Genomic DNA, 42484 nt, shown 5'->3' with positions numbered 1-42484 from the left:
GCCCCGGGGCCGGGTGGGGGGCCCCCCCCCCCCGCCCGGGGCCCCACCACTCTGCTTCGGGGCCTCACGCCTGGGCGAAGGCGAGCACGGTGTTGTGGCCGCCGAAGCCGGCCGAGTTGCTCACGGCCAGCCGGATGCGGTGGCGGCGGGCACCGTCGGTCACCAGGTCGAGCCCGGCTGCCTCCGGGCCCGGTCTTCGCAGACCGGCCACCGGCGGGGCGAGGCCGTGCTCGACACTCAGCGCGGTGAGCACTGCCTCGACGGCACCCGCCGCGCCCATGGTGTGGCCGAGCACACCCTTGGCGGAGGTGACGGACGGGGCGGTGGGACCGTACAGACGCTGCAGCAGCAGTGCCTCCGCCCGGTCGCCCGTCGGGGTGCTGGTGCCGTGGGAGTTGACGTGGTCGACGTCCCCGGGGCGGGCGCCCGCCGCGGCCAGGGCCTGCGCGGTGGCCGCCGCGAGACCCCGGGCCCCGGGGTGGGGCGCCACCGGGTCGTACGCGTCGGTGGCCGTGCCGTGGCCCACCAGCAGCGCGTGCACCTGGGCGCCCCGGACCAGGGCGTCCGCCTGACGCTCCAGCACCAGCAGGCCGGCGGCCTCCCCGATCACGAACCCGTCCCGCTCCCGGTCGAACGGCCGGGAGGCGGTGGCCGGGTCGGTGTTGCGCGAGAGGGCACCGAGTCGCCCGAAGCCCGCCACGCAGAGCGGGGTGACCATCGCATCGGCTCCCCCGACCAGTACCACGTCACAGGTGTGGCTCTGCAGCAGCATCGCCCCGAGGAGCACCGCCGTGGCACCGGAGGAGCAGGCGGTGGCGGTGTGCAGCACCGGGCCGTGCACCCCGAGCTCGATGGCCAGCTGACCGGCCGCCATGTTCGGCAGATAGCCCGGCAGGGTGGTGGCCGATACCGCCGCCGGGCCCCGGCTGATCAGCCTGGCTGTCTGCTCCTCGAACCGGCCCACGCCCCCGGCCGCCGATCCCAGCACCACCCCGACCCGCGCGCCGTCCCACGCCCGGCCGGTCGGCTCTCCTGGCCCGGGCGGTCTCCCTGGCCCGGGCGGTCTCCTTCGCCTGGGTGGCCGGCTGCCTGCAGGTGCCGGCGTTGGTCCGGGAGGCACCGCCCAGCCGGCGTCCGCGACCGCCTCCCGGGCGGCGGTGAGGGCGAGTTGGGTGCACCGGTCGTGCCGCCAGACTCCCCGGCCGGCCAGGTGGCGGAGAGGGTCGTAGCCGGGCACCCGGCAGGAGAGACCGACCGGCAGCGCGGCCAGCTCCGGATCGGGTGCCGCCGCCGGGCGCCCGGCCAGCACGCCCTCCCAGCTCGGCCCCGTGCCCACCCCGGCCGGAGTCACCAGCCCGACGCCGGTCACGGCGAGGGGCGGGTAGGGGCGCAGCGGGGCCGCCGGGGTGGTCACTCCGGCTCCTGCCAGGCCTCGGGCGGGATCAGCGCGAGGACGGTGCCCACCAGTTGGCGGAGCGTCAGCTCGGCGGCGGAGTCCTCGTCCGCCAGCGGGACGCCCCAGTGCTCCTGCAGGGTGAGGAACAGCTCGACGCGCGCGAGCGAGTCCAGGTCGAGGTCGGCGAGGGTGGCCTCGGGGCGGAGCTCGGCCTCCGGGACCTCGAACTTCTCGGTCAGGACGGTGGAAAGGTGTCGGCGGACGGCTTCCTGGTGGATGTCTCGGGTCTCCATGGGTGGACCTTTCGGGAACGGGTCGGGTGGCGGCCTGCCGGGGCTCAGCGACTCGGGAGCCGGGGGCCCGGCAGGAGCGTACGACTGGTCGCAGCGGGCCAGTTGAGGGTGACGGAGGCCCAGGTCAGGCCGCCGCCGAAGGCGGTGAGCAGGGTACGGGCGCCGGGTCTCACGGCGCCGGTGGCGAGCACCTCGGCCAGGGCGAGCGGGATCGAGGCGGCGGCGGTGTTGCCGACCTCCTGGATGTTGCCGAAGCGGTGCTCACGCGGGACGGCCAGCCGGTCGGCGACGGCGTCGAGGATCCGCTGGTTGGCCTGGTGGCCGACGAAGGCCTCGACCGAGCCGCCCGGCCAGCCGCTCGCCGCGAGCACCGCCCGGGCCGATCGGGTCATCCGCTGCACCGCCTCGGCGTAGACCTCCCGGCCGCGCATCCGGAAGTACCGGTCCGGTCGAGGTGGCGGGGTGGGCGGCCCGCCCGGCCGGTCACCGGGCGGATCACCTGGCGGGTCGGGGTACGGCGCGCGGGCTCCGCCTGCGGCGATCGTGATCAGGTCGGCACCCGCGCCGTCGCTGCCCCAGTCGGTGTGCAGGACGGCGCCGGGCTCCTCCGGCTCGCCTGCGGCCAGCAGGACGGCTCCGGCGCCGTCCCCGAACAGCGCGGCGGTGTCACGGTCGTAGGGATCGATGATGGTGGAGTACTTCTCGGCGGCGACCACCAACGGGGCGGCGCAGGCACCGGCCCGGACCAGCGCCGCCGCGGTGATCAGCCCGTACAGGAAGCCTGAGCAGACCGCCGAGAGGTCGAAGGCGGGAGCGGTGCCCAGCCCCAGCCGCTGGGCGACCTCGGGCGCGGTGGCGGGACACCTGCGGTCCGGTGTGGTGGTGGCCAGCAGGAGCAGGTCGGGCCGGTGGCCCGGCGCCGAGTGCAGCGCGGCGGTGGCCGCGGCCACGGCGAGGTCTCCGGTGCTGACTTCGTCGTCGGCCCGGCGCCGACGCAGGATGCCGGTACGGGTGCGCAGCCAGTCGTCGGTGGTGGCGAGGTCGCCGAGCGCGATGACCTCCTGGTTGCTGACCGACCTCGGCGGCAGGCTCGCACCCAGGCCGCGGACAACGGCTGCCCGGGCCGGGGCGGGCCGGCCGGGGGCCGGCGCAGGCGCCGGGGCAGGGGCAGGACCGGGGCCGGGGACGGGGTCGGCTTCGATGGTGATCACCTCCGTACTGCTGACGGTGTGCCAGGCGGCGGGCAGGGACGCTCTGCTACGGCTGCCGCCTCCGGGGGCGGCACGCCTCAACCGGCCGACACGAACGGCGAGGGGGGTTTGGGGGTGCCCGCGAGACCTCCCTCCGGGGTGGCGAGGCCGCCGTCCACCAGCAGGGCCTGGCCGGTGAGGTAGCCGGAGGCCGGGGCGGCGAGGAAGAGCGCGGCGGGAGCGATCTCCTCGGGGGTGGCCCAGCGGCCGAGCGGGACGTGGGCCACCAGCCAGTCGCTGATCGGGGCGTTGCCGTACGCGAAGGAGGTCATGTCCGTGCGCGTCCAGCCCGGGCAGAGGGCGTTGACCCGGATGCCCTGCCGGGCCCAGCCGGTGGCCAGGCTGCGGACCAGGGAGATCTGGGCCGCCTTGGTGGCCGCGTAGGCCTCCATCATCGGTGCGCCCACCACCCCGGCCACCGAGGAGACCAGCACCAGACTGGCCCGCTGCGAGGCGGCGAGGTGGGGGTAGGCGTGGCGGCAGAGCGCGGCGGTGGCGTTCAGATTGACCGTCACCACCTTGTCCCAGGCGGGCTGCGGCAGGTGCTGCAGGGGCAGCAAGGTCGGGCTGCCGTCGGGCTCGGAGGGCAGGATCCCGGCGTTGTGGATCACCACGTCCAGCCCGCCGAGCGCCTCGGCGGCCTGGTCGACCACGGCGCCGGCCGCCGCGGTGTCGTTCAGGTCGCCGGGGACGGCCACGGCGACCCGCCCGAGTCCGCAGACCTGTTCGGTGGTGCTCTTGAGCGCCTCGGCCGTCCGGGCGGAGAGCGCCAGGTCGGCACCGGCTTCGGCCAGGGCGAGGGCCACTGCTCTGCCGATGCCCCGGGAGGCACCGGTGACCAGGGCGCGGGCTCCGTCGATCCGGAAGGTGGCGAGCGTACTCATGGGGACGGCTCCTCTGGTTCGGGTGGCGGGGACGGCCCTGCTGACATGCGGTCAGCCGGGGCCGACGATCTGGCGGGCCGGGGCGCCGGACCAGGTGAGCAGCGAGCTGCCCCAGGTGAGCCCGGCGCCGAAGACGCAGAGCAGCACCCGGCCCTTGGCGGGCAGAAGACCGCGGGCGGCCGCGTCGGTGAGGGCGAACGGGGTGGCGGCGGCCCCGATGTTGCCGACCCTGTCCCCGGTGATGTGCAGCCGCCCCGGGGGTATGCCGAGCTGCTCGCCGAGGCCGCGCAGGAGGACGGGGTTGGGCTGGTGGGTGATGAAGGCGTCGATGTCCGGCAGATCGAGACCATGGCGGGCCAGGCTCTGCTCGATCAGCCGGGGGAAGATCTCCACGATGAAGTCGCGGACCGCCCGGCCGTCCATGTGGATGTGGTGGCCGCCGTCGGCGGTGCTGGCCGGGGAGGCCGGCCGACGGCTGCCGCCGGAGGGGATCAGCACGTGGTGGGCACCGCTGCCGTCGGAGCCGAGGCGGAAGCCGGCGAAGCCCGTCCCCTCCGGGACCTGCCCCAGCACGGTGGCGGCGGCGCCGTCGGCGAACAGCACGGCCGTGGCGCGGTCGGCCGGGTCGACGAACTTCGAGTACGCCTCCACCCCCACCACGGCGGCGTATCCCGCCTCCGGGGTGGCCCGCAGCCAGTCGTGGGCGACCCTGGCCGCGAACAGCCAGCCGGAGCAGGCTGCGCTGACATCCAGCGCCACGGCCCGCGTGGCCCCGACCGCGGCCTGGACCCGGCAGGCCGTCGAGGGCCCGAGTTCGTCGGGGGTGGAGGTGGCCAGCACGAGCAGGCCGAGCTGGTCGGGGGCGATCCCCGCGGCCGCGCAGGCCGCCTGCACCGCGACGGCCGCGAGGTCGGACGCCGCCTCGCCCGGACCGGCCACGTGCCGCTGGAGGACGCCCGTCCGCTCGGCGATCCACCGGGCGGTGACCCCGGCGGGTGGGCCGACCGCCTCGTTGCTCCGGACGGTGGCGGGCAGGTAGCTCCCGAGGCCGACGATGCCGATCGGCGGGGTCGCACGGCTGGAGCTCTCGGAGCCGCGGCCGGGGCGCGGCGTCATCGGGCGCCTCGGCGCCAGGTGAGGGTGCCGGTGAGCGCCTCGGCGAACTCGGGCGAACCGAGCGGGACGCCTTCACCCGGGCCCTGCTCCGCCGGGTCGAGCACCTCGGCGAGCAGCGGCAGGTGCGGCTGGAGCGCGTCGCAGAGGGTGTCGAGCGCGGCGGGCAGGGCGCGGGCGGTGCTCGGAGTGAGCAGGCCCGTCCGCAGCAGCGGGCCGGACTGCCGCCGGGCCTGGCGGACTCCGTACAGCGCGGCGAGCAGGCCCAGCGCCTCGCGCGCCACCGGGTCGGCGATCTCGGCCAGGCCGTCGGCGAGGCTGTCGGCGGCGAGCCGGAGGGCGTGGCACTCACCGAGCTCGAGGGTCTGGGCGAGCAGGCCGTTCCAGAGGTCGAGCCCGCTCGCGGCGGTCTGCGAGCGTTCGTCGAGGGCCGACTGGAGCTCCTCGGTCAGCCGGTGCTGGAGCGCTCCGGCCAGGCCCGGCCACCAAGCCGGGTCGGTGAGCGGAGGGACGGGATCGGGCCGGGGCGGGTCGGCCGGTTTGCCGGTTACGAGGGCCCGCCCTGCGTCGAGCAGGATCAGGGTGGAGTCACCGCCCGCGTTCTCGAAGGCGCGGGCCAGGTCGTGGTAGCCCTGCAGCCGGTTGGCCCGGTGGAGGCCGGCCAGACCGCAGCGGTGCTGGCAGTCGGCGATGAGGGCGGCGGCGGCCCGCGCGCTCAGTGCTTTGTGGACTGCGAGGGACAGGCTGACGGCGGCCCAGGGCGAGAAGGTCATCTCGCCGCCCGGCTCCGGCGCCGGGCCCGCTGTCGGGACCGTGGGCTCCGGCCCGCCCGGGGCCGGCCGTGGGGCGGGGACCGGGCGGGCCGACGCCCAGGCCCGGCGGGCCTCGCCCGCCGCGCAGGTGAGGGCGAAGGCCTCGGCCAGGGCCCCGAGCACGGCGTGCTGCTGGGTGCGGTAGGAGAGCACGGGGGCGCCCGGCGCCAGCCGGCCGTGGGAGCGCCGTGCGGTGCTGCAGCGCAGGGCCAGGACGGCGGCCCGGCTCGCCACCGCTGCCATGGCGGTGGGCAGGGTGGCCCACAGGGTCTGACCCACGCTCAGGGTGCGCTGCAGCCGCGCGTCATGGCTGCCGAGCGGGTCGTGCACGGTGCCGTCCGGACGCAGCTGGGCACAGTCGCGCAGCCAGGCGCTGCGCGGGAGCCGCGCCTGGTGGAAGCGGACCACCGCGTAGGGCAGCGGCACCACGTCGACCGCGACGGGGCTGGAGACGGACACGCCGGGCAGCGGCCGGCCGTCGGCGTCGGTGATGCCGACCAGGAAGGAGAAGACTCCGTGGTCCTGCTCTCCGACGACCAGCCGGGCCACCACCACCGCCTGCTGCGGGAGCCCCCGGCCGGGCGCGCCGACGCTGGAGAACTTGGCCGCGCGGGCGTCCGGGGTGTGCAGGACGAACTCGTCCCGCTCCGGGTCGTAGCTGGCGGTGGTGCGGGTGCCCAGGTGACTGCTGGCGTCACCGATCTCGGTGACCATGAAGACGCCCTTGGCCTGGACCCGGGCCAGTTCGGCGCTCCCCGGCGGCGGCCCCTCCTCCGCCCAAGGGGTGGACCGCTGCCCGGCCAGCGTGCTGACCGAGCCGACACACAGGATGTAGTGCGAGAGGAAGGCCTGGTAGAGGGACGGGTCGGCCAGCGCGGTGGCGGCGCTCAGCGTCGCGAGCAGGTCGGTGTCGGCGAAGACCTCGGCGGCGGGCGGCAGGGCCTCGGCGAGGCGGCGCAGCATGTGGTGGTCGTGGTGGTCCCGGCCGAGCGCCTCGGGCTCGGCGGGGACGGGGCGGACGGCGAGCAGCTCGGCCACCGCCCGGCGGACGGTGGGCGGGCAGCTGCCGTGGCGGAGCTGGTCGAGTTCGGTGGCTGAGCCGGGACAGGGGGCGGCTGAACTGCGGCGGGGGTGCGTCATCTCGAGGCCTCGGGACGGGTCTGGCCTGTCGGCGGGTGGGCAGGTCGGATCAGGCGGGGGCGGTGTGGGAGCGGGGAGTGGGGCTGGCTCGCGGCGAGTGGGGCAGCTGGTGCAGGTGTCGTGGGCGGGGCAGGTGGGGTGCGGGCTAGGAGCGGACCTGGGGTCGGGCGCGGATCGGGGCCGGGAGCCGGTCGGGCCACGGGAAGGTGCGGTCGGCCAGCGGTGCCCAGGCCTGGGCAGCGGGCAGCTGACGGCGGACGCTGGTGGTCAGTGCCTGCCCGGTGCCGGCTTCCAGGAAGACCGGGACCACCGGCGGCGGACCTGTGGTGGGCTGCCCGGGAGGCGGTCGGGTGGCCAGTCGGAGGGCGGCGGGGAGGTCGGCCGGGTCGGTGAGGCAGCGGCCGAGCACCTGGGCCAGGTCTGTCCGGTCGGTGTGCTCGGCGCCTGTCACTGCCGAGTAGACCGGCAGGCGGGGTGGTTGGAGCGGGAGCGCCCGGGCGAAGGCGGTGAAGGTCTCGGCCTGGCGGCGCAGCCGTGGATGATGGGCGAGGAAGGGCAGCCGGAGGCGCTGGGCGCGCAGCCCGGCTCGCTCGGCGGCCTGCTCGACCTCCCGGAGCGGCCCGAGCGGCCCGGAGATGACGACCTCCCTCGCATCGTTGACACAGGCCAGGACGATCTCGGGCGCGGCCGCGGCACAGAGCAGCGCCTGGGCCCGTTGGACGGAGGCCTGAAGGAGCGTCATCCCGCCGCCCGTGCCGTGGAGCAGCAGACCGAGACGGCAGGCGAGCCGCGCGCCGTCGGCCACCGGCAGGCTCCCGGCCGCGACCAGGGCGGCGATCTCGCCGAAGCTCACCGCGAGCAGCCCGTCGGGCGGCCGACCGGAGCGGGAGAGCGCGTGGTGGATCGCCAGGCTGACTCCGTACAGGGCGAACTGCACCGTGCCGACCGCCTCCTCGGCCAGCTCCCGCGAGCTGGGCGGAGCCCGGCCCAGCAACCGGGGGCCGAGTGGGCTCACGCCGAACTCGCCGCCCACCGGATCGGCCTCGGTGAACACCTCGGCCACGGCGGCCCGGAGCAGCGGGGCTCTCGGGAGGACGGCCTGCAGGGCCGCCAGCGAGAAGTCCCCCTGGCCGGGGAAGAGGTGGATGGTGCTGCCGCGCCCGACGCCTGCGGTCGGACGAGCGATATCGGAGTCGGCCATGGCGCACCCGCCTTTCGGAATAGGAAATATGAGCTGCGGACGTGCCCGACCACCCCTAATGGACACGGACCGAAAACATGAGACGGATAGCAACGTCTCGAAAATAAGTACGACCATCAGCTCAAAACACCAAGTACTCCGCTGCAACTTCAGCGGCCATCCGCACCGGGAATCAACACCGGGCCTTCTTCACACTGACCAACTTGGCACGCCAATTCTCGGACTCCTCACCAGCCCCCGTCAATGGATATTTGGATTCTCTTTCGAGTGACCCGGAAAGAAATATGTATGATGACTCCCATGTCTCGCCCCCGCCGCCGCGCCGCCGGCCAGCCGAAGCTCGCCACTCCCGTCCGGCCGGCCCTCTCCGCCACCTCGCCCTGCCCCTGCGGCCGGTCCGCCGCCTACGGCGAATGCTGCGCCCGCTTCCACCGGGGCGAGGCCGCCGCCGTCACCGCCGAGGAGCTGATGCGCTCCCGGTTCAGCGCCTTCGCCGCCCACGACGAGGCCTACCTGCTGCGCAGCTGGCACCCGGACACCCGCCCGGCCTCCGTCGATTTCGACCCCGGCCTGTCCTGGGTCCGGCTGGAGATCCTCGGCAGCACCGAGGGCGGCCCGTTCCACTCCGCCGGGACGGTCGAGTTCCGTGCGCACTACCTGGCGGGCGGTCAGGAGGGCACGATGCAGGAGAACAGCACCTTCCTCCGCCACGACGGCGCCTGGGTCTACGTCGACGCCCTCTCGCTCAGCTGACCCCGGCCTGCCTCGGTCCGGCCGACCTGGCCGGAAGCCGCGCCCGCCCGGCCCCGCCCAACCCCGGCCTGTCCCGACCGTTCGCCCGCCGGCAGCTACCCTCGGGGCATGGTGGCGAGCGAAGAGACGGTACGGGTGGACAGCTGGATCTGGTCCGTCCGGCTGACCAAGACCCGGGCCTTGGCGGCCGCGGCCTGCCGGGCCGGGCACGTCCGGGTGAACGGCGAGCGGGCCAAGCCCGCCCAGCCGCTGCGCCCCGGCGACGAAGTCCGGGTGCGGCAGAGCGGCAGTTACGAGCGGGTGGTGGTCGTCCGGCAGACCGTCCGCAAGCGGGTCGGCGCCGGCCCGGCGGCCGAGTGCTACGTGGACAACAGTCCGCCGCCGCCCGCCCCCGAGCTCGCCGCCCCCGTCGCCCAGCGCGACCGGGGCACCGGACGCCCCACCAAACGCGACCGCCGCGAGGTGGAGCGCCTCCGCCAGAGCTGAGCAGCACCGCGTACCCGCCCGGAGCGCAGCATGGATTGGTCCGCCACAGCAGCTGACACACCGACGGCAAAGGGCAGTTGGACCTCCCTGCCGAGAACACCGCCTGCACACCCGCGCAGCAGGGACCGCTTCCACCGAGGCGTCAGCCCGGTGAGCGGCCCGGCCGGAGTCGGTCGAGCGCCGGCCCACGCCGTCGGAGCGTTCGCCGGACCCGGGCGATCCGCCGGCCCGGCCCGCCGGCGATCCGCTGACGCCGGCGGGCCCGGCGGCCGAGGAGTCCACCCGGCGGGCTCCGTCACTTCGGGTGACCGTCGGCGGCACTCAGTGGCCGATCGCCCGCCGGGCGGTCGTCCACCGGGCGGTCGTCCACCGGGCGGCGCAGACTGGAATCACAGGAGGGGGCCGGGTGCGACCGGTGTCGTGCGGGCCGCGCCGGGCCGCCGCAGTCCGGACCAGAGGAGCCGCACATGTCCGGCCTTGTCCGTAAGAGCCTCGACACTCCTGAGGAGACCCGTCCGTTCGAGGACGGGAAGGGGAAGTTTGAACTCGTGAACGTCGACGGTGGCGGCGTGGGGCGGGCCACCTTCGAGCCCGGTTGGCAGTGGTCGAAGCACGTCAAGCCGATTGTGGGGACCGACAGTTGCCAGGCCTCCCACGTGGGGTACGTCGTCTCGGGGCGGATGCACATCGCCATGGACGACGGCCAGGAGGACGACTTCGGCCCGGGTGACTTCATGGTCTGCCCGCCCGGGCACGACGCCTGGGTGCTCGGCGACGGCGCCTGCGTCGTACTCGACTGGCAGGCGTACGTGGACTACGCAAAGGGCTGACCTTTCGACCGTGGAGGGCCCGGTGCCGCCGGGCCCTCCACCGCGCCTCAGGACTCGTCGATCCAGGAGAAGGCCGCGATCCGCCAGCCGTCGGGCGTCCGGACGAACTGGAAGGTCTTCGTCCCGCCGCCTTCGAAGGGCTCGCCGTCCAGCGTGCCGGACTTGCGGTACTCGCCGGTCCGGGTGGCGATGTCGCCGACGATCTCGGTGCGCTCGGAGGTCTCCCACTCGGAGAAGTCGACCAGCCGCCCGTCGGCGAGCAGCCGCTCGCGGGGCTCGATGAACTCCTCGACCCCGTAGACCGTGTAGTTGGGCCCGGTCAGGACGATCACTCCGCGGGGCAGCACAAGCCGCCTGATCCGGTCCACCTCGGCGGGCTTGCCGCCGCGGTTGTCGAAGGCGCCGAAGAACTCGGCGGTCAGCGCGTCAATTTCAGCCTTGGACGTCTCAGCCTGGGACATGGCCAGACAGTACCATTGCACTGCCCCCGCTCGAGTCGGCGGATCACTGCGGGAGCCGGTCCCGCCACTCCTCCTCGAGCAGGCCGAAGACCAGCGAGTCCCGCCAGCCGTCGCGCAGCAAGGCGGTGTGCCGCAGCAGGCCCTCCTCCCGCATGCCGAGCTTGGCCAGCACCCGGGCCGAGCCCAGATTGCGCGGATCGCAGGTCGCGTGCACCCGGTGCAGCCCCAACTCCCCGAAGCCCCGGGCCAGCAGCTCCCGGCCGGCCGCGGTGCCGACGCCCCGGCCCCAGACCCGCGGGTGCAGCGCGTAGGTGATCTCGCCCTGCCGGTTCGCCCGGCTGCGCACGTGCAACTCCCCCACACCGACCGGTTCTTCGGCCAGTCGCACCAGGAAGGGGTACCGCCTCTGCCCGTCCGGCACCGACCAGGCACCGGCCGCGGCGGCCACGAACTGCTCGGTCTGCTCGGGGGTGTTGGGCCCCCAGGCCTGGTAGCGGCAGACCTCCGGCAGGCTCGCCCAGGTGTGGACGGCGGGCCAGTCCGTGGCCAGCAGCGGGGTCAGGGTCACCGGGTGGTTGGTCGTGGCAGGAGGGGGCACCGGGTGGTTCGTCGTGGCAGGCGAAGTCATCGGGCCATCTCAGCACGGTGTCCCGGTCGTCCGCCAGCTTCTGACGGCCCGCCGTACCGGTCCCGGGGCACCGGGGCACTACGCTCGGCCGTGGGCCGCCACCCGGCCCCATCCGACCACCCGTCCTGTCGTACTGGAGGCGCACCAACCATGCCCACGGCCGACCGTCCACCGCTGCCCCACGACTTCCTGCGGCCCGTCCCGTCCTTCTCGCTCTCCAGCACGGACGTCCCGGACGGCGGCACGCTCGCACAGGCCCAGGTGTACGCGGCGGGGAACACCTCCCCGCAGCTGCGCTGGGCGGGGTTCCCGGACGGGACCAGGAGCTTCGCGGTGACCTGTTTCGACCCCGACGCCCCGACCGGCAGCGGCTGGTGGCACTGGGTGCTCTTCGACCTCCCGGCCGACCTCACCGAGCTCCCGGCGGGCGCGGGCAGCGGCGTCTTCCCCGGCCTGCCCGAGGGCGCCGTGCACGGCCGCAACGACTACGGCACCAAGGACTTCGGCGGCGCCGCCCCGCCGCCCGGCCACGGCCCGCACCGGTACGTCTTCACCGTGCACGCCCTCGACACCGACCGGCTCGGCCCCGACTCCGACGCCTCGGCCGCCGTCATCGGCTTCCACCTCGGCGCCCACGCCCTGGGCCGGGCCACCATCATCGCGGAGTACGAGAACCACTGAACACGGCTGCGGCCCCGGGGACTTCTCCCGGGGCCGCGGCTCAGGCCAGCGTGCGCGGACCGGTCGGCCGGACGGCGTGACGGCCGCCGCCCGCACCACGGCTATGTCGGCGCCGCACGGCCGGACCGGACCGGCGATGGCCCGCCTCGCCACCGGCGCCCGGGACCGTGTGGGCCAGGGCGGCGGCGAGCAGCGGCGGGGTGGTGAGCAGCAGCACGGTGAGCATCATCGGGCCGGAACCTCTCCGTGGACGGACGATTCCCTGCCAGTCTCGCCGGATCGGCGGCGCCCTAATCCCGGGCACCCCCGACCGGCACGCGCGCTCACCCCTGGGGGCGACGACGCTGCGTCAGGCGGCGCAGCGCGTTGGCCCGGCCGGGTGAGCGCGCCGCGCGGACCGTCCGACAGTCAGTCAGCCTGCCCGTCCGACTGTCGGCCCGGCAGTCCGTCCGACTGTCAGTCCGGCAGACCCGCCCGCCGTCGGGCCACCGTCGCGACGGCCGACCAGTCCCGGTCCCCTTCGCCGTGCGCGACCGCCTCCAGCAAGGCGTCCCGCACCACGTCCCCGAGCGGCAGCGGCACCTGGTGGGCGGAGCCGACCGAGCGCGCGAGGTTGACGTCCTTGAGGCCGAGTGCGAGGCGGAACCCGGCCGGTTCGTGCCGCCGTTCGGCGATCATCGAGCCGTACCCCTGGTACACCGGGCCGGGGAAGACGGTGCCGGTGAGCAGCTCCACCAAGTCCGCGGGGCGCACTCCCCCGGCCTCGGCGAGGCAGCAGGCCTCGGCCAGCGACTCGATCGCACAGGCGATCACGTAGTTGGCACTGATCTTCGCGATGTTCGCCTGCTCCGGCCGGGCGCCGATCCGCCAGGTGCGCCGCCCCATCGCCTCGAACAACGGGGCGCAGGCGTCGATGTGTTCGGGCGCACCGGCGGCCAGGATGTTCAACTGCCCGGCCGCTGCCACCTCCGCGCGCCCGAGCACCGGGGCCGCGAGGTAGCCGATGCCGTGCCCGGCGTGCAACTCGGCTGCTTTGACGGCGAGTTCGGGTGAGACGGTGGCCATGTTCAGATGGACGCTGGCCTCGGCAGCGGCCAGCAGGGCGGGGTCGAGCAGCAGCGCCTCCACGGCCGCGTCGTCGGCGAGCATCGAGACCACCGCGGACTGCCGGAACACCTCCGCCAGGTCGGCGGCGGGCTCGGCCCCCTGGGCGACCATGGTGGCAACTGGTCCGGGCGAGCGGTTCCACACCACCACCCGGTGGCCGGCCCGCAGCAGGCTGCCCACCATCCCCTGGCCCATGCCGCCGAGGCCGACGAATCCGATGCTGCTTATCTCCATGCGCCAACTCCCGAGCCGGAACGGATCTTCCGTATCCGACCCTACGTCAGCTCCACCACCCTTGCCCGTCGCTCAGAGCTCGTGCACCACGTGGTGAGCGCTGTCCCGCAGACTGCCGAGTACGTCGATCAGAGCGGCGAGCGGCTGGTACTCGGGGCGGACGGCGGGCCGGACGCCCTGCTGCTTGAGGGCCTCCCAGAGCTGCTCGAGGTGGTCGTGCAGCAGCTCCCGGGCGGCCAGCTGGGCCCGGGCCGCCTCGGCGCCGAGCCGGGTCAGCGCCGGGCGGTCGAGCCGTTCGACCGCATCGGCGATCAGCAGTGCGGCGTGCCGGACGTGCGGTTCACCCGTGGGCACCGGAGCGGCCCTCCCCCTGTGTCGTGGCAGACGTGCGCGCCGTGGACCGACGTGCTTGTCATGGACGGACGGGGGGGAGCTTAGGCGTCGCGCCCCTGGCCCGGGGCAGTGTTGCCGAAGATCGCGGAACCGCTTGACGCCCAGGCCGCACAGGCCCTACGCGCCGGTAGCCCCCCGGAAGGAGACGGCGGCCGGGCCGCACCCTGGCGGGGGTGCGGCCCGGCGAACCGGCTCCGGCCCGGTGTCAGGAGACGTTGAGCGCGGTGTCGTCGATGACGAAGGAGGTCTGCTTGGTGTTGTCCTCCGCACCGGTGAACTTCAGGGTGACGGTCTGCCCGGCGTACGCGGCCAGATTGAAGCTGCGCTGGGTGTACCCGCTGGCGGCGTTGACGTTCGAGTAGGTGGCCAGCGTGGAGAGCACGGTGCCGGAGCTGTTCAGCACCTGCACCTTGAGGGTGTCGAACACCGTGGTGGTGGAGGCGGCGGAGTCGATGTGCAGCCAGAAGCTGAAGTTGGCGCTGGTGCACCCGGCCGGGATGGTGACGGTCTGGGCGAGGGTGTCGGTGTTGGTGGTGCCGTAGCCGTCGAGCCAGGCGTCGTAGCTGCCGCCGTGGGCGGGCTCGCTCGCGCTGTTGCTGATCGTCGAGGAGCCGCTGGAGTTGGTCTCGACCCACGGCGAGGCGACGCCGCTCTCGAAACCGGCGTTGCCGAGCAGCTGGGTGGGCGTGCAGCCGCTGCCGCCGGCGCCGGAGACCGTCCAGGTGAAGCTCGCGCTGCCGGACGGGCCGGTGGAGTCGGTGGCGGTGACGCTCACGTTGTAGGTGCCGGCCGTGATCGGGGTGCCGCTGATCAGACCGGTCGAGGCATTGAGGCTCAGCCCGGCGGGCAGGCCGGTGGCCGACCAGCCCAGGGTGCCGCCGGCGGTGTCGGTGGCGGCCAGCTGGAGGCTGGTGGCGGTGCCGACGGTGGCGGTGCGGTTGCCCGGGGCCGTGACGGAGACGCTGCCGCCACTGGTGCTGCCCGAGCCGCTGGAGAGCCACTCGGTGGCGTTCAGGGCCAGCGCGGCGTCGGTGCCCGCCGGGTCGTCCCAGCCGTCGAAGAGGGTGTTGTTCGGCTGGCCGGTGCCGTCGTCGATGGTGGAGCTGTCGCCCCAGATCGCGACCTTGCCCTTGCCGAAGGTGCTGGTCACGAAGAAGGCGTTGGTGTTGCCGCCGCTCGGGCCGGTGGAGAGGTAGACCAGGCCCTTGACCGCCGGGTTGTCGGACGGGTTGAGGGTGAAGGTGGTGCCGTTGCGCAGGATGCTGCCGGTGACGGTGCCGAACGGGCCGTTCAGGACCGGGTCGCTGCTGTTCGAGATCGCGCGCGGGTTGTCGGTGGTGATGTTCTTCAGGTCGACCGAGAAGCCGAACGGGTCGGTGTTGTCGACGCCGTTGCTGGTCATCAGGTCGTTGATGATGGCCGGGGAGTCCCAGCCGTCGTTGTTGCGGTCGCTCTGGGTGTGGTCCGAGATCAGGAACAGACCGCCGCCGTTCTGCACGAAGGTCATCACGGCGGTCTTCTCGGCGTCCGAGAGCCGGATGTTCGGCTCGGGCAGCACGAAGGTGTCGAAGTTCGAGAGGTCGAGCGGGTTCGAGGCGTTGCCGTAGGTGATGCTGCCCGTGGCGGGCAGCGTCTTGAGGCTGTAGCGGCCCGTCTTCTGGAGCGCGACGCCCCAGGCGGAGATGGCGCCCGTCCAGGAGGTCTCGGTGCTCGGGTTGGCGTTCTGGCCGAGCGGGTCGGGCTGGCTGGTGCTGATGATCCAGTCGGCGTTCCCGGCCGTCTCGGCCTTGGTGTTGTCGAACAGCACCCGGTGCGTTGCGGTCGCGGCGGCCTGCACGCTCGGCGCCGACTCGGCCGGCAGGGGCGCGGCCACCGCCGGAAGGCCCGCACCCAGGAGGGTGACAGCGGAGAGCGCGGCAGCGGCCAGCGCGGCGCGGCCCCGACGGGGCGCGGTGCGGGCGGACGGAGCGGTTCTGGACACGGAAGCCTTGCTGTTGATCATCCGTCAAACTCCTCGGGTGTGGGGAACCTGGGATCAGCTACGCGCGTAGGCGTACTGCCGTCAAGCAGCATGGGGGCGCCCGGCGTCGTGTTCCCCCATGGTCGGGCAACCATTGCTTGAACGGAACACGTCCAACTGATTCCACCGCTCCGCAGCCGAACCTCCCCGGGGAGCACACGACGACCCGTCGAATATTTGCCTCCCCTTTGACGTCTCCTGAGCGCTCGGACACCTACCGTTGGCCGCACGCGGTCAACGGGCCCGGCTCCGGCCGACTCTGACGGGCCGTCGGGCCGGTCCGCGCTCCCTCACCCCCACCTACGGAGTAGCCCATGTCAGCTGCATCCCGTCGTCGCACCCCCGCAGTCGCCGCCGCGCTCCTCGCGGTGCTCGCCTCCACCGCCCCCGCCCTGGCCGCGGCCCCGGCGTCACTCCAGGCCCCGATGATCCCGGACGGTGTCGCACCCCATCTCGCCGGAGCCCACGGCCACGTCCTGAACAGCACCAGCAGCAACTGGTCCGGCTACGCGGCGACCGGTGCCCGCTTCACCAGCGTCAGCGCGAGCTGGGTGCAGCCCGCCGCGACCTGCACCGGCACCTCCACCTGGTCGAGCTTCTGGATCGGCATCGACGGCGACGGCAGCAACTCCGTCGAGCAGACCGGCTCCGAGGTCGACTGCTCCAGCGGCCGGCCGCAGTACTACGCCTGGTACGAGATGTACCCGGCCTACCCGGTGAACTACAGCAACACCGTCCGCCCCGGCGACCACTTCAACTCCACCATCACCACCAACGGCAGCGGCAGCTTCACCCTGACCCTGAGCGACACCACCCAGGGCTGGACCCGCACCGTCAACAAGTCGCTCAAGAACGCGGCGCTGGCCTCCGCCGAGATCATCGCCGAGGCGCCCTCCAGCTCGACCGGGGTGCTCCCGCTGACGAACTTCGGCAAGGTCTCCTTCACCAACGCCGCCGCCAACGGCCAGGCCATCGGCAACTTCTCGCCCGACAACATCACCATGGGCTCGGGCTCCACCACCAAGGCCTCCACCTCCGCCCTCTCCGGTGGCAGCGCCTTCTCGGTGACCTGGAAGCACAGCTGACCCTCCGTCCGGGGGACCTGCCCGGCGCGGGTGCGCCGCCGCGCCGGGTCGGTGGCCGATGCTGGGCCCTGTGGTCGAGCAGGCGCTGACACGGCGCGGGTTCCTGGCGGGCGCGGCGGCGGGCGGCGCGGTCTCCCTGACCGCCGCCGCCTGCTCCGGGCCCGCCGGGCCTGCCGGGCCCGGTCCGTCACCGAGCACCGCGCCCGGCACCTCCTCCCCGCCGCCTTCCTCCTCCGCGCCGCCTTCCTCATCCCTGCCGCCTTCCTCGACCGGTCCGGCGGCGCCGTCCACTGCGGCTCTTCCGTCCGTCCCGCCGTGGGCACCGGGGGCGGGCGAGCTCCAGCCGGACGTCAAGCTGCGGGCCGTCCAGCTCGTCGAGGCCCTCGGCAGCTGGCCCGCCGGGGCGGGCGGGGCCGATGCCGCCCGGAGCCGGGTCTCGGCACTCGGGCTCGACCCGTCGCTGGTCGCCCAGGCCGGATCGCTGCGGCCCTCGGCGGAGGCCGTCAGTCTGCGGGTGGTGGACGCCCAGTACGGCGGGCTGCTCGCCGACTCGGCGAGCGTGCTGGTGGTCTGCGAGCAGTCGGAGTCGAGCGGCGCCACCCTCACGGCGGGCGGCACCACGGTGGACGTCCGGCTGAGCCAGGCCCGGCCGCGCTGGACCGTCACCGAGCTGCACCCGGCCCAGCCCGGCGCGCCCGCAGCGGAGTTGAGTTCCGCCGCCCGCCAGGTCCTCACCAGCAGCCGGATCCAGCTGCCGCCGGCCGCCCATGCCGACCTCGCCTCGGGTGCGGTGCACGACAGCGTCCTGACGGCGATGCTCACCCTCGCGCGGACGTACTCCTTCGCCGTCAGCGTGGTCCGGTCCGGCCACCCCGTCGACGTCTTCGGCACCACCCGCCCCAGCGACCACCCCCTGGGCCGCGCCTTCGACGTCTGGCAGATCGACGGCCACGCCGTGGTCGACCCGGCCACCCCGACCGAGCTGGTCGACGCCTTCATGCGGGCGGCGGCCGCCGCCGGCTCCTACAACGTCGGCGGCCCCCGCCAGCTCTCCGGCGGCGCCACGGCCAACCAGTTCTTCTCCGACGACACCCACCACGACCACGTCCACGTCGGCTTCCGCAGCTGAGCGGCGTCGGAGCCGGTCCGTATCATCGGCGGATGGCATCGCGACGGACCCGCAGGATCTCGGTCGACGGACGTGAGTACCGCTGGACGGTCCGTCGCCTCGACCCCCGGCACGTGGCTGTCCGTGCCTGGCTGGACAGGCCGGGCCGGGGGCGGCAGCTCGTCGTCACCGTGCGGGTCGACGACTTCTGGCTCCACTTCGGCGAGATCGTGACCGCCGTGGACGCCCGGGGCCCGGAAGCCCTCGACCTGTTCGACCTCGAACCCGTCGCTCCCGCTCTCACCGCCGGCCTCCTCCGCGCCGCACTGGCGGCCGGCTGGCAGCCGGAGGAGGTGGGCGGGCCCGTCCGCTTCACGATGGCCGGGCCCAGGTCGGCCCTCCAGCTGGTCGCCGGCTGAGCACCGGCCGCCCGCTCAGCCCCAGCCGGGGGCGGGCGGCAGGGGCCAGGCGGGCAGCTCGATGGCCGGACCCTCCGCGCTCCTCCCCGCCAGCCGGGCGAGCAGCGACCAGCCCGGTGCCGCCAGCCCCGGGCCGGCCCCGGTCTCCCAGCGCAGCCCGAGGTCGGTCGCCTCGACCACGCCGAGCTGGACTTCTCGGGCCGTCAGCGCGGCGAGGGTGTCCTCCAGTGCCCAGCGCACGTACGCCTCCGGCCAGTCCGCCGGGCCGTAGCCCGCCGCCAGGTCCGCATGGTGCGTCTCGAACTCCCGCCAGCACCGGTACAGCGTGTACCAGGCCGGATGCCGCCAGCCCGCGAGCGCCGTCACCAGGTACTCCCACCGCTCCTGCGACAACTCCCCGGCCAGCCCGGCCAGCTCCCCCAACCGCCCCCGCAGCTCGTCGGCCAGCACCGCGCCGCTCCGCCCGGCCCCCGCCTCGACCGCCTGCCCGATCTCCGCACCGCTGAGCCGCGGACCCGGCTCCGTACCGGTAGCCGCCAGCCCCAACAGCCACTGGTACGCCTCCACGCTTCGCACCACGTGCGAGGCCACCCACCCCCTGCTGCAACCCGCCAGCCCGGACGGCTCCCGTACCTGCTCCTCCGTCAACCCCTCCAGCGTCAGAGCCATCCGCTCCCCCGACCGCACCACGTTCGCCGCCAGCCTGATGATCACGCGATCAGCCTAGAGCGCTCACGTGGGCCCCTGACAGCCTCAGCTCGTACCGGCTCCCCGGCCCCACTCCACTGTGGCACCTCCACAGAGATAAGCTGAGGTGAATACCTCTTGCCATCGCATTTATGCTGGAAGCATGGTTTCTGACGCCTTATCAACTCGACGGGGTGCCGGGCGGCCGACCGAGGCACGCTTCCCGCGCCCGACCGCCGGCGGTGGCCGTGCACGCTGACCGCGCGCTGGTGCGCCATGCCGGGTCGACGGACCTGGTCATCCGGGGTGGTGGCGGCTCGCGTCTCCAGGCCGCCTGGATCTACCTGTACACCGCGCTGGACCACCTGCTGGGCGCGGCGCTGACAGGTGTACTGGTCGGGCTCGCCCTGAGCAGCTGGGGGGGCCACACCTGGCTGGAGTTCCTGATGGGTGGGTCGATCGGCGGGCTGCTGATGCTCGTCAACCTGGTGGTGCGTCGGAAGGGCACCTTCCGCGACGTCCGGCGGGTCGAGTTCGCCCCCGCCGGAATTCCGCAGCAGCTGAGACTGGTGCGGGCCGGCCGGCCCGGGGAGTGGCTGCCGGTGTCCCGGCTGAAGTGTGTGCGGATCGACCAGTTGATCATGGATCCGTACGACGGCGATCTGCGGCCGCCCTCCTCCAGTTTCGCCGTGTCCCTCGTCATGGACTACGGCACGGAGGGAACCTGCGGCTCGGTCGACGGCGAACCCGAGGCGCTCGTCGTAGAGCTGGGGGCGCTCCTCAGAGGGGCCGGAGTACCGCTGGAGCTGGAGACCACGCACCGGACCAGGTCGAAGCCGTCGAGCCGGAACCGCATCGGCAGCCCCGGCTTCTGACCGAGGCCCTCGAACGGACCCGCCGTGCTCTTGGGCACCCGTGCTCGGCAGGCCGTCCGGACGCCGCCCCCGGGAAAACCCCTGGACAGCACGGGGCCGCGCTCCGACCATGGGGCGCATGCTGAGTACTCTCGTGGCCTTCCTGGGCGCCTGTACCTTGATCGCGGCCTCTCCCGGCCCCAGCACCATGCTGATCATCCGACAGTCGCTGCAGAGCCGGCGCGCGGGTTTCCTCACCGTCCTCGGCAACGAGACCGGGGTCTTCGTCTGGGGTCTGGTGGCCGCGTTCGGGCTCACCGCGCTGCTGGCCGCCTCCCGGCTCGCGTACGACGGGATGCGGATCGTCGGTGCGGTGACGCTGGTCTGGTTCGGCGTGCGCACCCTGCTCGACGCCCGGCGCGGGCACCCTGAGCAGGAGGACGTCCGGCCGGAGCGCACCGGCCGGGCCTCCTACCGGGCCGGGCTGCTGATCAACCTCGCCAACCCGAAGGCGGCCGTGTTCGCGATGTCCTTCCTGCCGCAGTTCGTACCGGCGGGCGCGCCGCAGCTGCCGGCGATGGTCGGGCTGGCGGCGCTCTGGGCCCTCTTCGAGGTCGGGTACTACGGGCTGTACGTGTGGTTCGTCGGGCGGCTGAAGGCGGTCATCTCCCGGGCGGCGGTGCGCAAGAGGCTGGAGCAGGTCTCCGGCACAGTCCTGCTCCTGCTCGGCCTCCGGATGGCTGTGGAGGGCTGAGGAGGGCTGAGGAGCGTCTGCCGGGCCTCGCGGCTCGTCAGTGCGGGATGGTGTCGATCAGTTCGCGGGCTCCCTGGCGGAGCAGGGCCACGGCGACCGAGGTGCCGAGGGTGGCCGGGTCGAGGGGGCCGGCCCACTCGTGGGCGTCGAGGACGGTCTTGCCGTCCGGGGTGAAGACGCGGGCGCGCAGGGACAGGCGGCCGTCGCGTTCGGCGCGGGCGTAGCCGGCGATCGGTGAGTTGCAGTGGCCCTGCAGGACGTGCAGCAGCATCCGCTCGGCGGTGGTCTCCCGCCAGGCGTCGGTGTCGCCGAGGGCGGTGACGGCGGCGATGGTGGTGGTGTCCTCCTCGCGGCACTGCAGGGCGAGCACCCCGGCACCGATCGGCGGGCACATGGTCTCGATCGAGAGGGTCTCCGAGATCCGGGCCGTCTCGCCGATCCGCTCCAGGCCGGAGACCGCGAGCAGCAGAGCGTCGGCCTCGCCCGCCGCGAGCTTCTCCAGCCGCCGGTTGGCGTTGCCGCGCATCGGCACGCAGACCAGCTGCGGGTGGGAGATGGCGAGTTGGGCGATCCGCCGGACGGAGGAGGTGCCGATCCGGCTGCCGGGCGGCAGGGTGTCCAGGGTGAGGCCGCCCGGGTGGACCAGTGCGTCGCGGACGTCGTCGCGCTTGAGGAAGGCGGCGAAGACCGTCCCGGCCGGCAGCGGCCGGTCGGCGGGCACGTCCTTGACGCAGTGCACGGCGAGGTCGGCCTCGCCGGCGAGCAGAGCGGCGTCGACCTCCTTGGTGAAGGCTCCCTTGCCGCCGAGCTTGGCGAGATCGCCCATCCAGCGGTCGCCCGAGGTGGTGACGGGCACCACCTCGGTCCTGATCCCCGGGTACCGGGCCGCGAGTTCGGCCCGGACCCGCTCGACCTGGGCCAGCGCCATCGGGGAGGACCGCGAGACGATCCTGATCAGCTCGGTCGGCAGAGCGGCCGGGCCGGGCCCGACGGCGCCGGCCTCCTTCGGGGTCGGCTCGGGGCTGGCACCACTGGGGTCACGGAGAGCACTCGGCTCGGTGGACGGCATGGCGGAAACGATAGACCGTCAGCTGCCGGTATCTCCAACCGCCGCGAATTGTTTGCAAGTTAACCGGAGCATGGTCGGACGGCTCCGGCCCGCAGCTAGTCGGACGGCTCCGGCCCGGCGCTCAGAGGCCGAGGGTGGCGAGCGCGGTGGTCCAGTCGGTGGCTATCGCGTCCTGGGCGTCGGCGAGCTGCACCTTGCCGGCGCAGACGGCGTTCTTGAGCTTGGTCTCGACGCCGTCCTTGGTGTACGAGGTCTGGCTGCCGATGTAGCGCGGCTCGGGCCAGAGGTTCGCCGGGTCCTTCGGCGCGCCGCCGAGCTCCAGCGGGATGAAGTGGTCCTCCTCGTAGTCCGACATGTTGGTGTCGGCGTACCCGTAGGCCACGATCCCCTGGGCCTTCAGGTTGTTGGTGTAGCTGGTGGACGGGCGGATGGTGGTCGTCCAGCCCGAGACGCAGATGGTCGAGTAGATGGTGCTCTGGCTGACGCTCGGGTTCAGGGCACCGGGCGTGCAGTTCGGGTCGGGCAGCGGCAGGTAGTCCTGCGAGCAGCTGGCCGCCAGGGTGCTCACGGCCGGCTTCGCCGTGGCGGGGTGGGCGGCGCTCACGGCGTGGGCCGTACCGGTGACGAGACCGCCGGTGGCGAGGACGAGCGCGGTGGTGGACACGGCGAGGCGCTGGTGCACGGCTCTCATCTGGCTCTCCAGGGAGTCGGCCCGGCGAGGGGTGGCCGGGCGGTTGCGTCCATGACAGCACCGGCCGGGAATCGGCCAGAAGTACCGTGCGGTGAACATCTCGTGACGCGCGTAGACACAATCGGCGCACCGAGCGCCGCAGGTGACGCCACGCCAGGCCCACGCCAGGCCCGCCCGTACCGCCGCCCGTACCGCCGCCCGGGCGGGCCGCCGCCGGCCCCCGCCGGCCTCGCCTCCGCCACAATGGCGGCCATGAACGAGCAGCCACCCGCCGACCCGACCCCCGCCCGGCCTCCCGTCGGCTCCCACGAACTGGCCGAGCAGCTCTGGCACCGCCTCGACCGGATGGAGCGGCTGCTCGACCCCACCGTCCGGAAGCCGGACCCCGAAGCCCCGGCCGCCGAACCGGCCTGGCGGCAGCAGACCGAGGGCGAGCAGCGCTGGGCCGCGATGGCCGCGATCCTGACGGCGGTCGTCCTGCAGCTGTCCCTGCCGGCCCGGCTGACCGCGCACCCGCACTGGCTGCTGCCCGCGCTGGACCTGCTGCTGCTCGGCGCGCTCTTCGCCTTCAACCCGCACCGGCGCCTCGATCGCAGCTCGCGGCTGCTGCGCACGCTCAGCCTGAGCCTTGTCGCCGTGATCAGCCTGGCCAACGGGTGGTCCGCGGTGAAGCTGGTGCGGGAGCTGCTGCACGGCGGCGGGGCGGTCAACGCGCTCGGCCTGCTCGGGACGGCCGGGGCCGTCTGGGCCACCAACGTGATCGCCTTCGCGCTCTGGTACTGGGAGTGGGACCGGGGCGGGCCGGCCGCGCGCGCGGCCGGGGAGCGGGACTATCCGGACCTGCTGTTCCCGCAGATGCAGACGGACGGCGTCGGGCCGGCGGACTGGGAGCCGGGATTCCTGGACTACCTGTACGTCGCCTACACGAACGCCACCGCCTTCAGCCCGACGGACACCATGCCGCTCTCCGGCTGGGCGAAGCTGCTCATGATGCTGCAGTCCGCGATCTCGCTGCTGACCGTACTGCTGGTGGTCGCGCGGGCGGTCAACATCCTGCAGTAAGGCCACGGACTCTCAGGCTGTCAGTGGCGGCTGACAGCATGTCGGGATGAGCACCGCTGAGGAGATCACCGCGTACTGGGACGCCGCCGCCGAGTCCTTCGACCAGGAGCCCGACCACGGCCTGGCGGCGGCCGGCACCCGCACTGCCTGGGCCCGTCGGCTGGCGGGGTGGCTGCCGGATGCCCCCGGTGGGCTGGATGTGCTCGACCTCGGGTGCGGTACCGGGTCGCTGTCCCTGCTCGCCGCGGCGGCCGGCCACCGGGTGGTCGGGGTCGACCTCTCGCCACGGATGGTGGCCCACGCCCGTGCCAAGTTCGCCACCGCCGGGCTGGCGGCCGGCTTCCTGATCGGTGACGCCGCGGCCCCGCCCGTGGGCGGGCGGCGCTTCGACGTGGTGCTGGCCCGCCACCTGCTCTGGACGCTTCCCGAGCCCGAGCGGGCGCTGCGCCACTGGGCCGGGCTGCTGCGGCCGGGCGGCCGCCTGGTGCTGGTCGAGGGGCGTTGGCGCCAGAGCGACCCCGGTTCGGCGTCGGCCGCCGGGTACGTCTCGAAGGAGGGCGCTCTCCCCTGGCACGGGGGCGTCGGCGCGGACGAGCTGGCGGCGGCCATCCGTCCGCTCGCCCCCGTGCTGCGGATCGAGCCGCTGAGCGGCGAGCCCGAGCTGTGGGGGCGTGCGGTGGACGACGAGCGCTACGCGCTGGTGGCGGAGCTCGGCTGAGAGCCGTCGCCGACCAGACGGAAGGTCAGGCAGACCACCGGGGTGGCGTCCGCCACCGTGCTGCCCAGCTGCTGCCAGTAGCCCCGGTGGTTGGCCCGCCACTGCGCGAGCGAGGTGTCGCCCTCGCCCTCCGCCTCGGCGTGCTCCCAGGGCACCTCGGCGAAGGGCAGCACCGTCACGCCGGTGATCTCGACGACGCCGGCCTCCCGGCCCGCGTCGTCCAACAGCGCCAGCCGTTCACCGGGGTACTCCAACCCCTCGGCCTCCTTGGCGTAGTCCTCGAACAGGCCGGTGGTGGCGGTCTTCCGCCCAGCCAGCGCCAACCCGTTCAGTTCGGCCCGTATCCCGCCCGGCGTACCGAGCTCCAGCGTCCGCATGCCGTTCACCCTCGGCCACATGCCGTTCTCGCCTCCCGTCGGCTGACGCACCGTCCGCTCCCGAGCGTAGAACGGTGCGGTGCCGATCCGGCGGAGCGCCGCCCTGGCAGGATGGCGGTATGGAACGAGTGCTTGGCATCGGCGGTTACTTCCTGCGGGCGGCCGACCCCGCGGCCCTGAGTGCGTGGTACCGGGACTGCCTGGGGCTGGACGCGGACGGACACGGCCTCTGGCAGCAGCAGACCGGGCCCACGGTCTTCGCCGCCTTCGAGGCCGGGACGGACTACTTCGGCGCCCCTACCCAGCAGACCATGCTCAACTTCCGGGTCCGGGACCTCGACGCGATGCTGGCGCAACTGCGCGCGGCGGGCGCCGAGGTCGCCGAGGAGACCCAGGACATGGCCGGGGTGGGCCGCTTCGGCTGGGTCACCGACCCGGAGGGCCACCGGATCGAGCTCTGGCAGCCCGCAGCCGACTGAGCTCGGCCTCGGCCAGGGCGACCCGCTCGGCGAGCGGCGCGGGCGGGATCTCCACCAGCTCGAATCCGTGGCGGCGGTAGCTCTCCTCGTGCAGCCGCTCGAAGACGAGCGCCTCCTGGTGGTCGATCTGTCGCACGGGCGTCCGTTCGACGAAGCCGAGGGTGCGGACGAACAGCACCTGCCGCTCGTACACCGCCTCGCTCGCGATCCGGTCGAGCTCGGCCGTCAGCTCCGGCGGGGCCGGGCGGCCCAGGTAGGCCGCGAGCGCGTGGGTGCAGACCGGCGAGCGGTCGAAGAGCTGCACCGCGGCCGTGCCCGCGCCCAGCTGTCGCTCCCGCTGCAGGCCGACGACCTCCGCCAGGAAGGACGGCTCGGCCCATGGCTCCGGCACGCCCCGGGCCTGGGCGGCGGCGATCAGGTCCGTCGCGGCCTCCGCCACCACCGGGTACCCGCGCCGGGCGAGCTCGCGCAGCAGGGTGGTCTTCCCGGCGCCGGGGGTGCCGGTGAGGATGTATCGCTCCATCGGCCGGCCGTCAGGGGGTCAGCAGGTGGGCCCGCAGGGCGGCGACCAGGTCGGCGTCGGCCTCGAGCTGTTCGGTGGCGTAGCCGGCGACCGAGCCGTGGCGGGCGGTCAGGTCGGCGAGGAAGCTGCGCATCAGGTCGGCGGGCGCCTGGGCGAAGCCGGGCCAGCGGGGGGACTTGCCGGGGTTGTTGGCGCGCCAGTCGGCGATCAGGTTCTCGGTGGCGAGGCCGGTGAGGGCGAAGTCGGCGACGATGTCCTCCTCGCCGACCCCGAGCAGGGTGAGCAGCAGCGCCGCGACGATGCCGGTGCGGTCCTTGCCCGCCGCGCAGTGGAAGACCAGCGGGGCGTTGTCGGCCTCGGCGACCAGCCGCAGCACCTGCCGGAGCTCCTCGACGCCGTCCGCGGCGACCTCGGCGAACTTCTCGGCCAGGAACGGCACCACCTCGAACTCCGCGCCCAGCGCCTCCTGGTCGTACGGGCGGTGCTCGATGCTGAGGTTGTGGTACTCGACGCCGTAGCTCTCCGGCACCCGGCCGCGGCCCTCGATCTCCCACGGGTACCGCAGGTCGATGACGGTGCGGATGCCGAGCTCCAGGAACGCGGCCCGGTCGGCCTCCGCCGCGCCGTTCAGCTTGCCGAGCGAGTCGGAGCGGTAGAGGCGGCCCCACCGGACGGTGCGGCCGTCGGCGGCGGGGTACCCGCCGAGGTCACGGAAGTTGCGCAGCCGCTGGAACTCGAGGTGACGGATCATGGACCAGACCCTACGGGCCGCGGCCGCGCCACGGCCCGCAGGGGTCCGGATTGCTCCCCGTGACGGCCGGTCAGCCGAGCGAGGCGGCGCAGTCGATCTGCGAGCTGAACTTCCGCACCGGGCTGACGTTCCACGGGTTCGGCGGGCCGGCGTAGGTGCCCTGGTAGGTGATGAAGGTGTCGGCGGTGCGGCGGCCGGGCTCCAGGTAGCAGCCGGCGATCGCGGTGCCCGGGTAGTCGACCGCCAGCTCGGCGGCGCTCGGGTCGGTCGCGCTGATGGTGCTCTGGACGTCCCGGCGCAGCGTGGCAGAAGTGCCACCGAGCCAGAGGCTGACGCATCGTCAGGAAATGCGTTCGACGATTCGGTGACGCTCCGGCGAATCCTCGCTGGTCGGCCGCGCGTCCCGGCGGCGGGTCCGCCGGCGGCCGAGGGCACCGCCGACGGCCGCCACCGCCAGCAGCAGCCCGGCGAGCACCGCCGGGTTCACCCAGCCCGGCACCAGCTCCGTACCGGTCGGGAAGTCCGGGCTCACGCAGCGTCCGCTCACCGGGAAGACGGGGTGGGTGACCAGCCGGCTGCCGCCGGTGGCCGACGCCTGGCAGAACTTGTCCGGCCGGAGCACCAGGAAGCCCGAGCTGAACCAGCCGGCCACCACCGCGGTGGCCGCCCCGGCCAGGCTGGTCCCGGCAGCGAGCAGCAGCGTGCCCGGGGTGAGCAGCGCCCGCGGCCGCCCGGCGGCCCGCAGGGCCCGGGCCGCCAGCGCGGCCGTGCCGACGAGCAGCGCGAACGGCGCGGCCACGGGCAGCCCGAGGATCACGAGGCCGAGCAGCCCGTCGAGCGGGGTCAGCGCCTCGGAGGCGAGGCCGTGGGTGGTGGTGCGGTGCATACCTGTCCGGACTGCGGCACCGGGGTGAAAGGTTCCCGTTCGAACGGACCGGCTTCGCTCACCCCGTGACCGCGAACCGTGGCAGGTCGGCGGCGAGCAGCACCGGCAGCAGGGCGTGGATCGCCAGGGCGCCCGCCGCCGCGTACCGCCACCGGCGCTGCCGGGTGCTGCGCCGCCCGGCCGCCCAGGCGCCGAGCACGGCGCCGGCCAGGACCATCCCGCCGAGCACCAGCGTGGCGACAGTTGCGCCCCGCAACTGCTCGTGCGGGTACTCCGCGTCCCAGCCGGAGGCCTGCTCCGCCGACCGGTAGCCGCGCCAGACCAGGCTGCACAGCCAGCCGTCCACCGATGCCACCATGACCGCGAAAGCCCCCAGACCCACCAGGTCGGTCTTCTCGGCCCCGCTCCCCCGCGCGTCCGGCCCATGCTGATGCACACTCATCGCCGTCCCCCCGTAGACGTGTCGACTCGCCCGGATGGTCCCCGGCGCCGGGCCGCGCCAAAGCCCGCCGCGCCGCATCGTTGCCGAGTTGAGAGCGGGGTCGGCCACCCGAGTGACCGGTGGGCCGGGCGCTGCTCGGCGGGGCGGCTGCGGCGGCCCGCTCTCACACCAGGCAGTGGTTGACGATCCCGCCGAACACCCCTGGCAGCCGGGCGGCCGAGGCCACCAGGTGCGGCGCCGTGAGGGGGTGGCCGCGCAGGCCCAGCAGGGCCGCGGTGAGCAGCCGGTGGCGCCGGGTGACGCGGCGCCAGGCCCGCTCGTAGCTCGCCGGCCGCCCGGCCCGGACGGCCGCCACCAGCGCCTCGGCCCCGCTCAGGGCGAGCGAGACCCCCTCGCCGGTCAGCGCGTCCACGTAGCCGGCGGCGTCGCCGACCAGCAGCACCCGGCCCGCCACCCGGGCCCGCACCCGCTGCCGCAGCGGCCCGGCGCCGCGGACGGCCGAGCTCGCCGGTGCGGTGAGGCGCTCGCGCAGGGCGGGGAAGGCGGCGAGCTGGTCCTGGTACGGGGCCCGGCGGTCGGTGAGCAGGGCCACGCCGATCCGGTCCGGTGCGACGGGCGTGACGTACGCCTCCGCGTGCGGTGACCAGTGCACCTCGACGCAGTCCGTCCAGGGCGCGACCGGATAGTGCCGTCGTAGCCCGTACCGAGGGACGCCCAAGGCCTCGGCGGCCAGGCCGAGTTGGCGGCGAATCGGCGAGTGCAGGCCGTCGGCGGCGGCCAGGTGGCGGGCCCGGAGCAGCTCGCCGGTGGTCGTGGCGGCGGTCACCGACCGCGCGTCCTGGTGCACCTCGGTGACTTTCAAGGGCGTGACAGGGATGCCGAGTCGGCTCGCCCGGTCGGCGAGTGCGCGGTGCAGCTCGGTGCGGCGCACGCCGAGCCCGGGCGCGCCGGTGAAGCGCGCCTCGGCCTCGTGCCGTGGGTCCACGTACCGGATGCCGCGCAGGGGTTGGCCGACCGGGGTGATGCCGAGGCCGGCCAGGGCCTGGACCGCGCCCGGCATCAGGCCCTCGCCGCAGGCCTTGTCGACGGGCAGCGGGCGCGGTTCGGCCACGGCCACGCTGAGCCCGGCCCCGGCGGCGCGGATCGCGGTGGCCAGCCCGGCCGGGCCGCCGCCGACCACCAGCAGGTCGAGGAGCTCGCTCACGTGGCGGCCAGCGCGGTGTTCTCGCAGCGCAGCCGCACCGCGAGCAGCGCCAGGTTGAGCAGGGTGAACGCGGTGGCGGTGAGCCAGGCGGTGTGGACCAGCGGCAGGGCCAGCCCCTCGGCCAGTACCGCCAGGTAGTTGGGGTGGGCGAGCCACCGGTACGGGCCGGTACGGACCAGTGGCAGGCCCGGCACCACGATCACCCGGGTGTTCCAGCGCGGCCCGAGAGTGGCGATGCACCACCAGCGCAGCCCCTGGGCCGCGAGGGCGAGGGCCAGCATCGGCCAGCCGAGCGCCGGCACGAACGGCCGCGCGGCGACCAGCGGTTCGAGGACGCAACCGAGCAGCAGGCCGGTGTGCAGCAGGACCATCACCGGGTAGTGGCCCGGCCCGTGCTCGACGCCGCCCCGGGCGCGGCTCCAGGCGGCATTGCGGCGGGCGAGCCGAAGCTCGGCCAGCCGCTCGAGGGCGGTCAGCGCGATCAGCAGGAGGTAGGCGGTCATGGCAACTACCACCGGACCAGGACGAGTTCGGAGCTGAACCCCGGCCCGAGGGCGACCACCAGACCGGGCGTACCGGCGGGTGGCGGGCCCGCCGCGAGGGTGTCGCGGAGGATGTGCAGCACCGACGCGGAGGAGAGGTTGCCCACCTGGGCCAGCGAACGCCTCGATGGGGCGAGGCAGTCGGCGCCGAGCCCGAGGCTCTGCTCCAGTGCGTCGAGCACCTTCGGGCCGCCGGGGTGGCAGACCCAGCCGGTCACCTCGCCCGGCTTGAGGTCGTGCTCGGCGAGGAAGGACTGGATCTCCTCCGCCACGTGCAGCTCGACCAGGCCGGGCAGTTCGGCGCCGAGCACGATCTTGAAGCCGCTGTCGCCGATCTCCCAGCCGAGCGCCCGCTCGGTGCCGGGGTGGAGCCTGCTCCGCCCGGCGACCACGCGCGGGCCCGGCCGCCCCTCCCCCGGGGTCGGCGCCCGCCCGTCCCCCACCGCGACCACGGCGGCCGCGCCGTCGCCGAACAGCGCTCCGGCGACCAGGCCCGCCGGGCTGGTGTCGGCGCGCTGGAGGGTGAGCGAGCAGAGTTCGACGGAGAGCAGCACGGCCGTCTGCTCCGGGTGGCCGCTCAGGTGCTCGTGCAGCAGCGCCAGGCCGGCCGCCCCGGCGGCGCAGCCCAGCCCGAACATCGGCACCCGCCGCACGTCCGGCCGCAGACCGACCCGGGCGGCCAGCCGGGCCTCCAGCGAGGGGGCGGCGATGCCGGTCACGGAGGTGGAGATCACCAGGTCGACCTCGTGCGGCGCCACCCCGGCGGCCGCCAGCGCCCCGGTCAGCGCCTGCTCGGCCAGCGCCAGACCGTGCACCACGAACAGGTCGTTGGCCTGCCCGAAACCCCGGACCGCCCCGTACTCGCCGAGCGGCAGCACCAGGTGCCGGGCCTCGACGCCGGAGGCGGCGTGCAGCCGCTCGAGCAGTGCGCGGTCACCGGGAGCCGCGCCGAGGGCGTCGGGGGCGTCGAGGCAGAGCGCGGCGAGCGCCTCGGTGATCTCGCGCTGCTCGTACCGGTACGGCGGCAGCACGCCGTGGACAGCGGCAATTCGCGTCATTCGGTCAGAATAGGTGCAGGGTGAGCGATCATCAGGTTATGGCGGATACCCGGCATTTCGCCCCCGGCGAGCAGCAGCGGCTGCCTCGGCCCGCTGCGGTGGCACTTCTCGGCGCCTGCCACCCCGCCCCGACCGCCACCGTGACGGTGATCGCCGTCGCACTCGCGGCCGCTGCCGGGCGCTCCCTCGCGGACGCCGCACTGGTCGGGGCGGCCGTGCTCGCCGGGCAGCTCTCGGTCGGCTGGTGCAACGACCGGGTCGACCTGCGGCGGGACCAGGCCGCCGGGCGGCGCGACAAACCGCTGGCGGCGGGCGCGGTGCGGCCGGGGACGGTCTCGGCGGCGGCGGGCGCGGCGCTGGCTTCCGCCGTGCCGCTCTCGCTCGCGGCCTCCGGGCCGGTGGCGGGCGGCGCGCACCTGCTCGCGGTGGCGGCGGCCTGGGCGTACGACCTGGGGGTCAAGCGCACCGGGTGGTCCTGGCTGCCGTACGTGCTGGCCTTCGGGCTGCTGCCCGTCTTCGCGGCCGGCCACCGGCCGCCCTGGTGGGCGATGGCGGCGGGCGCACTGCTCGGCCTCGGTGCGCACGCGGCCAACGTGCTGCCGGACATCCCCGACGACCTCGCCGCCGGTGTCCGGGGCCTGCCCCAGCGGCTGGGCCCCCGCGCGGCCCGGCTGCTCGCCGTCGCCGCGCTGCTCGCCGCCTCGGCCGTCCTGCTGTTCGCCCCGCCGGGCCCCCACCCCTGGTACGCCCTCCTCCTGCCGGTGGCACTGCTGCTGCCACTGCGCGGCCGCCGCCCGTTCGCCGCCGTCCTCGCACTCGCCCTGCTCGACGTGGCACTGCTGCTCCTGCGCGGCACCGCGCTCTGACCGCCGGCCGGGCAGACCCCAGGCCGGACGGACCCTAGCCGCCGGGTCCCAGCGGCCGGGGCGTCAGGCCGTGGGCCACGGCCCAGAGCCACCAGGCGGTCATGAACAGCGGCAGGCCGAGGCAGACCGCCAGTACGGCGATCCAGACCAGCACGGCGACCAGGCCACCGAGCCTGCGCATGAGCCCTCCCCGATATTCATGTCAGCTGATTCTGCTCGAAGCATGGCGTACCCCAGCTGCCGTTCGGCCAAGCCGCCGGAAGAATTTCCGGCCGGTGGTGTCGGATTGGCGCGGCAGCGTTCGTAGCAGAGGTGAGAGGCCGCCGGACGGCGGCGGGCCCCGGACCGCAGGAGATGGATCGCGATGCAGTACCTGTTCGCAGTGATCAACGACGACGACACCATGGCCACCCCCGAGGAGGCGGCGGCGATCGACGTCTTCAACGACCGGCTCCAGGCCGGGCAGCACTGGGTGTTCGCCGCCGGGCTCGCCGCGCCGAGCTCCGCCACCGTGGTCGACGGCCGCGGCGGGGAGGCCGTGCTCACCGACGGGCCGTTCGTGGAGTCCAAGGAGTTCATGATCGGCTTCTGGATCGTCGAGGCGCCCGACCTCGACGTGGCGCTGGCCCTGGCCGGCGAGGGGTCACGGGCCTGCAACCGCAAGGTCGAGGTCCGGCCGATCCTCGCGCCGTGACCGACGCGCGGACGGCACTCACCCGGGCCCACCACGAGGAGTGGGCCCGGGTGGTCGCCACGCTCACCAGACGGTTCGGCGACCTCGACCTCGCCGAGGAGGCGGCGGCCGAGGCCTTCGCCACCGCCGTCGAGCGCTGGCCCGCCGACGGCGTGCCGCCGAACCCCGGCGGGTGGCTGACCACCACCGCCACCCGCAAGGCACTCGACCGGCTCCGCCGCGAGCACCGGCGCGACGCCAAGGAGCAGGAGGCCCAGTTGTCGTACGACGCCCCGCCCGGACCGGGCGAGCCGCCCGGCGCGGTGGAGGACGACCGGCTCCGGCTGCTCTTCACCTGCTGCCACCCGGCCCTGGCGCTGCCCGCGCGCGTCGCGCTGACCCTGCGGATGGTCGGTGGCCTGACCGTGCCGGAGATCGCCCGGGCCTTCCTGGTGGGCGAGACGGCGATGGGTCAGCGGATCACCCGCGCCAAGAGCAAGATCAAGGCCGCCCGCATCCCCTACCGGGTGCCCGCCGCAACCGACCTCCCCGCGCGCCTGTCGGGCGTGCTCGCCGTCCTTTACCTCGTCTTCAACGAGGGCTACCTGGCCACCGGCCCGGGCACCGACCCCGTCCGGCCCGGCCTGACCGCCGAGGCGATCCGCCTCACCCGGCTGGTCCGCGACCTGCTGCCGCAGGACGGCGAAGCCGCCGGGCTGCTGGCACTGATGCTGCTCACCGAGGCCCGCCGCACCGCCCGCCTGACCCCCGACGGCGAGCTGGTCCCGCTCGGCGAACAGGACCGGAGCGACTGGGACACCGCGCTGATCGCCGAGGGCCACCGGCTGGTCCGCGAACGCCTGGCCGCCGGCCAGGCGCCGGGCCGCTACCAGCTGCTCGCCGCCGTCAACGCCGTGCACACCTCCGCCCGCACGGTGGCCGACACCGACTGGTCACAGGTGCTCGCCCTCTACGACCAGCTGGCCCGGCTCGACCCCTCCCCCGTGGTCGCCCTCAACCGCGCCGTCGCCCTGGCCGAACTCGACGGCCCCGCCGTCGCCCTGGCCGCCCTCCGCCCGCTCGCCCCCGCATTGACCGACTACCGCCCCTACCACGCGACCCGCGCCGAACTGCTGCGCCGCCTGGACCGCCACGCCGAGGCCCGCGCCGCGTACGACCGTGCGGTCGGGCTCGCCGGAAACGCCGCCGAGACCGCCTACCTCACCCACCGCCGTGACCAGCTGCCCCACCAATCCGGGTGACACCGCGCACTCCGGCCGGTTACCTTCGCCGCGATGCCCACACTCTTCGAACCACCGCTGCTCACCCGCCTGAAGCAGGCCGACCGCATCCTGATCGCCGGCGCCGGAGGCGGCTTCGACGTCTACGCGGGGCTGCCGATCGCGCTCGCCCTGCGGGCCGCCGGCAAGGAGGTGCACCTGGCCAACCTCTCCTTCAGCCACCTCTACGGCCTCGACTCCGAGGTCTGGCTGGCGCCCGACCTGGCCCGGATCACCCCGGACACCGGCTCCGCCGAGCCGTACTTCCCCGAGCGCACGCTGGCCCGCTGGCTGCGCCTGCACCGGATGCCCGACACCGTCTGGGCCTTCGCCTCCGTCGGGGTGCAGCCGCTGCGCAGGGCCTACCGGGAGCTCACCGGTCACCTCGGGATCGACGCGATCCTGCTGGTGGACGGCGGCACGGACATCCTGCTGCGCGGGGACGAGGCCGGGCTCGGCACCCCCGAGGAGGACATGGCCAGCCTCGGCGCCGTCGCGGGGCTCTCCGAGGTGCCCGAGCGGCTGGTGGCCTGCCTGGGCTTCGGCATCGACGCCTACCACGGCGTCAACCACAGCCTGGTGCTCGAGAATCTCGCCGCGCTCGACCGGGCCGACGGGTACCTGGGCGCCTTCTCGCTCCCGCGCGAGTCCCGCGAAGGGGCCCTCTACCTGGACGCCGTCGCCCACGCCCGGGCGGCCTTCCCCGAGCACCCCAGCATCGTCCACGGCTCGGTCGCCGCCGCCCTCCAGGGCCGGTTCGGCGACGTCCGCTTCACCGAGCGGACCGGCGCGAGCGAACTCTTCGTCAACCCGCTGATGACGCTCTACTTCGCCGTGACCGTCGAGGCCCTGGCCGCCCGCAACCTCTACCTCGACCGCCTCGAACGCACCCGGCAGACCCGCCAGATCAGCACCGTGATCGAGGACTTCCGCGACGGACTCCCCCACCTGCGCCCGGCCCGGGCCTTCCCGCACTGACCCGCCCTCGGGCCGGGCGGGGCCAGGCCGCGCGGCGCACCATGAAGACGTCCGCCCAGTCCTCGGACTCCACCGTGAAGCCGTACCGCTCGTACAGGCGCCGGGCCGCGCTGCCCTGGAGCACCTGCAGACGGACCACCTCGGCGCTCGCCGTCAGGTGCTCCAGCACGGCGCCGCCGATGCCGCGGCCCTGGTGCTCGTCCGTCAGGTAGAAGTGCTCCAGCCAGTGGGCGTCCTCGGCCGGGCGCAGCGCCACGCAGCCCGCGAACGCGCCGGCCACCTCGATGATCCAGGTGTGCTCGGCCTCGAACTTGTCGCGCAGGCGCTGGCGGACCCGGTGCTCGTCGTACACCCCGAGCCGCTCCAGGTCCGTCCGCAGGGCCACGGCCCGCAGCTCGGCCAGCACCTCGACGTCCGCCGGCGTGGCCGGCCGCAGTTCCCAATCCGCCATGATCACGATGCTAGCGGCCGGTGGGAGGCCTACCTCAAGGCGGGTGCGCCTACCTCAAGGCGGGTGCCGGGCGGCCCCACCGCGGGACGCCCGCCTCGGCGTTGAGCAGGGTGCCGAAGTCCTCGCGGCGGATCCGGCGGTCCACGTACAGCAGGCTGTGGGCGACCGGGGCGAGCGGCAGCGTGACGGCCAGGCCGAGCACCAGGCCGAGGCCGGTGGCGGCGGCGAACAGGACGGCGCCGAGCAGGCTGATCTGGCCGGCCGCGGCCGAGCTCGCCGCGAGCAGCGCCAGGCCGAGGACCAGGCACGGGAGCAGCAGCAGCTGCGCGGCCGTCGAGCCGACCACCGCGACCACGTACGGGATACCCAGGCTGCGCCACCAGGCGCCCTTGTTGAGCCCCCAGGCCCTCCTGATGGCCACCGCCGGAGAGACGTTCTCGAGGACCAGCACCGGGACGAGCAGGACCAGCCGCACCTGTGCGTAGAGCGCGAGCGCGAACCCGGGCAGCACCAGGGCGAACCCGGCGCCGGACCAGCCCCGCCCGGTCAGGCCGAGCAGCCCGCCCGGCACGGCCGAGGCCGCCACCACCGCCAGGCTGCCGAGCCCGGCGAGCAGTTGGGCCGCCAGCACCCGGCCGACGAACGGCTTCGCCTCCCGCCAGATCTGGCCCGCCGTCACCTGGCGGCCGACCACGGCGTGCCGGACCACCGTGGTGGCCGTGGTGTACCCGACGGCGTAGAGCCCGGCGAGGCAGCAGAGCACGACCAGGGCGGCGATCACCACGGTGGTGGTGAGGTCCGCCGGCCGCCCGTCCGCCAGCCGGCTCAGCGGCTCGTCGTCCAAGTCCCCGAAGGTGTCCTCCAGACTGAAGGCCACCGCTCCGACCGCCACGCCGAGCAGGCCGATCGCCACCCCGGCCGCCGCGAGCACCGGCAGGTAGACCGCCTTGGTGCACCGTCTGACGGTGTCGAACACCGCCCCCAGCAAGTCCGCCACGCCCAGCGGGCGCAGCGGTATCACCCCCGGCCGCGCCGGGTGGTGGACCGTGGGCCCCCACCCCGCTCCCGGTAGCTGCCATCCCCCGTCGGTAGTCATGCCCCACCTTCCGCTCTGGGCTCCGCACCGGAGCGCACGTAGCGTACGCGAGCCGGGGCGTAAACCCGGCTGAAGGCGGGGGTGTTGACCGGTTTACGCCAGTGGAGCACCACCCGGACGGCGCTGGCGCGGGCCCGCCACCTGCCTGGCTTGACCCGCGCCGCCCCACCGTCACAGACCGATCGCGGTGAGCACCTCCCCGGCCGCCCGGGCACCCTCGGCCGCGCCGCCGTTCATGTAGCCCTGGAAGTCGTAGGAGGTGTGTTCGCCCGCGAAGTGCAGGTTGCCCTGCGCGGTGCCCTCGTAGCCCGCGTAGGTGGTCAGGTACCCCACCGGCCAGTAGGAGTAGGCGCCGTAGGAGTAGGGGTTGAGGTGCCAGGCCGAGAGCGTGGCCCGGCCGTTCCAGACGGCACTGGTGCCGGGCCAGAGCTGGTCGATCTGGGCCTGGTAGCTCTGCGCCAGCGTGCGGGTGTACGGGGTCGAGGCGTCGGTGAAGGCGCGCGGCGGCTGCAGCCCGCCGGCCAGGGTGCCCCCGCCGTACTGGACCAGGATGCCGCCGCTGCCGGCCTGGCCCCGGGTGACGTCCCAGGCCTGCTGGAACGGCAGGTCGGCGAAGCACTCGCCGTTGGAGCTGCCGGGCCAGGGGCCGGTGCCCTGCCAAGTCCGGCTGGTGAACTGCATGTTGAGCTTGGTGCAGTAGCCCATCACCATGTTCTTCAGCACGCCCTGCATCCGGGCGTCCAGCCCGGCCCGGCTCAGGTCGATGTGCTTCTGCAGGATCGGCAGCGCCACCGCCAGGATGGTGTGGTCCGCGGTGACGGTCGTGCTGCCGCCACCGTCCAGGTCGAAGGCGAGCGTCTGGGTGCCGTCGGCGTTGCGGGTCACCGCGGTCAGCGTGTACCCCTTGCGCACCGTGCCCGCCGGGAGCGCGGCCGCGATGGCGTACGGGAGTTGGTCGTTCCCGCCCACGATGTGGAACCGCTCGTCGGAGGCGCCCCAGATCTCGAAGCTGCCCGGGTTGGACTGCGCGGACAGCATCTCGATCAGGGCGAAGGAGGACTGCACCGTGGTGTCGGCGCCGTACTCCACCGCGTAGGCGACGTCGAGGAACGCACCGAGCCTGCCCGCGTACCCGCCTGGGACCCGCGAGTTGATCCAGTCCCGGATCGACATCCGGTCGAGCGTCACGGCGGCCGCGGTGTGGTTGTCCCAGGTGGGCGAGCCGCCGTTCTGGGCGTCGGTCTTGAGCGCCTGCCAGATCGCCTTGAAGTCGTCGTCGGCCTGGGCGCGCGGGTAGTAGTCGCCCTGGAAGCGCAGGATCTGGTCGGCGCCGGCCTGGGTCGCGGCGAGCACGTCCACCGTCTGCAGGCCGAACCGCTGGCAGAGCTGGCGGATCACGTGATGCCCGGTGTCGATCAACTCGCCGCCGTACTCCGAGACTTGGCCTTCCGACCAGAGCCCGGGGCTGGTCGGTCCGCCGCCGGAGTACATCCGGCCGCCGAGGCGGGTGGGGTTCGCCTCGTAGACGGTGGAGCTGATGCCCTTGTCCGCCAGGGTCAGGGCCGCGTTCAGGCCGGAGATGCCGGCGCCGATGATCGCCACCCGGGGCTGCTGCCCGGTGTGCGGGGTCTCGGTGACGGCCTGGGCGCGCGGGGCCCGGGCCAGCACGGTGGCGCCGAGCCCGAGGGCGGCGGCCCGGGCGAGCAGCGCCCGGCGGGAGGGGCCGGCCGGGTCGGTGCGGGCCTCCTCGCGCAGCCCCCGGTACTCCTCGACGGGCAGTTGGAGCCGCTCGGCGGTGGCCAGGTCGGTGAACTCCCGGCGCAGGTGCCGGGCGAGTGGAGAGCGAGCCATGTGGGGGTAGGTCCTCTCTGATGCGGTGGAACGGGGGTCAGACGGTGGTGCGCTCCTGGGCGTCCTCGACCACGAGACGGCCCATGACCTCGTACTTCTGCGGGTGCCTGGCCCGCATGTAGAGCGCCAGGGCGACGCCCAGGGCGAAGACGGCGCCGACGATCCACGGGATCAGCTTGAAGAAGAAGATCTTCGAGGCTGCGCCCGCGGCCGTGTCCAGGTTGACCACGAGCAGCGCTATCGCGGCGAGCATGCCGAGCCCGCCGAGCAGCGGCGCGGTGAACGTCCGGAACCAGTGCCGGGATTCGGGGTGGTGGCGGCGGAAGTAGGCGATCACCGCGAAGGAGCAGAGCGTCTGCACCACCAGCAGCGCCAGCGTGCCGAGGATCGCGGTGAGGGTGTAGAGGCTGATGTACGGGTCCTGCCCGGCCGCCCAGAAGCCGCCGACGATCGCCAGCGCGATGGCCGTCTGGGTGAAGGACGCGATGTACGGCGAGCCGTGCTTGGCGTGGGTGCGGCCGAGCGCCGGGTGCAGGAAGCCCTCGCGGCCGATCGCGTAGAGGTAGCGCGCCGCGCACTGGTGGAAGGCCATCCCGCAGGCGAAGGCGCTGGTGCACATCAGCCACTGGAAGGCGGTGACGGCCCAGTGGCCCAGGTAGGTCTGCGCGGGGGCGAGGAAGAGGTCGAGCGGGTTGCTGCCGCCGGCCGCCGTGACGGCCGCCTCCGGCCCGTCGGCGGCCAGCACCATCCAGCTGACGAAGGTGTAGAGCACGCCGAGGATCAGCACGGCCGCCAGGGTGGCGCGCGGGATGATCCGCTTCGGGTCGCGCGACTCCTCGCCGTACATGGCCGTCGACTCGAAGCCGATCCAGGACCAGAAGCAGAAGAACAGCCCGACCCCGGCGTTGACGCCCGCGAAGGCGCCGGTCGGGTTGAGCGTGCCGAAGTGCAGGCCGCCCGGGCCGCCGCCGTGGGCCAGCACCGCGCCGCCGAGCAGCAGGAGCATCACCACCTCGCCGACCAGGAAGACCGCCAGCACCTTGGAGGCGACCTCGAGGTCGAAGTAGGAGAGCACGGCGGTGACGGCCAGCATCGCCAGCGCGAAGACCTGCCAGGGCCAGTGCAGGCCGAACTGGGAGGCGAAGGCCTGCTGGGCGAAGTAGGCGAAGATGCCGACGATGGACGCCTCGAAGACCACGTAGGCGAGCACCGCGAGCAGCCCCGAGGCCATCCCCGCGATCCGGCCCAGGCCGTGCGAGACGAAGCCGTAGAACGCCCCGGCGGTGGTGATGTGGCGCGCCATCGAGACGTACCCGACGGTGAAGACGGTGAGCACCACGGTGACGAAGAGGAAGCCGGCGGGGGCGTGCACGCCGTTGCCGCCGCCGACGATGACCGGGAGGTTGCCCGTCATCGCGGTGATCGGGGCGGCGGTGGCCAGTGCCATGAACACCACCCCGGCCAGACCGACCGAGTTGGCCTTCAGGCGTTGGACGCCGGGCGGCGCGGCGGTGGCGGGGGTGTCCGCGAGGGAGGGCGGCTGGACGGGCATGGGTGAGCTCCCTGAGCACTGGGCTGCTTGGTGAGGCTCCGGGTCGGTCGCTGCCGACGCGGAGTTGGCCCAGTGTGGGGTGCGTCACGCCGCCAGGGGCAGGCGCATGGTGTAGCGCGGGCTGTTAAAGGATTGACGGCCTGTCACCCGCCCGGGTGCCGGTCGTGACCGAACTGCCTGCCTATGCGGGGAGTTGGCCCGCCGCGACCACCGAGACGGCCGCCGCCGCGACCACCGCCTCCGCCTCGGCAGCCGCGTACTCCACGGCCCGCCGGTCGGCCTCCAGCGAGGCCGCCAGCCGGTCGAGCAGCCGCTGGAAGCGCTGGGTGTCGGCGTGGTCGAGCGGCTGAGGTGCGTACGGCTGCGACATGCTGGGCATCTGCTTTCGGACGTGGCGCGCGGGACGGGCGGGGTCTACGGGGCCACATCCTCACGGGAGCGGGTCAACGCTCGATAAACGCCCGCCCGGTCGCCCGTCCACCGCCCGGGTCACGCCCGCCCGGGCGCCCGCCCGCTCCGGCGCTCAGGCCCGCCCGAGCGCCCGGTCCACCGCGATCTCGATGACCACCCGTTCGGGGTTCACCCGGGGCTCCCGGTACCGCTCGGCGTAGCGCCGCACGCCCTCGGCCACCGACTCCGCGTCGGCGCGCACCACCGCGACCCCCTCCAGCGTCGACCAGCGCGCCCGGTCCACCTGGCACAGCGCCACCCGCATCCCGGCCTCCCCGGCGGCCAGCACGTTGCGCACCTTCCGGCTCGCGCCGTGGCTGATCACCCGCGCCGTCCGGGTCTCGGGGTCGTAGGTGGCCCCGACCGGCACCACGTGCGGCGAGCCGTCCGGGCGCAGCGTGGTCAGGGTGCACAGGTGGTACTCGCGCCAGAAGGCGAGGTAGCTCGCGTCGAGCGCGGCGAGATCATGAGCCATGAGCGCATGCTACGCGCCCGTACCACCCGGCCCGTCAGCTCCCGGCCCCCGTCCGAACGGGGAGAAGTCCGTCCGCCCGGTGATCGAGGCGATGGTCCACGACATGGGGAAGGCGATGGCCAAGGGCCATCGCTCGATCGGCCATGGGCTGGAGGTCACCAGGAAGAACCTGAACGAAGCGGAGGAGAACATCCGCCGGGGCCTCCACACGGACCACAGGGCGGCGGAGGACGGAATTCACCTCAAGCCGGGGCAGAACGTCCTGAAGAAAGAGGACCTGGAGGACGAATACCGCGATGCCGTCTCCACCCGCATCGACGGGCTGCGCCAGGAGGGCCACGGCCCGCAGCGCCACCTGGATCCGACCGACCAGATGCTGAAGGACCGGCTGGGTGTCCCCACGCCGCCGCGCATGGTGGACAACCAGCTCGAATACCACCGTATGGAACACGGGTACGTGCAGACCGAGCGGAAGATCGACCCTGCACACGGGCCCCATGGGAAGCAGCTCCCGGAGCCGGATCGGTACATGGATGCCGAGGATCCGACCAGGCGACACAAGTGCGGCGCCTTCTCCACAGCCTTCAAACCGGGCGAGGACGAGGCGTTCATGCATGCCGAGCGGTACGCCAGGCAGCAACTCGACCTGAGTGAGGATCCCCTGAGGCCGGTACGGTTCCCGCCTGGAAAGGCATGGGGGCCGGGCGACCACAGCGAGAGGTTCCGGGGCTTCTACATCGATCCGGAACGTCCGGTGACTCATGGCAATATCAACTACAAGCCGGTCGACTTCCAGGGTGCGGACCTCATCGCCGTTTACCGTCGTGACGAGCGCACAGGTGACGTCAGGTTGGTCACCATGTACCCGGAGCCGGTCAAGGAGAGGAACAAGTGATGGAGTTTCCCCAGAGCATTCCGCACTTCTCCGACGACCGTGAGGTCGAGACGTTCTTCCGCACGATGCTCGGCCTCGAGTACATCGACGATGTTCATCTGCACCGGGAGTGGGCGAGGGGGAAGAAGCCTTCTGCGCGGCACGTCAGGGAAGCACTTGAGTACCTCCTGCGTGAGCGTCCGGCCACCTCGACCCAGTGGGCTCGGCTGACCGAGGTCAGCTTCTGGGAGGACGATCGCCTCTACGGCTACCTGCAGAAGCTTTACGACTACTTCTACGGTGATCGGGCGGATCCTCCCGTGCCGCCGGATCCGGAGGAGATCCCCCCGGAGAAGTACTGGCACTGACAGCCTGCCCGACCCGAAGAGGAACCTCTATGCCCACGCGCGATGAATTGCCCCCACGTACTGGCCCCTGGGCCAGCCGATTCGATTCCGAGGAGGCGTTGGTCCGGGGCGACGATGCCCTCCGGGCGGCGGCGCTCAAGAACCACGACCTGTCGCCGATTCTCCGGTTCGAGGAAGTCTACGGTCCGGACATGGTGACCCGTGCCGCGCAGGCCACCGCCATCGGGATCGACCAGGTGAACCCGTACGGGCCGGGCGGGGAGATCAACTACGTCTATGGGGACTTCTACACCGGGGCACTCGTGTATGGCGTGTACCGCCCAGCCGAGGGTGTCGGTGACGCCGGTCCGGCCCGGGAGGATGAGCTGTGGAACACCACGCTCTATCCGTACCCGGGTGGTGCGGTGGATCCGACCTCGGTGTCGCTCGCGGAGCTGGGGCTTGAGGTGCCCGGAGTGGACCGGCGGTTCGTCAACTTCTGCGCGGGCATGCTCGGCGTCGAGGCCGTGGACGACCTGGGAATGCTCAGGGCGACGTTCGACGCAGCCTGGCCGGACTACCGGGAGACGGTCCGAGCCGGCCTGCTGCACATGGCGGAGCACCGTCCCATGACGGTGCGTCAGTGGTACGAGCTGACGTACGTTCTCTTTCCCGACGAGCAGGCACTGACGGTGTATCTGGCGCAGGTGTACGCCTATCTCTTCGACAACTACCCGGCGATGCCGCTGGCGCCAAACTGAGGTCGGGCATGGCGGTCGATTGGCCTATCCGCTGGCTCCACAGACCGAGCTACGTGGGCCTCATTCTCGGTGTCCGAGTGGCTCTCAATCAACGGTTCAGGCACGGATTCCGTGAAGTGGATCGTGCTGCCGTGCGCCGGTGACGCTCCGTCATCCTGGGCCTCATCCTTCGGTCGTGTGAGACCTTGCTGGAGTTGGTGTTCCCGCACCTGGTAACGGTGCTGGTGGAACGCGTGGTGGTGAAGAGCGGCGTGCTGCGGATCGCGGCGAGCACGAAGGACGGGACGGCGGCCGTCTGTCCGGAGTGCGGGACGTTGTCGATGCGGGTGCACAGCCGCTACGGGTGTCCCGCGTCAAGTAGTTGGCAGGTTTTCGGGTTCGGGAAAGTTGGGGACGAGCGGGTCCGCGGCGCCGGTGTGGACGTCGTGTGGCCGGTTCC

50 protein-coding genes and 1 pseudogene are annotated in these 42484 nt (G+C 73.7%); 20 read left to right on the top strand and 31 right to left on the bottom strand.

The annotated features are described in order from the left end of the window. Window positions 1-64 precede the first annotated feature (64 nt). From ABT095_RS34990 to ABT095_RS34960, 7 genes are all read right to left on the bottom strand, one after another. The gene (locus ABT095_RS34990) at window positions 65-1414 is read right to left on the bottom strand and encodes a beta-ketoacyl-[acyl-carrier-protein] synthase family protein (protein WP_350533621.1); all 1350 of its coding nucleotides are present in this window, start codon (window positions 1412-1414) and stop codon (window positions 65-67) included. Next, a complete protein-coding gene (locus tag ABT095_RS34985; protein WP_350533620.1) occupies window positions 1411-1689 on the bottom strand; it encodes an acyl carrier protein in 279 nt (92 codons plus the stop codon). Before ABT095_RS34985 ends, ABT095_RS34990 begins: the two co-directional genes overlap by 4 nt. A 44-nt stretch (window positions 1690-1733) precedes the next feature. Then, complete coding sequence (locus ABT095_RS34980; protein ID WP_502885123.1) at window positions 1734-2900, bottom strand: beta-ketoacyl-ACP synthase 3; 1167 nt, start codon at window positions 2898-2900, stop codon at window positions 1734-1736. 77 nt (window positions 2901-2977) lie between these two features. Continuing rightward, window positions 2978-3823, bottom strand: a complete 846-nt coding sequence (locus ABT095_RS34975; protein WP_350533619.1) for an SDR family NAD(P)-dependent oxidoreductase — start codon at window positions 3821-3823, stop codon at window positions 2978-2980. 51 nt (window positions 3824-3874) lie between these two features. Next, on the bottom strand, window positions 3875-4939 hold the full coding sequence (locus tag ABT095_RS34970) for a 3-oxoacyl-ACP synthase III family protein (RefSeq protein ID WP_350533618.1): 1065 nt from the start codon (window positions 4937-4939) through the stop codon (window positions 3875-3877). Further along, the gene (locus ABT095_RS34965) at window positions 4936-6888 is read right to left on the bottom strand and encodes an acyl-CoA dehydrogenase (RefSeq protein WP_350533617.1); all 1953 of its coding nucleotides are present in this window, start codon (window positions 6886-6888) and stop codon (window positions 4936-4938) included. Before ABT095_RS34965 ends, ABT095_RS34970 begins: the two co-directional genes overlap by 4 nt. A 145-nt stretch (window positions 6889-7033) precedes the next feature. Next, window positions 7034-8089, bottom strand: coding sequence for an acyltransferase domain-containing protein (locus ABT095_RS34960; protein WP_350533616.1), 1056 nt, complete (start codon window positions 8087-8089; stop codon window positions 7034-7036). A gap of 300 nt (window positions 8090-8389) precedes the next feature. Here ABT095_RS34960 and ABT095_RS34955 point away from each other — a divergent pair, with 300 nt between their 5' ends. From ABT095_RS34955 to ABT095_RS34945, 3 genes are all read left to right on the top strand, one after another. Next, entirely contained in the window at window positions 8390-8842 is a 453-nt protein-coding gene (locus tag ABT095_RS34955; RefSeq protein ID WP_350533615.1) for a YchJ family protein, read from the top strand. A gap of 108 nt (window positions 8843-8950) precedes the next feature. After that, a complete protein-coding gene (locus ABT095_RS34950) occupies window positions 8951-9328 on the top strand; it encodes an RNA-binding S4 domain-containing protein (protein WP_350533614.1) in 378 nt (125 codons plus the stop codon). Between the two features lie 467 nt (window positions 9329-9795). Beyond that, complete coding sequence (locus tag ABT095_RS34945) at window positions 9796-10158, top strand: cupin domain-containing protein (protein ID WP_350533613.1); 363 nt, start codon at window positions 9796-9798, stop codon at window positions 10156-10158. Between the two features lie 47 nt (window positions 10159-10205). Here the strand turns inward: ABT095_RS34945 and ABT095_RS34940 are convergent, their stop codons facing one another. Together ABT095_RS34940 and ABT095_RS34935 are read right to left on the bottom strand one after the other, a co-directional pair. Next, the gene (locus tag ABT095_RS34940) at window positions 10206-10619 is read right to left on the bottom strand and encodes a YybH family protein (protein WP_350533612.1); all 414 of its coding nucleotides are present in this window, start codon (window positions 10617-10619) and stop codon (window positions 10206-10208) included. Window positions 10620-10662: 43 nt separating this feature from the next. Beyond that, window positions 10663-11187, bottom strand: coding sequence for a GNAT family N-acetyltransferase (locus ABT095_RS34935; RefSeq protein ID WP_350533611.1), 525 nt, complete (start codon window positions 11185-11187; stop codon window positions 10663-10665). A gap of 210 nt (window positions 11188-11397) precedes the next feature. Between ABT095_RS34935 and ABT095_RS34930 the strand changes: the two genes are divergently transcribed. Then, window positions 11398-11928, top strand: coding sequence for a YbhB/YbcL family Raf kinase inhibitor-like protein (locus tag ABT095_RS34930; RefSeq protein WP_350533610.1), 531 nt, complete (start codon window positions 11398-11400; stop codon window positions 11926-11928). A 40-nt stretch (window positions 11929-11968) separates the two neighbouring features. Here the strand turns inward: ABT095_RS34930 and ABT095_RS34925 are convergent, their stop codons facing one another. The 4 genes from ABT095_RS34925 to ABT095_RS34910 form a co-directional block, all read right to left on the bottom strand. Continuing rightward, window positions 11969-12157 (bottom strand): hypothetical protein, encoded by a 189-nt coding sequence (locus tag ABT095_RS34925; RefSeq protein WP_350533609.1) that lies wholly within the window; start codon window positions 12155-12157, stop codon window positions 11969-11971. Between the two features lie 227 nt (window positions 12158-12384). After that, window positions 12385-13269 (bottom strand): NAD(P)-dependent oxidoreductase, encoded by an 885-nt coding sequence (locus ABT095_RS34920; RefSeq protein WP_350533608.1) that lies wholly within the window; start codon window positions 13267-13269, stop codon window positions 12385-12387. Window positions 13270-13341: 72 nt separating this feature from the next. Next, window positions 13342-13623, bottom strand: coding sequence for a hypothetical protein (locus ABT095_RS34915; protein ID WP_350533607.1), 282 nt, complete (start codon window positions 13621-13623; stop codon window positions 13342-13344). Between the two features lie 244 nt (window positions 13624-13867). Beyond that, on the bottom strand, window positions 13868-15664 hold the full coding sequence (locus tag ABT095_RS34910; RefSeq protein WP_350533606.1) for a putative Ig domain-containing protein: 1797 nt from the start codon (window positions 15662-15664) through the stop codon (window positions 13868-13870). A 332-nt stretch (window positions 15665-15996) separates the two neighbouring features. Between ABT095_RS34910 and ABT095_RS34905 the strand changes: the two genes are divergently transcribed. The 3 genes from ABT095_RS34905 to ABT095_RS34895 are packed head-to-tail and all read left to right on the top strand — an operon-like array spanning window position 15997 to window position 18294. Continuing rightward, on the top strand, window positions 15997-16767 hold the full coding sequence (locus ABT095_RS34905; RefSeq protein ID WP_350533605.1) for a G1 family glutamic endopeptidase: 771 nt from the start codon (window positions 15997-15999) through the stop codon (window positions 16765-16767). 58 nt (window positions 16768-16825) lie between these two features. Beyond that, the gene (locus ABT095_RS34900; RefSeq protein WP_350533604.1) at window positions 16826-17896 is read left to right on the top strand and encodes a hypothetical protein; all 1071 of its coding nucleotides are present in this window, start codon (window positions 16826-16828) and stop codon (window positions 17894-17896) included. A gap of 32 nt (window positions 17897-17928) precedes the next feature. Further along, window positions 17929-18294, top strand: a complete 366-nt coding sequence (locus ABT095_RS34895; RefSeq protein ID WP_350533603.1) for a hypothetical protein — start codon at window positions 17929-17931, stop codon at window positions 18292-18294. 15 nt (window positions 18295-18309) lie between these two features. Here ABT095_RS34895 and ABT095_RS34890 read toward each other — a convergent pair whose 3' ends face one another. Further along, window positions 18310-19008, bottom strand: a complete 699-nt coding sequence (locus ABT095_RS34890) for a maleylpyruvate isomerase family mycothiol-dependent enzyme (protein WP_350533602.1) — start codon at window positions 19006-19008, stop codon at window positions 18310-18312. A 221-nt stretch (window positions 19009-19229) separates the two neighbouring features. Here ABT095_RS34890 and ABT095_RS34885 point away from each other — a divergent pair, with 221 nt between their 5' ends. Next, window positions 19230-19856 carry a hypothetical protein gene (locus tag ABT095_RS34885; RefSeq protein ID WP_350533601.1) on the top strand — a complete coding sequence of 209 codons (627 nt, stop codon included), beginning with the start codon at window positions 19230-19232 and terminating at the stop codon, window positions 19854-19856. A 118-nt stretch (window positions 19857-19974) separates the two neighbouring features. Beyond that, window positions 19975-20589 (top strand): LysE family translocator, encoded by a 615-nt coding sequence (locus ABT095_RS34880; RefSeq protein WP_350533600.1) that lies wholly within the window; start codon window positions 19975-19977, stop codon window positions 20587-20589. 37 nt (window positions 20590-20626) lie between these two features. On the opposite strand, the gene hemC is transcribed toward ABT095_RS34880, so the two are convergent. After that, entirely contained in the window at window positions 20627-21658 is a 1032-nt protein-coding gene (gene hemC, locus ABT095_RS34875; protein ID WP_502885122.1) for a hydroxymethylbilane synthase, read from the bottom strand. Between the two features lie 121 nt (window positions 21659-21779). Continuing rightward, window positions 21780-22349 carry a hypothetical protein gene (locus ABT095_RS34870; RefSeq protein WP_350533599.1) on the bottom strand — a complete coding sequence of 190 codons (570 nt, stop codon included), beginning with the start codon at window positions 22347-22349 and terminating at the stop codon, window positions 21780-21782. Between the two features lie 252 nt (window positions 22350-22601). On the opposite strand from ABT095_RS34870, the gene ABT095_RS34865 reads away from it, so the two are divergent. After that, window positions 22602-23411 (top strand): hypothetical protein, encoded by an 810-nt coding sequence (locus ABT095_RS34865; protein ID WP_350533598.1) that lies wholly within the window; start codon window positions 22602-22604, stop codon window positions 23409-23411. Window positions 23412-23457: 46 nt separating this feature from the next. After that, the gene (locus ABT095_RS34860) at window positions 23458-24129 is read left to right on the top strand and encodes a class I SAM-dependent methyltransferase (RefSeq protein WP_350533597.1); all 672 of its coding nucleotides are present in this window, start codon (window positions 23458-23460) and stop codon (window positions 24127-24129) included. Here the strand turns inward: ABT095_RS34860 and ABT095_RS34855 are convergent. Next, entirely contained in the window at window positions 24102-24506 is a 405-nt protein-coding gene (locus ABT095_RS34855; RefSeq protein ID WP_350533596.1) for an ASCH domain-containing protein, read from the bottom strand. The genes ABT095_RS34860 and ABT095_RS34855 overlap by 28 nt on opposite strands. Before the next feature lie 119 nt (window positions 24507-24625). Here ABT095_RS34855 and ABT095_RS34850 point away from each other — a divergent pair, with 119 nt between their 5' ends. Further along, entirely contained in the window at window positions 24626-24985 is a 360-nt protein-coding gene (locus tag ABT095_RS34850) for a VOC family protein (RefSeq protein WP_350533595.1), read from the top strand. On the opposite strand, the gene ABT095_RS34845 is transcribed toward ABT095_RS34850, so the two are convergent. From ABT095_RS34845 to ABT095_RS34815, 7 genes are all read right to left on the bottom strand, one after another. Beyond that, complete coding sequence (locus ABT095_RS34845) at window positions 24933-25508, bottom strand: AAA family ATPase (RefSeq protein ID WP_350533594.1); 576 nt, start codon at window positions 25506-25508, stop codon at window positions 24933-24935. The genes ABT095_RS34850 and ABT095_RS34845 overlap by 53 nt on opposite strands. Before the next feature lie 10 nt (window positions 25509-25518). Continuing rightward, complete coding sequence (locus tag ABT095_RS34840) at window positions 25519-26259, bottom strand: tyrosine-protein phosphatase (RefSeq protein ID WP_350533593.1); 741 nt, start codon at window positions 26257-26259, stop codon at window positions 25519-25521. Between the two features lie 340 nt (window positions 26260-26599). Continuing rightward, on the bottom strand, window positions 26600-27145 hold the full coding sequence (locus ABT095_RS34835) for a hypothetical protein (RefSeq protein WP_350533592.1): 546 nt from the start codon (window positions 27143-27145) through the stop codon (window positions 26600-26602). 58 nt (window positions 27146-27203) lie between these two features. Then, entirely contained in the window at window positions 27204-27587 is a 384-nt protein-coding gene (locus tag ABT095_RS34830; RefSeq protein ID WP_350533591.1) for a hypothetical protein, read from the bottom strand. Window positions 27588-27750: 163 nt separating this feature from the next. Beyond that, window positions 27751-28791: an NAD(P)/FAD-dependent oxidoreductase gene (locus ABT095_RS34825; RefSeq protein WP_350533590.1), complete on the bottom strand. Its 1041-nt coding sequence runs from the start codon at window positions 28789-28791 to the stop codon at window positions 27751-27753. After that, window positions 28788-29294, bottom strand: coding sequence for an isoprenylcysteine carboxyl methyltransferase family protein (locus ABT095_RS34820; protein WP_350533589.1), 507 nt, complete (start codon window positions 29292-29294; stop codon window positions 28788-28790). The genes ABT095_RS34825 and ABT095_RS34820 overlap by 4 nt, the downstream gene beginning before the upstream one ends. 5 nt (window positions 29295-29299) lie before the next feature. Next, window positions 29300-30391: a type III polyketide synthase gene (locus ABT095_RS34815; RefSeq protein WP_350533588.1), complete on the bottom strand. Its 1092-nt coding sequence runs from the start codon at window positions 30389-30391 to the stop codon at window positions 29300-29302. Between the two features lie 38 nt (window positions 30392-30429). Here ABT095_RS34815 and ABT095_RS34810 point away from each other — a divergent pair, with 38 nt between their 5' ends. Beyond that, entirely contained in the window at window positions 30430-31257 is an 828-nt protein-coding gene (locus tag ABT095_RS34810) for a UbiA family prenyltransferase (protein WP_350533587.1), read from the top strand. Window positions 31258-31291: 34 nt separating this feature from the next. On the opposite strand, the gene ABT095_RS34805 is transcribed toward ABT095_RS34810, so the two are convergent. Then, on the bottom strand, window positions 31292-31438 hold the full coding sequence (locus tag ABT095_RS34805; protein WP_350533586.1) for a hypothetical protein: 147 nt from the start codon (window positions 31436-31438) through the stop codon (window positions 31292-31294). Between the two features lie 183 nt (window positions 31439-31621). Here ABT095_RS34805 and ABT095_RS34800 point away from each other — a divergent pair, with 183 nt between their 5' ends. From ABT095_RS34800 to ABT095_RS34790, 3 genes are read left to right on the top strand one after another with little or no spacing between them, the layout of a single operon-like run. Then, window positions 31622-31951, top strand: coding sequence for a YciI family protein (locus ABT095_RS34800; RefSeq protein ID WP_350533585.1), 330 nt, complete (start codon window positions 31622-31624; stop codon window positions 31949-31951). After that, on the top strand, window positions 31948-33192 hold the full coding sequence (locus ABT095_RS34795; RefSeq protein ID WP_350533584.1) for an RNA polymerase sigma factor: 1245 nt from the start codon (window positions 31948-31950) through the stop codon (window positions 33190-33192). The genes ABT095_RS34800 and ABT095_RS34795 overlap by 4 nt, the downstream gene beginning before the upstream one ends. A gap of 33 nt (window positions 33193-33225) precedes the next feature. Further along, on the top strand, window positions 33226-34188 hold the full coding sequence (locus ABT095_RS34790) for a DUF1152 domain-containing protein (protein WP_350533583.1): 963 nt from the start codon (window positions 33226-33228) through the stop codon (window positions 34186-34188). On the opposite strand, the gene ABT095_RS34785 is transcribed toward ABT095_RS34790, so the two are convergent. The 6 genes from ABT095_RS34785 to ABT095_RS34760 all read right to left on the bottom strand — a co-directional run bounded on the left by ABT095_RS34785 (window position 34118) and on the right by ABT095_RS34760 (window position 40063). Beyond that, complete coding sequence (locus ABT095_RS34785) at window positions 34118-34639, bottom strand: GNAT family N-acetyltransferase (RefSeq protein WP_350533582.1); 522 nt, start codon at window positions 34637-34639, stop codon at window positions 34118-34120. The genes ABT095_RS34790 and ABT095_RS34785 overlap by 71 nt on opposite strands. A 49-nt stretch (window positions 34640-34688) precedes the next feature. Further along, entirely contained in the window at window positions 34689-35735 is a 1047-nt protein-coding gene (locus tag ABT095_RS34780; protein ID WP_350533581.1) for a hypothetical protein, read from the bottom strand. A gap of 171 nt (window positions 35736-35906) precedes the next feature. Further along, on the bottom strand, window positions 35907-37586 hold the full coding sequence (locus ABT095_RS34775) for a flavin monoamine oxidase family protein (RefSeq protein WP_350533580.1): 1680 nt from the start codon (window positions 37584-37586) through the stop codon (window positions 35907-35909). A gap of 37 nt (window positions 37587-37623) precedes the next feature. Beyond that, on the bottom strand, window positions 37624-39138 hold the full coding sequence (locus ABT095_RS34770) for an APC family permease (RefSeq protein ID WP_350533579.1): 1515 nt from the start codon (window positions 39136-39138) through the stop codon (window positions 37624-37626). A gap of 181 nt (window positions 39139-39319) precedes the next feature. Continuing rightward, complete coding sequence (locus ABT095_RS34765; protein WP_350533578.1) at window positions 39320-39508, bottom strand: hypothetical protein; 189 nt, start codon at window positions 39506-39508, stop codon at window positions 39320-39322. 153 nt (window positions 39509-39661) lie between these two features. After that, a complete protein-coding gene (locus tag ABT095_RS34760) occupies window positions 39662-40063 on the bottom strand; it encodes a pyridoxamine 5'-phosphate oxidase family protein (protein ID WP_350533577.1) in 402 nt (133 codons plus the stop codon). A 79-nt stretch (window positions 40064-40142) separates the two neighbouring features. On the opposite strand from ABT095_RS34760, the gene ABT095_RS34755 reads away from it, so the two are divergent. The 4 genes and pseudogenes from ABT095_RS34755 to ABT095_RS34740 all read left to right on the top strand — a co-directional run. Further along, window positions 40143-40958, top strand: coding sequence for a hypothetical protein (locus tag ABT095_RS34755; RefSeq protein ID WP_350533576.1), 816 nt, complete (start codon window positions 40143-40145; stop codon window positions 40956-40958). Beyond that, window positions 40958-41305 (top strand): hypothetical protein, encoded by a 348-nt coding sequence (locus ABT095_RS34750; protein WP_350533575.1) that lies wholly within the window; start codon window positions 40958-40960, stop codon window positions 41303-41305. The genes ABT095_RS34755 and ABT095_RS34750 overlap by 1 nt, the downstream gene beginning before the upstream one ends. 29 nt (window positions 41306-41334) lie before the next feature. Beyond that, window positions 41335-42045: a hypothetical protein gene (locus ABT095_RS34745; protein ID WP_350533574.1), complete on the top strand. Its 711-nt coding sequence runs from the start codon at window positions 41335-41337 to the stop codon at window positions 42043-42045. Between the two features lie 185 nt (window positions 42046-42230). Next, window positions 42231-42484, top strand: a pseudogene (locus tag ABT095_RS34740) (hypothetical protein); the annotation flags it as partial.

It is taken from the genome of Kitasatospora sp. NPDC002227 (assembly GCF_040296285.1).
In the GTDB taxonomy this organism is placed as follows: domain Bacteria; phylum Actinomycetota; class Actinomycetes; order Streptomycetales; family Streptomycetaceae; genus Kitasatospora.
The sequence above is the reverse complement of the archived record's forward strand: the minus strand, read 5'-3'. Positions and strand labels throughout refer to the sequence as shown.

Excerpts from the sequence above, each read along its gene's own strand:
- ABT095_RS34870 (WP_350533599.1), bottom strand. The coding sequence starts at position 22,349 with ATGAGAGCCGTGCACCAGCGCCTCGCCGTGTCCACCACCGCGCTCGTC.
- ABT095_RS34895 (WP_350533603.1), top strand. The coding sequence starts at position 17,929 with ATGGCATCGCGACGGACCCGCAGGATCTCGGTCGACGGACGTGAGTAC.
- ABT095_RS34950 (WP_350533614.1), top strand. The coding sequence starts at position 8,951 with ATGGTGGCGAGCGAAGAGACGGTACGGGTGGACAGCTGGATCTGGTCC.
- ABT095_RS34865 (WP_350533598.1), top strand. The coding sequence starts at position 22,602 with ATGAACGAGCAGCCACCCGCCGACCCGACCCCCGCCCGGCCTCCCGTC.
- ABT095_RS34965 (WP_350533617.1), bottom strand. The coding sequence starts at position 6,888 with ATGACGCACCCCCGCCGCAGTTCAGCCGCCCCCTGTCCCGGCTCAGCC.
- hemC (WP_502885122.1), bottom strand. The coding sequence starts at position 21,658 with ATGCCGTCCACCGAGCCGAGTGCTCTCCGTGACCCCAGTGGTGCCAGC.
- ABT095_RS34845 (WP_350533594.1), bottom strand. The coding sequence starts at position 25,508 with ATGGAGCGATACATCCTCACCGGCACCCCCGGCGCCGGGAAGACCACC.
- ABT095_RS34815 (WP_350533588.1), bottom strand. The coding sequence starts at position 30,391 with ATGACGCGAATTGCCGCTGTCCACGGCGTGCTGCCGCCGTACCGGTAC.
- ABT095_RS34800 (WP_350533585.1), top strand. The coding sequence starts at position 31,622 with ATGCAGTACCTGTTCGCAGTGATCAACGACGACGACACCATGGCCACC.
- ABT095_RS34820 (WP_350533589.1), bottom strand. The coding sequence starts at position 29,294 with ATGACCGCCTACCTCCTGCTGATCGCGCTGACCGCCCTCGAGCGGCTG.
- ABT095_RS34770 (WP_350533579.1), bottom strand. The coding sequence starts at position 39,138 with ATGCCCGTCCAGCCGCCCTCCCTCGCGGACACCCCCGCCACCGCCGCG.
- ABT095_RS34745 (WP_350533574.1), top strand. The coding sequence starts at position 41,335 with ATGCCCACGCGCGATGAATTGCCCCCACGTACTGGCCCCTGGGCCAGC.
- ABT095_RS34940 (WP_350533612.1), bottom strand. The coding sequence starts at position 10,619 with ATGTCCCAGGCTGAGACGTCCAAGGCTGAAATTGACGCGCTGACCGCC.
- ABT095_RS34840 (WP_350533593.1), bottom strand. The coding sequence starts at position 26,259 with ATGATCCGTCACCTCGAGTTCCAGCGGCTGCGCAACTTCCGTGACCTC.
- ABT095_RS34985 (WP_350533620.1), bottom strand. The coding sequence starts at position 1,689 with ATGGAGACCCGAGACATCCACCAGGAAGCCGTCCGCCGACACCTTTCC.
- ABT095_RS34765 (WP_350533578.1), bottom strand. The coding sequence starts at position 39,508 with ATGTCGCAGCCGTACGCACCTCAGCCGCTCGACCACGCCGACACCCAG.
- ABT095_RS34750 (WP_350533575.1), top strand. The coding sequence starts at position 40,958 with ATGGAGTTTCCCCAGAGCATTCCGCACTTCTCCGACGACCGTGAGGTC.
- ABT095_RS34860 (WP_350533597.1), top strand. The coding sequence starts at position 23,458 with ATGAGCACCGCTGAGGAGATCACCGCGTACTGGGACGCCGCCGCCGAG.
- ABT095_RS34905 (WP_350533605.1), top strand. The coding sequence starts at position 15,997 with ATGTCAGCTGCATCCCGTCGTCGCACCCCCGCAGTCGCCGCCGCGCTC.
- ABT095_RS34975 (WP_350533619.1), bottom strand. The coding sequence starts at position 3,823 with ATGAGTACGCTCGCCACCTTCCGGATCGACGGAGCCCGCGCCCTGGTC.
- ABT095_RS34925 (WP_350533609.1), bottom strand. The coding sequence starts at position 12,157 with ATGATGCTCACCGTGCTGCTGCTCACCACCCCGCCGCTGCTCGCCGCC.
- ABT095_RS34970 (WP_350533618.1), bottom strand. The coding sequence starts at position 4,939 with ATGACGCCGCGCCCCGGCCGCGGCTCCGAGAGCTCCAGCCGTGCGACC.
- ABT095_RS34830 (WP_350533591.1), bottom strand. The coding sequence starts at position 27,587 with ATGAGTGTGCATCAGCATGGGCCGGACGCGCGGGGGAGCGGGGCCGAG.
- ABT095_RS34920 (WP_350533608.1), bottom strand. The coding sequence starts at position 13,269 with ATGGAGATAAGCAGCATCGGATTCGTCGGCCTCGGCGGCATGGGCCAG.
- ABT095_RS34900 (WP_350533604.1), top strand. The coding sequence starts at position 16,826 with ATGCTGGGCCCTGTGGTCGAGCAGGCGCTGACACGGCGCGGGTTCCTG.
- ABT095_RS34880 (WP_350533600.1), top strand. The coding sequence starts at position 19,975 with ATGCTGAGTACTCTCGTGGCCTTCCTGGGCGCCTGTACCTTGATCGCG.
- ABT095_RS34780 (WP_350533581.1), bottom strand. The coding sequence starts at position 35,735 with ATGACTACCGACGGGGGATGGCAGCTACCGGGAGCGGGGTGGGGGCCC.
- ABT095_RS34930 (WP_350533610.1), top strand. The coding sequence starts at position 11,398 with ATGCCCACGGCCGACCGTCCACCGCTGCCCCACGACTTCCTGCGGCCC.
- ABT095_RS34785 (WP_350533582.1), bottom strand. The coding sequence starts at position 34,639 with ATGGCGGATTGGGAACTGCGGCCGGCCACGCCGGCGGACGTCGAGGTG.
- ABT095_RS34835 (WP_350533592.1), bottom strand. The coding sequence starts at position 27,145 with ATGCACCGCACCACCACCCACGGCCTCGCCTCCGAGGCGCTGACCCCG.
- ABT095_RS34910 (WP_350533606.1), bottom strand. The coding sequence starts at position 15,664 with ATGATCAACAGCAAGGCTTCCGTGTCCAGAACCGCTCCGTCCGCCCGC.
- ABT095_RS34775 (WP_350533580.1), bottom strand. The coding sequence starts at position 37,586 with ATGGCTCGCTCTCCACTCGCCCGGCACCTGCGCCGGGAGTTCACCGAC.
- ABT095_RS34805 (WP_350533586.1), bottom strand. The coding sequence starts at position 31,438 with ATGCGCAGGCTCGGTGGCCTGGTCGCCGTGCTGGTCTGGATCGCCGTA.
- ABT095_RS34945 (WP_350533613.1), top strand. The coding sequence starts at position 9,796 with ATGTCCGGCCTTGTCCGTAAGAGCCTCGACACTCCTGAGGAGACCCGT.
- ABT095_RS34960 (WP_350533616.1), bottom strand. The coding sequence starts at position 8,089 with ATGGCCGACTCCGATATCGCTCGTCCGACCGCAGGCGTCGGGCGCGGC.
- ABT095_RS34855 (WP_350533596.1), bottom strand. The coding sequence starts at position 24,506 with ATGCGGACGCTGGAGCTCGGTACGCCGGGCGGGATACGGGCCGAACTG.
- ABT095_RS34810 (WP_350533587.1), top strand. The coding sequence starts at position 30,430 with ATGGCGGATACCCGGCATTTCGCCCCCGGCGAGCAGCAGCGGCTGCCT.
- ABT095_RS34760 (WP_350533577.1), bottom strand. The coding sequence starts at position 40,063 with ATGGCTCATGATCTCGCCGCGCTCGACGCGAGCTACCTCGCCTTCTGG.
- ABT095_RS34850 (WP_350533595.1), top strand. The coding sequence starts at position 24,626 with ATGGAACGAGTGCTTGGCATCGGCGGTTACTTCCTGCGGGCGGCCGAC.
- ABT095_RS34955 (WP_350533615.1), top strand. The coding sequence starts at position 8,390 with ATGTCTCGCCCCCGCCGCCGCGCCGCCGGCCAGCCGAAGCTCGCCACT.
- ABT095_RS34790 (WP_350533583.1), top strand. The coding sequence starts at position 33,226 with ATGCCCACACTCTTCGAACCACCGCTGCTCACCCGCCTGAAGCAGGCC.